Raw genomic sequence first — 56,458 nt, forward strand, 5'->3', positions numbered from 1 at the left:
GCGTCATACCGCGATCATCCCAGTTGACCGTCTTGTCCGGAGTGCTCGACGCGGCGCCTACGACGAGATGGGCGGGCCACCCCGCCCGCCGGATGCCCCGCATCCACGGCCGGATCGATTCTCCACAGCCGGGAACAAAGCGGAACGCCCTGTTCCCACAGGCTTGCACGCACCTCACCTCGAGCTGGCAAACTGGCACGCCAGGGCGCGGAAACGCGGCGCGAGGGAGATCCACGCAAGGAGATCCAGATGTCCATGGCAGGGAATCTGCGCAAGGTCACGAGCCTCGGCAGGGTCGGTGGCCTGCGCAAGGTGGCACGGCTGGCACGGCGGCGCCCGCGCGTCGACCTGAGCCACCCGGCCCGGTCCCCGCTGGGCACCTCGGTGGTGAACTGCGTGACGTACCGGGACGGCGTCCGGCTTCCGGTCGGCGTCGATCTGGTCGACGCCGTGGAACGGGTGCGCAAGAACCGCGAGGGCTTCGTCTGGCTCGGTCTCCACGAGCCCACGGACCAGGAGTTCGCGGGGATCGCGGAGCTCTTCGACCTGCATCCGCTGGCGGTCGAGGACGCGGTCGAGGCCCACCAGCGCCCGAAACTGGAGCGCTACGACGAGACACTGTTCGCGGTGTTCAAGACGGTCTGCTACGTCGAGCACGAGGAACTCACGGCGACCAGCGAGGTGGTCAACACCGGCGAGATCATGGTGTTCGTCGGCCAGGACTTCGTGATCTCGGTACGACACGGGCGGCACGGCTCGCTGGGCCCGCTGCGCGAGGAGCTGGAGGCCGATCCGCAGCAGCTCGCCAAGGGACCGGCCGCGGTGCTGCACGCGATCGCGGACCATGTGGTCGACGACTATCTGAACGTCACGGACGCCGTACAGGCGGACATCGACCTGGTCGAGATGGCCGTCTTCGCGGAGAACGGGGCGCGGGTCGACGCGGGCCGCATTTACCAGCTCAAGCGTGAACTCCTCGAGCTGAAGCGAGCCGTGGTTCCGCTCGGCCGGCCGCTCGAGGATCTCGCCACCCGGCCGATCCGGGTGGTCGATCCGGAGATACAGGCCTACTTCCGCGACGTCTCCGACCATCTGCTGCGCGCCAAGGAACAGATCGCCGCGTTCGACGAGTTGCTCAACTCGATTCTTCAGGCGCACCTCGCGCAGGTGACGGTCGCACAGAACGAGGACATGCGGAAGATCACGGCATGGGCGGCGATAGTCGCCGTACCGACGATGATCTGCGGGGTGTACGGCATGAACTTCGACCACATGCCGGAGCTGCACTGGCGGTACGGCTACGGCATGGTGATCGGGGTGATATCCGTCGGGTGCCTGGCCCTGTACCGCGGCTTCCGGCGCAACGGCTGGCTCTGACAGCCGGGGCGGCCGGCCGGGACGACCGGCCGGAGGGGGTCAGTGGCCGCGGGACGGGCTCAGTGGCGGCCGGGGGTCCTGGCGTAGACGCTCTCCGCCCAGGACGCCATCTGGTCATCCGTCAGGTGCTGGGCCAGGTCGGCCTCGCTGATCATGCCGACCAGGCGCTTGTTCTCGATGACGGGGAGCCGGCGGATCTGGTGCTCCTGCATCTCGTGGATCACCTCGCTGACATCGGCGTTCGCGTCGATCCAGCGGGGGGTGCCGTGGGCCATCTCGCCCGCGGTGACCTTGGCCGGGTCGTGGCCCATGGCCACACAGCCGACGACGATGTCGCGGTCGGTGAGGATGCCGCAGAGCCGCTCGTCCGCGTCGCTGATGGGCAGGGCACCGACGTTCAGCTCGCGCATCAGCTGGGCGGCGCGGTCCAGGGTCTCGTGGGCGGGGATCCACTGGGCACCCCGGTGCATGATCTCTCCGGCGGTGGTCATAAGTACCTCCCGGTGCCGGGCGGCATGCGCGGCACGAGGTAATGCACCGCAAGTCCCGGTGCACTACATTCTCGCCGCGCGGCCGGACCCACGCACCCCGAACTCAGGGCCGCCGGTCCGGCGGGTCATGCCGAGAAGCCCACGATCTTCCGCGGGACAACGCGGATGATCACGCGAACCTCGTCGTCCCTCTCGGCGGGCGGGTCGGTGCCGAGGTACTTGTGCGAGAGGTCGTGCGGGAGCCGCTTGTCCTCGTCGGGGAGGATCTCGGCGGTGCCGCGGATCTCGACCGAGGTGTAGGGGTTGGTGAGGTCGAAGACCGAGAGGCTGATGCGGGGCTCACGGCGCAGGTTGCGGACCTTCTGGCGTCCGTCGGTGGAGGAGAAGAGCACGGTGTCGCCCTCGCGTTTGATCCAGACCACCGAGTTCTGCGGGGCGCCGTCAGGGCCGAGGGTGGCGACGCTGGCGAAGTTCTTGCCGTCGAGGAGAGCGCGGACGGAGTCGTCGAAGGTGACGGAAACGCTCGAGGAGGTCGTCATGACGACAGCGTAGTTAAATGCGCATGCATATAAAAGCGGTTTGCCGGATCGCTTGGGACGCCGGTCGGATCAGCCGTTCCATGCCGGGCGTCGCGGGTCGTCGGCGCGTACCAGGACATCGGCCGTGCCGGCCGGGTCGGTCTCGTCCTCGTAGCGCTCGAAGGCGGGAAGGGTCCAGTGCTCGGCCTCGGGGGTGCGGCGGCGCAGGGCGCCGGGTGAGAGGAGGACGTGGACGGTCAGGTCGAAGGGGAACCAGTGGCGCAGCAGGAGGGGGCCGTGCAGCAACAGGAAGCCGCCGGGCGGGAGTCGGACGTAGGGGCTGCGGGTGGCGCGGTCGGTGGTGGGGTCCCACAGGTCGGGCAGAACGCGGCCGTCGCCGTCGGGTTCGAGGGGGCCGAAGACCTCGCGCCAGAGGGAACCGGTGTCGAACCAGCCGTCGTAGTAGGCCTCCACGTCCTGGTGGCCGTACTCCAGGCGGAGCGAGGCGGGGCGCAGGAAGCCGTCCGTGCCGACGACCAGCGAGGGGCGGCCGCGTATGCGCAGGGCCTCGCAGACGCGGTCGGCGAGGTCGCCCGGCCGGGCGGCCGGGGCGCCGTCGAAGGCGATGCGTGGCCAGGGGCTGCCGTCGGCCGGCTTCAGATCGAGCAGTCGTTCGACCAGGAGGTCGCCGAGCCGGTCCCAGGTGATCGCTTCGAGTCGCACACCGCCCATGATGCGTCAGGCCCGGGTCCGGCCGCGTTCCGCACATGGGCACGCCGGGCGGCGGGCGGGCCGGCGCAAACCTCTCCGCGCACGGGGCGGTACCGGCTCGGGGGCGAGCGGGTACTCGACGGTGCCGGTACGGATGCGTCGGGTGTCATGTCGTTGGCCGGTCCGGCGGTGGCGGTACTGGACGGATCGAGATGCCGGCGTGGCAGGGGGGTGTCGGGGGTCTCTGCCGGCGGTGCGATCGGGGTCGGCCAGGGGCACGAAGGGCGTAGTTGCGGTACGGCGGCAGCGGGAATGAACTCCGTATGGCGTCGCTCGCAACTCCCCCGCTTCGGATCGGACTTCTCGTCATCCAGCCGCTGCGCAGACGGCACTGCGCCGAGTGCCGCGGCGGGCCGTTGTCACTGCTCGTGCTGGAGGACGGTGCGCCACGGTGCCTGGACTGCGCGGATCTCGGGCACCTGGTGTTCCTGCCGCGCGGTGACACAGCGCTGACGCGCCGGTCGCGGGAGGAGAGTGCGCTGTCGGCGGTGGTCGTACGGTTCAACCGGCGCAGGGGCCGTTACGAGCGGCAGGGCGTTCTCGTCGAGGAGGCGGGGCTCGCCAGGGCCGAGGCGCGGTGCCTCGCGGACACGGAGGCGCGTCGACGACGCCGGGTCCGGGACGCGGCACGGCGGGCGGCTCAGGACCTGCGGTTCACCGACGCCTTCGCGGCGGAGATACGACGGCTCTTCCCGGGGTGCCCGGCGGACCGGGCGCGGGCGATCGCCGAGCATGCCTCGGTGCGGGGCAGCGGACGGGTGGGGCGGAGTGCGGCGGGGCGGGCGCTGTCCGAGGGAGCGGTGATCTCGGCGGTCGTGGCCTCCGCGCGGCATGTGGACACCCGGTACGACCAGTTGCTGATGAGCGGGGTGGCACGGCACGAGGCGCGACGGCGGATCTCGGCGGGGGTGGAGACGGTGCTGCGGGGATGGCGGGCGGAGGGGGCGGAAACAGAGGCCGGCTGAGGGCGGGGGCGGGCACCGGATGGGCGGACGCTGGGGACGGTTGCTCGACGCCACAGGGCCGGCCGGGCCGACCGGCCCTTGTGACAGCGCGCCACGGCGGCGGATCGGGGGATCCGGGTATGGGGGTATCGGGGTATCGGGGTATCGGGGTATCGGGGTATCGCGGGAGCTTGAGACACCGAGTGAGCGAAAGGGCATTGGCGTCCCCGCGCACCGCCGTGCCTCGAGTTCCGCCATCGCGCGTCCCGTGGCCACCCCGCCTCTTGCCCGGCCCGACCTGGACGCTCGCGTATGTCCCCGCGCGGTTCGGGCATGGTTCGTGGGTCTGGGCGGGGATTCACTTGGGGTGACGGTGGTGCCGGGCGGGAGCTCGGCCGGACGCAGGAGTTGGTGTCTGGATGATCGAGGGACCCTATTTTGTGCTGACCGTGCTGGGCGTGCTGGCGACCGGGCTGGTGGCCGGGGTCTTCTGCGGGTTCTCGACGTTCGTGATGCGAGGGCTCGCCGCGCTGCCGCCCGCGCAGGGCGTCGCCGCGATGAACGCGATCAATGAGAGCGCGGTGCGGCCGGCGTTCATGGTCGTGTTCGCCGGGTCGGCGGTGCTCAGTGCGGTGATCGCCGTGGTGACGTTCGTGCTGTGGCCGGACGAGGGGACGGTGGAGCTGCTGGTGGGCAGCGGGCTGTACCTGTTCGGCGTGTTCGGGCTGACCATGGTGGCGAACGTGCCGCGCAACGACACGCTGGCCGGGCTGGATCCGGGCACCCGAGAGGCGGCCGCCTATTGGCCGACGTACGTGCGTGAGTGGACGCTGTGGAACCACGTCCGCATGGTCGCCTCGGCCGCCGCGGCGCTGGCATACGTGCTGGCCCTCACCTGACGCCAGGCGCCTCACCGGCCTGGTACCGGCGCTGGCACCCGCTTGGTACCGGCCCTGGCACCCGCCTGGTGCCGGCACCGGCGCCTGCCTGGTACCGGCCTGGCATCCGCCCGCGAGAAAGCGCTGTCGGACGCTCTGCGCGAGGGACCGCCGGGACGTATCGTGGCCGGAAGTAGTTCGAAAGAGTGCCGCCCGATGACGCACGGCCACGTCGGACGCGCAAGCGTCGCACGCGTAGGCAAGGAAGACGCTCATGGCCGATCCCAAGGGATTCATGACCACGCCGCGCCAGGACTGGCCGCGCAGGCCGGTCGCGGAACGGGTCCGGGACTGGGACGAGGTCTACGTACCCGGGGCGCTGCTGCCGATCATCAGCAAGCAGGCCGACCGTTGCATGGACTGCGGCATCCCCTTCTGCCATGAGGCCTGTCCGCTGGGCAACCTGATCCCGGAGTGGAACGACCTGGTGTCCCGGGAGGACTGGCGTGCAGCCGCCGACCGGCTGCACGCCACGAACAACTTCCCGGAGTTCACCGGCCGGTTGTGCCCGGCGCCCTGCGAGTCGGGGTGTGTGCTGGCCATCAACCAGCCCGCGGTGACCATCAAGAACGTCGAGGTCGCCATCGCCGACCGGGCGTGGGAGCTCGGGTTCGCGCCGCCGCGGCCGCCGGAGCGGCTGTCCGGGCGGACGGTCGCGGTGATCGGGTCGGGGCCCACCGGACTTGCCGCGGCACAGCAGTTGACCCGAGCGGGTCACACGGTCGCCGTGTACGAGAAGGACGACCGGCTCGGCGGGCTGATGCGGTACGGCATCCCCGCGTTCAAGATGGAGAAGCACCACCTGGAGCGGCGGATCGAGCAGATGCGGGCGGAGGGCACGAAGTTCCGTACGTCGACGGCGGTCGGGCGGGACATCGGGGCCGCGGAGCTGCGTTCGCGCTACGACGCCGTGGTGATCGCCACCGGAGCGACGGCGTGGCGTGAACTGGACGTTCCCGGGCGGGAGCTGACCGGCATCCACCAGGCGATGGAGTACCTGCCGCTGGCCAACCGGGTGTGCGAGGGCGACCTGGAGGTCTCGCCGATGTCCGCCGCCGGGAAGCACGTCGTCATAGTCGGCGGCGGTGACACGGGGGCGGACTGTCTGGGCACGGCGGTGCGGGAAGGCGCCGCGTCCGTCACGCAGTTGGACATCTACACGCAGCCGGGCAGTGAGCGCGACGAGGACATCGATCCCTGGCCGACGTACCCGAAGATCTACCGGCTGTCGGCGGCGCACGAGGAGGCCGGCGAGCTGCGGACGGCCCCGGCGGCGAACGCCGACGCACGGCTGTTCGCGGCGTCCACGCTCCGCTTCACCGGGGACGCCGACAGGCACGTGCGGTCGCTGCATCTCGTCGAGGTCGACGCGCAGCGACGGTCCGTACCGGACACCGGGCGGACCCTGCCCGCCGACCTCGTGCTCCTCGCCCTCGGCTTCTCCGGCCCCGACAAGGAGGACGGACTCGTCGACCAACTGGGGCTGGGACTGGACCCCCGCGGAACGCTCACGCGGGACGCCCGCTTCGCGACCAACGTCCCCGGCGTGTTCGCCGCCGGTGACGCGGCGCGCGGTCAGTCGCTGATCGTGTGGGCCATCGCGGAGGGGCGGGCGGTGGCGGCGGCCGTCGACCGCCATCTGACGGGAAGTTCACGACTGCCGGCGCCGATCGGGCCGTACGACCGCCCCATGGTCGTATAGGAGTCGCATAGGAGTCGTATGGGCCACTAGCGGCTGAGCCACTAGCGGCGCTCGTCCGTCCCCGCCACCTTGCCCGTCGACAGCGCCACCCGGTTCCACGTGTTGATCGTGAGGATCAGGGCGAGGACGTGGGCGAGTTCCTCCTCGTCGAAGTGGGCTGCGGCGCAGGCGTAGACCTCGTCTGAGACGCCACCGTCGGCGACCAGGGTCACCGCTTCCGTGAGGGCGAGGGCCGCCTGTTCCTTCTCGGTGAAGAAGTGGCGGGCCTCGCGCCACACGGCGACCATGTGGAGCCGGTCCTCGCTCTCGCCGGCCTTGCGCGCGTCGTTCGTGTGCATGTGCAGGCAGTACGCGCAGTGGTTGAGGTGCGAGGACCGGATCTGGATCAGCTCGACGAGAGCGGGGTCGAGGCCTTGGCGGGCGGCGGCGTCGAAGCCGACGAGGGCGCGGAAGACCTTCGGGGCGGACTTCGCGAAGTCCAGGCGGGCCCGCCGAGCCTTCGGCGCGGCGATCGCGGCAGTGGGGTCAGCGGTCGCGGTGTCGGTCGTCGTGCTGTCAGCGGTCGTGGTGTCGATCGAGTTCGTCGTCATGTCCATCAACCTACGAGCCGGATAGACCCTCTGTAGGGTGCATTTCCATGGATGAATCGTGGGTCAATTCCGCGGAGCGGATCGGTGCCGACCTGCATCTGGAGCTGTCCGGCCCGGGCGGGCGGCGGGCAGCGCTGATCCGCGCGCTGCGTGAGGCCGTACGTGGTGGGCGGCTCGCTCCCGGTACCCGGCTGCCGCCCTACCGCTCGCTCGCCGCCGACCTCGGTGTCGCCCGCAACACGGTGGCCGACGCGTATGCGGAGCTCGTCGCGGAGGGCTGGCTCACCGCCCGGCAGGGCTCGGGCACGCACGTCGCGGACAGGGCCGAGCCGCTGCGACACGCCGCGAGAGTGCCCCGGAAGGCACCTCCACGCGCGCGTGGACCACGGCACGACCTGCGGCAGGGCACCCCGGACGCGTCGTCGTTCCCGCGCGAGACCTGGCTCGCCTCCTACCGGCGGGCCCTCCAGCAGGCGCCCAACGAGGTGTTCGGGCCGGGCGATCCCGCCGGCCGCGTCGAGTTGCGGGAGGCGCTCACCGAGTACCTGGCACGCGCGCGCGGCGTACGTAGCGAGCCGGGCCGGATCGTGATCTGCTCCGGCTTCGCGCACGCGCTGCGGCTGCTGTTCGGCCAGGACAGGGGCGGGGGCGGCGGGGTGCTGCGCGGTCCGCTGGCGGTGGAGGCGTACGGACTGGGGTTCCACCGGGGGCTCCTCGGCGCCGCCGGCGTGCGGACCGTACCGCTCCCCCTGGACGAACGCGGCGCGCGGGTCGAGCGGTTGGGGCGCGAGCGGGCCGCGCTGCTCACGCCCGCGCACCAGTTCCCGACCGGCGGACCGCTGGATCCCGCGCGCCGGGCCGCGGTGGTCGACTGGGCACGCGCACGTGGCGGTGTGATCGTCGAGGACGACTACGACGGCGAGTTCCGTTACGACCGCAAGCCGGTCGGCGCCGTCCAGGGGCTCGACCCCGAGCGCGTGATCTTCGTCGGCTCGGTCAGCAAGAGCCTGTCACCGGCGGTGCGGCTGGGCTGGATGGTCCTTCCCGAGCGGTACGTCGACGACGTACTCGCGGCCAAGGGCGAGCGGGAGGCCTGGGCGAGCGTCCTGGATCAGCTGAGCCTCGCCGACTTCATCTCGCGTGGGTCCTACGACCGTCATGTGCGGCGGATGCGGCAGCGCTACCGGAGCCGCCGGGACCGTCTCGCCGCGGCGCTCGCCGCGCAGGCGCCGCATGTCGAGGTCACCGGTGTCGCGGCCGGACTGCACGCCGTGCTGCGGCTGCCGCCCGGCACCGAGCGTTCCACGGTCAAGGCGGCCGCCTGGCAGGGCGTCGCCCTGGACGGCCTCGCCGAGTTCCGGCACCCGGACACCGACATGGCGGCCCGGGACGGTCTGGTCGTCGGGTACGCGACGCCCTCTGAGCACGCCTACGGGGCGGCGCTGGACGCGCTGTGCGGGGTGCTGCCGCCGGGTGAGTGAGCCGGGGCTCCTGCCTCCGGACGAGCGGCGTGTGTGAGCGGAGGGCTCCTGCCTCCGGACGAGCGGCGTGTGTGAGCGGAGGGCTCCTGCCTCCGGACGAGTGGAAGTGCCCGGTCTCCTGCCCGCGGAGGAGCAGTCGGTGCTGCCCGGGGAGGAGCCGCCCGGGGCGCCCTGGTACCGCCGCACTGATTTTCTCGTCGAGTGCCCGAAAAGTGGCTTACGGGCTACAGGGATCAGAACTGCGGTGGGATCATCGGAACAGGAGGTGTTCTGTCGCCGTGTCCGGATCTCCGGTCTGCGGTGGCCCGCCCCCATCCTTCGTTCCGCCGCAGGCGTAGGGCCCACCCCGCGCGTCCCCCCTGGTTGGCGGTCGGTCCTGGAGGGTGATCGATGACGACGCTCGACGAACGTCACGGAGAAGGCGCGCGAGAAGGGGAAGGGGAAGGGGTCCGGGCCCAGGGTGCGTTCGGCCTGGTCGGGGCCGACGTCCCGGCTGCGGTCCCGCTGGATCGGCCCAGCGCCGCGCTCCCTTGGCTCGCAGGCGCCAAGGCCGCGAACCTCGCCCGCGCGGCCCGCGCCGGGCTGCCGGTGCTCCCCGGCTTCGTGATACCGCCCGGAGGGGGCGGCGACACCGTCGCCCTGCGGCGGGCCTGGGACGAACTGTCCGAGGGGGGCACCCGCCCGCTCGTCGTGCGCTCCTCGTCGCCGCACGAGGACACGGACGAGTGAGCGGGTGCGTGCCTCCGACCGGCGACAGCGGGACCTGGCGGCCCGTCAGCAGGACGTGCTGGCCCGGCTGCGTGCCGCGACCGAGCCGGAGCTCAGCGGCGGCACACGGTTCCGTTGGCTGGAGGACCCCGCGGAACGCACGTACGTCTTCGTGCCGGTCCTCATGGTCACCGGCGTGCTGCTGTCGGGTCTCGCCTGGCTGGTGCAGCGGATCGCGTCGGTCACCGCCAGGCCCGCCGAGCGGCGGCTCGCCGGACGGCTGGCGATCCTCGCCGCACCTGCCCCCGCCGCGCACGACGACCACGACGACCTGGAGGACCTGGAGGACCTGGAGGACCTGCCGGCCCTTGGCTTCGGCCGCTCCCGGAGCCGCACCGCGCGCGCGGGCGCCATCGGCGTGGTCGCCGTCGCCCTGGTCGGCGCGCTCGTGGTGGGGCTCGCCGACCTCACGCAGACCAGGGAGGAGGACGCGAACGACAGCGCGGCGACCTCCGTGGTCGTCCAGGTGGACCTGCGAGGCACGGACATGACAGCCGAGCGGCGGTCGCTCGCCGCGCAGCAGGTCTGGGAGCGCTGCCGGGACTCCACGTCCGTGCCGCTGAGCCACGCGGCGTTCGGCGACCTGGGGGACGGCCTGTACGCCGGGGTCGTCCGGCCCGCCCTGACCGACCACGACCGACTGCGGCTGCGTGGCTGCCTGGAGGACGCGACCCTGGAACGTGCCCACCTCACGGTGGTCGGCATCGGAAACGCGGACAGGGACGACGACTGACCCGCGGCAACCGGGCCCCGAGCCCCGGCGACCGCCCTCCGACCCTCGACCCCGACGGCGATTTGCGGTCACCGTCACGGGCATCCGCCGACCCCGCCGCTCTCACAAAACCCCACTGCAGACGACGTACGCGCACCCCAAGGCCAACGCCTGCGATCACCTAGCCGCACGTACACGGACAAGACGCCCCAGGCCACCCCGGGATAGCATCGAAACCCCGCCTCCCAGTTCCCCCGGGTCGCCCATGGCTGTCCTCAGCGCAACCCTGCCCACTCCTGTCCTCCACCCGCGCCCGCTGTCCCGTCGCGCGCTGCGAATCCTCCTCCTCGTGGTCCTCGGCTACCTCGCCCTGTGGGCCACCGGCGCCCTGAGCATCCTGGGCATGTCGTACCTGGCGCGCGAGGGGACCCCGGCACCGGCAGGGACCCGCACGGTGCAGGGCGTGCACCACTTCCAGCGGGTCGACACCGAGGGACGGCTGTGGCGGGGCGCGGCGCCCTCCCCCGCCGGGTACCGGACGCTGGCGAGCATGGGCATCACCACGGTCGTCGACCTGCGCGCCGAGGACCTCAGCGCGGCCCAGCTCGCCGAACCCCGGCAGGCCGGGCTGGACGTCGTACACATGCCCATTCGCGACGGGCAGACGCCGAAGCCCGAACAGGTGCGGCGCTTCCTCGACGTGGTCGCCCAGGCGTCCGGGCCGGTGTTCGTGCACTGCGGCGCGGGCGTCGGCCGTACGGGCGCGATGGCCGCGGCATATCTCGTGCAGACCGGAGAGCGGTCGTCGCCTTCGGCGGTCCGGACGAATCTCGCCGTCGGACCGCCGTCGATCGAGCAGATCTACTACGGGCTGAACCTCAGCCCCAGCAAGGCCGACCAGCCTCCGCTCCCGGTGGTCGTGGTGAGCCGTCTCGTGGACGCGCCGCGACGGATCTGGTCCTCGCTGTAGACACCGCGATGTTGCAGGGCCCTGCTGTCAGGGCTTGCGCCCAACGCCCCGTACCCGGGAATGTGTTCGGCTGGGCGGGAATGCCGGTGCCGATGTCCAGGAATTTGTGTCGATCTCAACCACTGATTCAGTACCCATCAATTCAGCATTTAGCAAGGAAATTCAGCAAGAAAAAGGGGCAATCACGTCACGACAGCAGGAAGTCGGCCTCCCCCGCTTTCGCACCTTCGATGAACGCGGTCATCTCGTCCGTGGTGTAGATCAGCGCCGGTCCGTCCGGGTCGGTGGACTGGCGGACGGCGATCCGGCCGTCGGCGAGCTTCATCGCCTCCAGGCAGTTCCCGCCGTTGCCGCCGCTCCACGGCTTGTGCCAGCCTTCGCTCCCCAAGTCCCGCGCGGGCATGCCGTTGTAGACGCGTAGGCGCGGCTTGATGCGATCCATTCACAACTCCTTGCGGAGATCCCGGAGGATCTCCTTCGTGCGATGTGCCGTAGCGGCCTGCGCCGCCATGCGGTCCATGACCTCGAGGTGGGTCGCCACCTCCGCGCGCGCGTCCAGGTAGACGGCGCCGGTCAGGTACTCGCTGTACACCATGTCCGGAAGTTCCGGCACGGCGAATCGGAACAGCACGAAGGGCCCGTACGTGCCGGGGTGCGGCCCGTTGGCGAACGGGGCGACCTGCAGCGTGACGTTGGGCAGCTTCGTGGCGTCGAGCAGTTTGTCGATCTGGGCACGCATCACCTGCGGGCCGCCGACGGGGCGGCGCAGCACGGTCTCGTCCATCACGACCCACAGCCGGGGGGCGTCCTGACGGGTGAGCAGATCCTGGCGTTGTATGCGCAGGTCGACATGGCGCTCGATGTCGCAGGGGCTGGTCTGGCCGATGGCCCCGGACCGCAGGACACCACGCGCATAGTCCTCGGTCTGCAGCAGGCCCGGAACGAAGTGCGGCTCATACTGGCGGATGAGAGCGGCCGCGCCCTCAAGGCTGACGTGCATCGAGAACCAGCCGGGCAGGACGTCGTGGAACCGCTGCCACCACCCGGGCTGGTTGGCCTCCTCGGCCAGTTGGACGAAGCCCTCGGCCTCCAGGTCGGAAACGCCGTATGCCTTCAGGAGCAGTTGGAGGTACGGGATTTTGAGTCCGACCTCGGCCATCTCCATACGGCGGACCGTGGCGGGGGCGACGCGGAGGATGCGGGCTGCCTCCTCACGCTTGAGACCGGCGCGTTCCCGCAGGTCCAACAGGCGCCGACCGAGAACGACCTGGCCGACCGTCGGCGCGGACCGCGGTTCGCTCACCCTCCACCTCCACAAATCGGGCCGGCCACAAAAGCATGCTGACAGCCCTACGGCGCCATTCGAAGACCTATTCGAAGATCTGTACGGATCTCCGGTGATCCCAACTGGCGCCGCTGGACGTGCTGTTGCGAGCAGTGTGCCACGGCACTTCACCGCGTCAAACAGCACTCTGCATTTTTCAGAGTGACACTTGCCAAGTGTTCACGGCGGGGCGATAGTGGCAAGCGTGATTCCGTCCCCGCCCTTAGGAACAGACGCCGCCGCGGACCCCCCCACCGGTCTCGGCGCCGCCGCGGGAGTGAGCCCCGACAGGGCCGCTGTCGAGCGCCGGTTCCGGTTCGAGCTGGCCGCACATCCGGGTTCTCCCGCGCAGGCCAGACGGCTGACGCGGGCCCGGCTGACGCACTGGTCGGTCGGCGAGGACACCTGCGACTCGGCGGCCCTGGTGGTCTCCGAGCTGGTCACCAACGCCATCGTGCACACCGCGAGCCGCCGCGTCGTCTGCGAGCTGCACGACGGTGACGACCTGGTGCGCATAGCCGTACGTGACGAAGGCTGCGCGCCGGGTGAGCCGCATCCGTCTCCGCAGCGGCCCGAGGAGGAGCAAGGGAGGGGACTGCTCCTCGTCGACGCCCTGTGTCACAGCTGGGGGGCCCACGAGCACGGTCCGGGCCTGCTGGTCTGGGCCGAGCTGCCGCGCAAGGGCGACACTCCGCGCGACGACGCGTCCGTCCCGCGCAACGACCTGGGCTGGGGAGCCCGCCCGAAGCCGGGGCCGCCCGGCGGTCCGGGCGAGGGGGGCGAGGGGGAGGCGTGCCATGGTGCGGCCCTTCCCGCGTTTGAAGAAACGACACATCAGCACCGAGTGGCCGATGCCGAAGCGCGTCACCACGAGACGGGGATCGCGGGTGTCCCTCCGATCGGTCGGAGCCGAGATCGGGGCAGCCCGTGAGCGCCGGCTCGGGTGGCCGGGTGCTGACCCTGGACACCCTGGTCCGCCTCCGCCGCGGGCTCCGCACGCCGGGAACCCCGCGCGCCCTGCCCCTGCCCGAGGGCATGACGGCACCGCTGGGCTGTGACGCGGTGGCGGTGCCCGCCCGGTTCGGCCCGCTGCTGAGATCGCGGTTGCCGCAGATGGGGTGCGTCTACGCCGACGAGACGCACTGGTGGTGGATCGTTCCGTCCGACTCGGACTACGCCCTGGAGTGGCCCGCCCCCGCGCGGTACGCCACCGGAGCGACGGTCCCCCACGCGCCGACCACCCCCGGCCTGATCCACAAGCCGGACGGCACCCTTCCGTACACCCCGCCGATACCGCTCTTCCTCGCCCTGTGCCGACTCACCGGGACGACTCCCACCTGGTCCCGGCCGGTCAGCGCGTAGCCCTCCGGTCGTGCGCCCGCGCGCTCCCGTCTCTTCAGCACGCGCCCTGCCCCTCGGCTGTCCGCCCCGCGATAGTGGCCGTTCGCCCACGATCGCGGGAGGTCGACGGTGGGAACGAGGCGCGGCGAGGGCGGCATGGACACCCCCGATAAACCGGAAGTCTCCGAGTCGGAGCAGCTGCTCTTCGGCGGCCCGTTGCGCTACGACATGGGCTGGAACTCGCACGCGGACGCGTTCCTGGAGCTGAACTTCCGGGCCATGCTCACCCGCCTCCCGTCCCTGCTCACGGCCAGCTTCCGGCTCGCCTGGCAGGCCGACCGGCGGGCCGCCCGGACCGTAGTGGCCTGTGAGGTCGGCCGGGGCCTGGCCCAGGCGGTGAGCCTGCTGGCGGTCAACAGCGTGCTGGGCCGGCTGATCGGCGGCGGCGCCATGGAGGACCGGCTGCGCGGCGCCGTACCCGCGCTGATGGTGATGGCCACCGTGATGCTGGTCGGGGCACTGCTGCGGGCCGCGTCGACGTACGCCACCGGGCGTCTGGAGCCCAAGGTGGAACGGGTGGCGACCGAGCGGTATCTGGAGCGGGCGGCGACCGTGGAGCTGTCCGCGATCGAGGACCACGCGTTCCACAAACTGCTGGACACCGCGCAGTACGGCGCCGCCTCCGCCCGGCGGATGATCTCGTACGCCACCCGCGTGGTGAACGCGATGATCTCGCTGATCGCGGCGGCGGGCGTTCTGACCGTGCTGCACCCGGCGCTGCTGCCGCTGCTGGTGACGATGACCCTGCCGAGCGCCTGGAGCGCGCTGACGAACGCGCGCCGCCGCTACGAGTCCTTCCACACCTGGGTGCAGCACGCGCGCGCGGGACGGCTGCTCGGCGCGCTGCTGATCGAACCCGAGGCGGCTCCCGAGATCCGCGTGCACGGAGTGGGTCCGTTCCTGCTCCGCCATTTCCGCGAGATGTCCGAGACGGCGGAGGCGGAGCAGGCCCGGCTTGCGCGGCTGGCGGCCCGGACGGGCCTGATCGCGGCGGCCTGGACGGGCCTGGCGACGGCGGCGACGTACGCGACGCTGGGCGGGCTGCTGCTGGCGGGCGCGATGGCGCTGTCCGTGGCGGGCACGGCCGTGATCGCCATCCGCACGGGCTCACAGAGCCTGGGAACCCTCGTCGTGGAGATGAACGCCCTGCATGAGGAGGCGCTGTTCGTCGGCGACCTGCAGCGGCTCTACGTGGAGGCGGCCGAGCGGGCGATTCCGGTGGGCGGTGCCGCCCTGCCGGACGATCCGCGCGAGATCCGGTTCGAGAACGTCACCTTCACCTACCCGGGTGACGCGGCCCGCCCCGCCCTCGACGACGTGACGCTCACCGTCCCGATCGGCAGGATCGTCGCACTGGTCGGCGAGAACGGCTCCGGCAAGACCACGCTGGTCAAGCTGCTGGCCGGGCTGTACGCCCCCGACCGGGGACGGATCCTGTGGGACGACGTGGACGCCGCGGGCGCGGACCGGCATCTGCTCGCGGAGCGCGTCGCGATGGTGGCCCAGGACTTCAAGCGGTGGCCGTTCACGGCTCGTGTCAATGTGGCGGTCGGCCGTTCCTCGGCGCCGCTCACCGACGAACGCGTGGCCGGGGCGGTCGGGGAGGCCGGGGCCGAGGACGTGCTGGCGGACCTCCCGCGCGGCCTGGACACCCTGCTGGCCCGCAACTTCAGCGGCGGGCACGAGCTGTCGGGCGGTCAGTGGCAGCGGCTGGGGATCGCCCGGGCCGCGTACCGGCGCGGTCGCATCCTGATCGTGGACGAGCCGACGGCGGCCCTGGACGCCCGGGCCGAGCTGGAGGTCTTCGACAAGATCCGGGCCCTGGCCGGGACCGGTCAGACGGTCATCCTCATCACCCACCGGCTGGCGTCCGTGCGCCACGCGGACCTGGTGCACGTCCTGGACCAGGGCCGGCTCGTGGAGTCCGGTACGCCCGACGAGCTGCTGGCGACCGGTGGGGTCTACGCGGAGCTGTACTCCCTCCAGGCGGAGCAGTTCACGGCGAAGGTGCCCGGGCGGGCACCCGCTTCCCAGAAGACGGCGAAGGTGCCCGCCCCGAAGGCGGGCTGACCTCACACGACCGCGTCGACCGCGGCCTCCCCGCTACGCACGATAACCAGGAACATGTCAGTCGCGAGGTCCATGACAACCTCGGCGGGCATGCCTTCCAGCCGCCGCGCTTGTGCGAACTCCTCCGCCGGCCACGAGCCTCGCGGCCCACCTGCGGGAAAGCGTTCGAGCACTGTTCGCCCGTTCACCACCCTGCACCTCCAGAAAGCGTCGTAACTGTAGGAGTTAACGCCTTCCAGTGGCTGAAAGCCTCGTTCGGTTGCGGGACTGAGACGTAGCTGACACAAATTCAGCGCGCAGCGTGAGGGATTGGTTACCTAACGGTCATTTTCGCTACTGTCCGTGTCCCTCCTCGCACTCATCGTGATACCGGATGCGCTCACTGCCCGCGGGCGCCCCGAGAGCCGACCCGCGCCCCTTCGGTTCCTCCCACTCCTCCTGCCGTCCCAGCGCGGTGAGGTCCGGCAGGCTGGTGGTCGAGCGCCGCCCTCGAAGGCGTACTCCGTGTCGATCTCGACCATCGGCAGCCCGCGGCGCTCGGCATTGAGCGCGTCCCGCGCGCGTGAGGCCTTCTCTTTTCCGTCCCGCCCGCCGGTCACCACTCGGATCGGAACGGACCGTCGCACAGGAGGAGCCATGTCGCTTCGACGCATCGCTGCTTCGGGGATTTCTCAGGTGTAGTAGTTCTGGATCCGCTTGCCGTGGCTCCGGTCGACGAGTGCGGGCAGCCGCTCCCCCAGCTCCGCGACCACGGCGGGGACGTCGATCGTCAGCAGCTCGCGGTCGCGCATGAGGATCCGGCCGTCGACGATCGTCGTACGGACGTCGGAGGACCGGGCGCTGTGCACGAGGGTCGCGGCCAGGTCGTGGACGGGCTGGGTGTGCGGGCCGGTGAGGTCGACGAGGACGATGTCGGCCCGCCGCCCGGGGGCGATGCTGCCGACGGTCTCGCCGAGACCGACCGCCCGGGCGCTCTGCAGCGTGGCGTGGTGCAGGGCTTGGCGGGAGGTCAGCCAGCGCGGATCACCTGTCGTGGACTTCTGGATCAGGGCGGTGAGGGCCATCGACTCCCACACGTCGAGGGAGTTGTTGGAGGCGGCGCCGTCGGTGGCGAGTCCGACGGGGATGCCGATGTCGTGCAGGGCGCGCACGGGTGTGGTGGTGGGCCAGGCGAACTTGAGGTATCCGCGGGGTGCGGTGGCGACGGCCGTACGGCCCGCGGCGCCCGCGAGGACGGGCAGGTCGCGCTCGATGATGCCGCTGCCGTGCGCGAGGAGAACGTCCGTGTCGAGGATCCCGGTGCGCCCCAGGACCTCGATCGGGGTGACGCCGTGGCGGGCGAGGCTGGCGTCGGTCTGGTCGCGGTTCTCGGAGGCGTGGATGTGCACGGGCAGGCGGTGCTCGCGGGCGTGTTCGGCGGTGGCGGCGAGGTCGGCGTCGTCCACGGTGTAGGGGGCGTGCGGGGCGAGGGCCGTGGTGATGCGGCCGTCGGCGCCGCCGCGGTGCCGTAGCGCGAACTCCAGGGACTTTTCCCGGCCTTGGGGCCCCTGCGAGGAGAAGTACGCCTCGCCGAGATGGGCCCGCATCCCGCACTCGGCGACGACGGAGGCGACCGCGTCCATGCTGAAGTAGTGGTCCGCGAAGCAGGTGACGCCGCCGCGGATCATCTCGGCGCAGGCCAGCAGCGCCCCCAACTCCACATCCCTGACAGTGAGGTTGGACTCCACCGGCCAGACGACGTCGTTGAACCACTCCTCGGTGGGCAGATCCTCTGCGAGGCCGCGCAGCGCGACCATCGGGGCGTGGGTGTGGCAGTTGACCAGCCCGGGCAGGGCGACCTGGCCACGCGCGTCGAGGCGTTCGGCGGCGGCCCGGTCCGCGACGGCGGCTGCGCTCGTCACCAACTCGACGACTCCGTCCCGTACGACGATCGCGGCGTCCTCCTCGAAACCGATGCGCTCCCGCTCGTCGTGCACGAGGACGGTGCAGCCGGTGATGACGAGATCGGCGGGAGAGTCACTCATCACGCCAACGTACGACGCCGTGGTCGCCTCGCGTGAGCCGAATCGCGCATCCCGTCGGGGCTCTGTCCCGGGGCGCCCCGTGCGGGCACGCTGACGTCACCACCGCCCGCCGCCCGACGGCATCTGGAAGGGGCCCGGCATGCTCCTCGGCACCTGGAACCTGGAGAACCTCTACCGTCCCGGCGGGCCGTTCGGCCCCCAGGACAAGGCCGCGTACGAGACGAAGCTCACCGCGCTCGCCGCCGTGATCACGCAGCTGGACCCGGCGCTGCTGGGCCTGCAGGAGGTCGGCGAACCCGAGGCGTTGCGGGACCTGGCCGGGATGCTGGACGGCGAGTGGCACATGGCGCTGTCCCGGCGCCCGGACAGCCGCGGCATCCGGGTCGGCTTCATCGGTCGTACGCCGTTCGAGGTGCTGTCCGACACGAGCGCGTTCCCGGCGAAGCTGCGGCCGGTGCAGGCGGACGACGAGGGCGTGTCGGTGGCGGAGGCGGGCCGGGGCTTCCTGGCGGTGGAGGCGGCGACGGCGAACGGGCCGCTGCGGGTGGCGGTCGCCCATCTCAAGTCGAAGCTCCTGTCGTACCCCGGCGGCCGGTTCCAGCCGCGGGACGAGGGTGAGCGGGCGCGGTACGGCGCGTACGCCCTGTACCGGCGGGCGGCCGAGGCGACGACGCTGCGCGCGCTGGCCGACGACCTGCTCTCCGGTGAGGGGCGCGAGCGGGACGTGGCCGTCCTCGGGGACCTGAACGACGAGGAGCGGGCGGCCACCACCCAGATCCTGCTCGGCCCGCCCGGCTCCGAGATCGGCACTCCCGGCTACGAGGCGGCCGACCGGGGCGACGCGACCCGCCTCTGGAACGTGGCCTCCCTGATCCCGTCCGAGCAGCGCTACTCCCGCGTCAACTCCGGGCGCCGCGAGCTCATCGACCACGTCCTGGTCAGCCACCGCCTGGTGCACCGCGTGACGGAGGCGGGGACGGGCCGGCCGGGCGACGGCACGCTGCGGCTGCCGTCGGTGGGGCCGGATCCGGCGGAGCGGCGGGGAGCGCCGGGGTCGGATCACGCACCGGTGTGGGTGCGGGTGGGGTAGTAGCCGCATCGGCGGACGGAGCGCCTGCCATACGGCGACTTGTCACACAGCGGCCTGTAACACAGCGGCCTGTCACACGGCGAGCGGAATGTCCGGTGCCCGCAGCCCCAACCGCTCCCGGTGCCCGGCGAGTTCGTCGAGCAGGGCGACCAGGCGCTCGGCGTGCTCGGGCGTGAGCCGCCCGGTGTCGTCGAGGTGCACGGCGCAGGCGGTCGTCGTGTCGACGAGTTGCTCGAGGGTGTCGGCGGCCTCGTCCGCACCCTCGGCGTGCCGGGCGAGCGCGGGGAGTTCGGCGGCGGCGAGGGCGATGGCCGTACGGGCGTCGGCGAGCGTGCGGTAGGCCTCGCGGCGCAGGGTCCAGCGGCGGGCACGGGCGTCGGTGGTGCGGGCGGTGTTGGTACGGGCGAACTTGGTGAAGGCGGAGTTGGTGCGGGCGACGTTGGTACGGGCGGACTTGGTGAAGGCGCGAGCCTGGGGGTTGCCCGCGAGGTGGGCGTCGGACTCGCGCAGGACGTGCGCCAGGTACGCGTGCGCCGCGCTCTGCGCCGCGGCGAGCCGCGCACGCACCCCGCCGGCCCGCTGTCCCGGCATCGGCAGATGCCCCACGATCAGCACGATCGCGCAGGCCAGGAGGGTCTCGCCGATCCGCCCGGCGGAGGCCTGCGGCTCGCCCCCCACCATCACGAGCGACAGGACGAGCACGGTGACCACGGCGGTCTGCGCGGCGAAGTGCCGTGTGGCGACGGGAATCAGGGCGCCGCTGAGGGCGACCAGGGCGATGAGCCCTTCCGGCCGGGGCAGCACCGCGGCGAACCCTGCGAAGACGAGGGCTCCCAGGACGGTCCCGGCCGCACGGTTCAGCACGCGGGAGGCGAGCGGCCCGAGGTCGGGCTTGACGAGGAAGACGGCGGTGGCGGGCATCCAGTACCAGTGCGGGTGGTCCCCGTACCAGCGGGCGTGGTGCAGCGCCTGTGCCACGCCGACGCTGGCCCCGAAGCAGAGGGCCACCCGCAGGCCGTACTCCCGTCCGCCGGCCCCGAAGGCGGTGCGCAGCACGTCCCGGACTCCACGCCGACGCGTGTGCAGGTCGCTCCCCTTGCCCCGGTCGAAGGCCTCGGCGGCGTGCAGGAGGGCGTCGTCGAGCGCGCGCAGCCCGGCCGCCGAACGGGAGGGAGCGGGCAGCGGCCCGGTGTGCGTGTTCTCCCGTACGGCGGCGGCGAGGCGCCGGGGCCCCTCGGAGGCCCGCCCGGACACCGCCTCCCCGGCCCAGGCCAGCGCGGTCGCGGCCTCCGCGAGCGGCAGTGCGGCGGCGTACTGCGCGTGCAGCCGCCGCTCGGCCGCGGAGGTGGCGTACCTGCGCAGCCGGGGCCCGGCGAGGGCGTCCTGCGCGTGATCGAGCGCGGCGGTGAGCGCCGCCCGTCGCGCCCCGGCGTCGGGGGTGCCCACGGCGTCGAGCAGCTCGGCCACGGCGTCGTACACGGCGGCGACGGCCTCCCGCTCCCCGTCGAACCGGAAGTCCCCGGCGAGCCCGCCGGGGGTAGGGAGGACGAGCCGCAGACCGAGCAGCCACCCGGCCCCTACGAGGTAGGCGAGGGCCCGCTGCCACCCCTCCTCGGGCACCGGCATCCCGGCCCCGATGGCGGAGGCGACGAGCAACTGCGTCCCGGCCGCTGAGGCGACGGACCCTATGGCACTGCCGCTCCCGGCGACAAGCCCGACGAGCGTGAAGAGCGCGGTCAGCGCCACGGCCCCGACGTGCTCCCCGGCATACGTCCCCACGAGCAGCCCACCGGCCCCCGCGAGCGCGGGCGCCCCCAGCCGCCGCACCGAGGTCCGCCGGCTGCCGGGCCGGTCGTTGATCCCGGCCAGCATGGCGGCGATGGCCGCGATCACGCCGAGGGAGGCCCGGCCGGCGACAACGGCCGCGAGCAGCAACGGCCCCGAGGCCAGCGCACCTCGCAGTACCGCGTTCCAGGGCACGGGCCCCCGCTGAGCGCGAAGGGCGTGGGCGAGCCAGGGCGGAAGGGGCAGAGCGGCGGGGCGGGACACGGGGCTCCTGTCGTCTGTGCGAGGCGGGGGTGTGCCTTCGGGCGACGGTGGCCGGGCTGTGGGCTGTGGTGTCCACGGTAAATCGCGTTCTTGGAGAGAACGGGACGACCGTATTTCGGCGATGTGACGATCGGCCGCAGAAGCGTGTTCTTTATGAACGCAACGGGGGCGGCCCCGGGTGCGTGAAGAGCCTCTCCGCGTCGGCAACGGCCCCGGCCAACGCGTCCGGCTCCGGACGCAACCGCCCGAGGATCTCGTCGACGCCCCGCAGTCCGGCCCGCTCGAGCAGCCGCTTCTCGTTCGTCACCCATTCCCCGCGCCGCGCGAGCACGCCGTGCCCGGCCTGCATGGCGGCCGTGGCGATGGCGCCGGCGACCTCCGCGAGCCGGCCCGTCGGAGCGTGGTTGGCCCTGCCGTAGGCGAGGGTGGCGAGGGCGGTCCCGTGCCAGCGTTCGGCGGCGGAGGTGCGAAGTTTCTCCGGATAGGCGGCCGGCCGCGGCAGTTCGCCGCGCAGTACGCGATTGACCGCCAGCTCGGCAACGATCAAGTAGCTCGGAATCCCCGCGAGATGGAACAGCAGGGGTTCCACCCGGAAGCGCCCCTCCTCCGCTTCCGCCAACTCGTGCTCCACCACATCCAGATCCCGGTAGTGCACGTCCACGCGCCGCCCGTCGATCATCAGCCACGCACCCCCGTTGAACACGCCGCCACCCCAGCCGCCGACCTCGGAGACCTCGCCCTGCCAGCCGAGGGCGCGCAGGTCGGCGGGGGCGAAGGACCCGCGGTAGTAGACGGCCAGGTCCCAGTCGCTGTCGGGCCTGTGGGTGCCCTGGGCTCGGGAGCCGCCGAGGGCGACAGCCTGGACGGTGGGGAGGGCGGCGAGACGGTCGGCGGTGGTGTCGAGGAAGGTGGTGTCGGGGAGGGAGGGGGCAGGGAGAGAGGGGTCGGCGAGTGAGGGCATGGCCGCAGCGTACGTAAGCCGCTCGCCGGACCTCCACGCAATTGCGTCCCGTCCCTCAGCCCGTGGCCGCCACCCCGAAGTCGGTCCCGGAGATACCCCCAGCCGCTCCGCGATCCGCCGCAACGGCTCCCGCAGGGCGGTCAGTTCGGCGCGGGCGGCGGCGCGCGCCCCGAAAATCGGATGCGGCTTCGGCAGGCGGCCCGCATGATCGGCGGGTTGTCCGCTGCCCGCCTCAGGAGCACTCGTGATCCGACGCGTCACCTCCCCCGCCCTCTTCCCACCGCCCGCCTACTCCCACGCCTCCGTCGTCGAGGCCGGCACGAAGCTCGCCTTTCTCGCCGGGTCGGTACCTCTCGATACGGACGGGGAGTTGGTCGGTGCGGGAGACCCGGTGCGGCAGGCCGAGCAGGTGATCGCGAACCTTCGTGAGCAACTGCACGCTGTCGGAAGCGACTTGGAGCACGTCCTGGTGACCGACGTGTATGTCGTGAGCGGCGAACCCGGGGTGCTCTCCGCCGTCTGGGAGGTCGTCGAGGCGTCCGGGCTGAGTGTCGGTCCACATGCGTCGACCCTCCTCGGAGTGGCGTGTCTCGGGTACACCGGGCAGTTGGTGGAGATCACGGCGACGGCCGTCGTCCCGGAGGGCCGGGAGCGGGAGGTCGTACGACCGTGAGCCGCCCCGAAGCCGAAGTCACCCTCCGTCGCGCCGCCGCCCCGGACGCGGCCCCCGCGGCCGACGTCTGGCTGCGCTCCTTCGCCGCCGCTCTGCCGACGGTCGTCAGCCCCCGCTCCGTCGACGAAGTGCGCGCCTACTTCCGGGAGGTCGTCGTGCCGCTGCGCGAGACGTGGGTCGCCGAGGTGGCGGACGGGGGTGGCACAGTGGGCGTGATGGTGCTCGACGGCGACCTGTTGTCCCAGCTCTATCTCGACCCGGACTGGCGCGGACGCGGTATCGGTGACCGCTTCGTCGCCCTCGCCAAGGAGCGCGCCCCGGAGGGGCTGAGCCTGTGGACCTTCCAGGTCAACAAGCCCGCCCACCGGTTCTACGAGCGGCACGGCTTCGTCGCCGTCGAGTACACGGACGGCAACGGGAACGAGGAGCGCGAGCCGGATGTGCGGTACGAGTGGCGTCCGTGAACGGCACCGGTTGTCGCGCCCGCCGAGATCACCCCGTCGGCCGCCCCCACACCCGCTTCTTCGGCACCGGCTTCGCATAGCTCCCCGCCCGGCTCGTCGTCAGCCCCAGCGTCACCAGCGACTCCGCCAGCTTCACCGCCGCCGCGACCCCGTCGACCACCGGAAGCCCGAGCTTCTCCCCCACCACCTGCTCCAGGCCCGTCATTCCGGCACAGCCCAGCACCAGGACCTCCGCCCCGGCCCGGCACGCCTGCTCGGCGGCCACGAGGAACGCCGCCTCGGTGCGCTCCCTGTCCTCTTCCCCGAGGTCGAGGACGCTGAGCCCCGTACCGACGACGGCGGCGCAGTTGCGGCCCACGCCGGCCAGCTCCAGGCTGTCCTCGATCTGGCCGCACGACCGCTGCAAGGTGGTCACGACGCCGTACCGGCGTCCCAGCAGACAGGCCAGATGGGCCGCGGCCTCGGTGATGTCGACGACCGGTACGTCCACCAGCTCCCGCACGCCCTCACGCCCGTGTTCCCCGAAGCCGGCCATGACCACGGCGTCGTACGGCGGGCCGTCGTACGTGCGCAGCAGGTCGATGACCGCCGCGGCCGAGAGGTGGCTGTCGAGCCAGCCCTCCGCGGACTCGGGGCCCCAGGCGGGGGTCAGTCCGGTCACGGTGGTGCCCGGGCCTGCCGCGGCCCGGGCACCTCGTACGATCTCCTCGGTCATCTCCTGCGTGGTGTTGCAGTTGGTGACGACGATTCGCACGTTTCTCAGACCTCCACGGGCTTGTGGGTCATGACCTGGGCATCGGCGGCGCGCTCGGCGCGGCACAGCATCACGTACAGTCCGGCGGCCAGCGCCGTGCCGATGAACCAGGAGTACGGGGCCACATCGCTGAACGTCTTCACCAGTGCGAGCACCGCCGCGACCGCCGCCGAGGGCAGGAACGCCCACAGCGCCTTGGGGTTGACGCCGTGGCGGTAGTGGTAGCGGGAGCCGGGCCGGGCGTTGAACAGTTCGTCCACGTCGATGCGGCCGCGCTTGACCCAGTAGTAGTCGACCATGATCACGCCGAACAGCGGGCCGAGGAAGGCGCCGAGTCCGCCGAGGAAGTAGTTGACGACCGTGGGGTTGGAGAAGAGGTTCCACGGGGTCACCAGCAGCGCCACCACCGTGCTGATCATGCCGCCGACCTTGAAGGTGATCTTCTGCGGCCAGACGTTGGCCAGGTCGTACGCCGGTGAGACGAAGTTGGCGACGATGTTGACGCCCATCGTGGCGATGGCGAAGGTCAGCGCGCCCAGCACCAGTATCCAGGTGTTGCCGATCTCGGCGACGAGGTAGGCAGGGTCGGTGATCTCCTTGCCGAACACCTCGTAGGCGCCGGCCGTGACGATGACCGACACGATCACGAAGGCCGTCGAGTTGACCGGCAGGCCCCAGAAGTTGCCGCGCCGGACCGTCTTGTAGTCGGGTGCGAAGCGGGAGAAGTCGCAGAAGTTGAGCATCAGCGTGCCGTAGGTGGCGAGTATCAGGCCGACCGCGCCGAACCACTGACGCCATTGCTCGCCGACGGAGACCGGGTGGGGAGTCGAGGTGAGCGAGATGGTCCAGCCCGCCTTGGCCAGGATCCAGACGGCCAGCGCGATCATCACGACCCAGATGGCCGGCCCGCAGAAGTCCTGGAACTTCCGGATGGACTCCATGCCCTGGCTCATGATCGCCGCCTGGACCAGCCACAGCGCCACGAACGACACCCAGCCGAGCGCGTCCAGTCCGAGGAACGAGTTGTGCGTCCAGGACTCGAGACCCGGCCAGGCCGCCAGCAGCATCACGTTCACGGCGACGGAGGCGAGGTAGGTCTGGATGCCGTACCACATGATGGCGATGACCGCCCTGATCAGGGCGGGGATGTTGGCACCCCAGACACCGAAGGCGATCCGGCTGACGACCGGGAAGGGGACGCCGGTGCGCTGCCCGATGCGGCCCATCATGTTCATCCCGGCGTAGATGATCACGAAGCCGACGAGCAGGGACGTGAAGATCTGCCAGACGTTCATGCCGAGGAAGAGCAGGCCGGCCGCGAACGTGTAGTTGCCGAGGTTGTGGACGTCGGACATCCACATGGCGAAGAGGTCGAAGACCTTCCAGTTGCGCTTGCCCGCGGGCGCGAGGTCTTCGTTGATGAGCCGGGGGTCGGGGACGAACACTGCTGTGCCGGTGGCTTCGGCACGGTCGGCGAGGGACACGGGGCCTCCATGGACGAGGGGACGGCGGAGGACTGGACTGCCTACGGTGGAAGAGTTTGGTATACCAAACTGCCGACATGGTCCTCCCGTCAACCGTTTCGACCGATGTCGCTCCCGTTAACGCTCCGTAAAACGCCGCCGGAGTCGGCGAAGATGGGCCCATGAGCTCCACGACGAAGATCGAACCCCTCGGCGCGGTGCGCGAGCGCGTCCTGGCCACCCTGCGGAAGGAGATCATCGCGGGCGGCCTGCGCCCCGGCGACCGGCTCGTCGAGCGCGAGCTGGCCGAGCGCTTCGGGGTCTCCCGGGTGCCGGTCCGCGAGGCGATCCGGGCCCTGGTGACCGAGGGGTTCGTCCACTTCGAGACCCCGCGCCGCGCGGTCGTTCGCCGTCTGACCCCGAACGACGTCAAGGAGCTCTTCGAACTGCGCGAGGCGCTGGAGGTCTACGCGGCCGGACTCGCCACGGCCCGCGCCACACCCCAGGACCTCGCCCAGGTCGAGGCGCTCCTCGACCTCGCGGCCGCCGCGACCGAGGCGGGCGACGCCGAGGCCATCACCGACATCAACAGCCGCCTCCACGACCGCATCGTGGCGATGGCGGGCAACAGCCTGCTGATCGAAGCCCTGGAACCGGTCGCCGGCCGCCTGCGCTGGATGACCCGCCGGAACGAGGAGTGGCCGCAACTCCTCGTCGAACACCGGGAGTTGTACGAGGCGATCGCCTCCGGCGACCCGGAGCGGGCGCGTGCGCACGCGCTCGCCCACGTGCGGACCAACTACCGCTCGACGATGCGGCACTTGTTCCAGGACACTTTTGAGGACCCTGCCGAACTGCGCTAGCGGAGCGCGTACTTGTCCGTCGCCGCCACCATCGCCTTGGCCACCCCGGGCGCCCCCGCGTTGTGGCCGACCTCGTCGATCACCACCAACTCGCTGTCCTGCCAGGCGTGATGGAGCCGCCAGACGATGCCGAGGAGGTTGCCGAAGTCGAGGCTGCCCTGGACCAGAGTGCCGGGGACGCCCTCCAGGAGGGCCGCATCGCGCAGGACGACCCCCTCGTCGTTGCCCTCGCCCAGGAAGTGGTCGTTGCCGAAGTAGTGCGTGACCGTACGGGCGAAGCCGAGGCGGAACGCCGGGTCCTCGAAGCGCCCGACCGACCGCGGGGGGGCGGGAATCGTCGCCGTCTCCCAGTCTGTCCAGGCCCGGGCCGCCTTCTCCCGCACCTCGGGATCGGGCGACTCGATCAGCCGGTTGTAGGCGGCGGCGAGGTTGCCGGACCGCTCGCCCTCCGGCAGTCCGGCCAGGAACCGCTCGAACGCCTCCGGGAAGATCTTCCCGAGCCCCCGGGTCAGCAGGTCCACTTCGGCATTCGATCCGGTCGCAACCCCCGTCAGCACCAGCTCCGACACGATCCCCGGATGCGCCTGCGCGTACCGCAGCCCGAGCACCGATCCGAACGACACGCCCCACACCAGCCACCGCTCGATCCCGAGGTGCCGCCGCAGCAGCTCCAGGTCGGCGATGAGGTGAGTGGTCGTATTGACGCTCATGTCGGTGTCGTAGGCACTCGCGGGCGGCGTCGAACGCCCGCAGCCGCGCTGGTCGAGCAGCACGATCCGGTACGCGGCCGGGTCGAACAGCCGCCGGAAGTACGGGGTGCAGCCGGAGCCCGGCCCGCCGTGCAGCACCAGCGCGGGCTTGCCGTGCGGGTTCCCGCAGGTCTCCCAGTAGACGCGGTTGCCGTCACCGACGTCGAGCACGCCGCGGTCGTACGGTTCGATCTCCGGGTAGAGGGTCATCCGGGCACCGTAACGACCGTGCGGTCGCCCCGTCGCCTCATTTTCGAGGGAGCCCCTGCTCCGTCAGTCCCGCCGCCTCGGCCGCCGTGCGCAGCACGTCCCGCAGCATCGTCGGCGTGAGGCGGCCGGTGAAGGTGTTGCGCTGGCTGACGTGGAAGCAGCCGAAGAGTTCCAGGCCGTCCAGCGGCACATGCGTGCCGTGGGCGAAGACGGGGCGCGGTCGGGGCACGCTCCAGCCCGCCTCCGTGAACGCGGGCAGCGCGGCCTGCCAGCCGAAGCCGCCGAGTACGACCACGGCCCGCAGCGTCGGCCGCAGAAGGTTCAGCTCCTGGACGAGCCAGGCCCGGCAGGTGTCGCGTTCCTCGGGCGTGGGTCTGTTGGCGGGCGGGGCGCAGTGCACCGGCGCGGTGACGCGGACGCCGTACAGTTCCAGGCCGTCGTCGGCCGAGACCGAGGTCGGCTGCGAGGCGAGCCCCACGTCGTACAGCGCCTCGTACAGAACGTCGCCGGATCGGTCCCCGGTGAACATCCGGCCGGTGCGGTTGCCGCCGTGCGCGGCCGGGGCGAGGCCGACGATCAGCAGCCTGGCGTCCGGCGGACCGAAACCGGGCACCGGCCGGCCCCAGTACGTCCAGTCGGCGAAGGCGGCGCGCTTGGTGCGGGCCACCTCCTCGCGCCAGGCGACCAGCCGCGGACAGGCCCGGCAGCCCGCGATCCGCGCATCGAGGGCGGTGAGACCGGCGAGGCCGCTGGTGTCCATGCCCCCACCGTACGGAAGCGCTGCGCCTCGCACCCGCCCCGGACTGCGCACCTCTGCGCGGCCACCGGAAAACCCACCCGGCACGCACGTCACGGGGTACTAAAGTCGAGGACATGGCTGCTGAGCACACGGACGACAACAGGACGGGCGGCAGGCGCGGGCCAGGCGGAACAGGCGGAGCCGGTAGGACTGGCTGGGCCGGCGGGAGAGGCGGGACCGGCGGGACGGACAAGGCCGAAGGTTCCGCCGGATCCGACCGTTCCGGCGTGGGCGTCACCGACGTCGAAGGGACGGCAGGCGGAAAGCCCGGCGGGCCGAAGGACGTGGACGCCAAGGACACGGAAACGGACACGGCTACAGCCACGGACCTCAGGGACCCGGCCCATACGGCCTCGGGCCCGAAGGACACCGACCCCAAGGCCCCGGACCCCAAGGTCGCCGCCGCCGTGGCCGCCGCCGAGGCTGCCGGTCCGCAGAGCGGCGAGACCGTGCGCATCGACAGCTGGATCTGGTCGGTCCGCCTGGTCAAGACCCGTTCCATGGGAGCCACCGCCTGCCGGGGCGGGCACGTCCGGGTGAACGGCGAGCGCGTGAAGCCCGCGCACTCCGTGCGCGTCGGCGACGAGGTGCGCGTACGCCAGGAAGGCTGGGAGCGGATCGTCGTCGTCAAGCGTCTGATCCGCAAGCGCGTCGGCGCTCCCGTGGCCGCCCAGTGCTACATCGACAAAAGCCCCCCGCCCCCGCCCCGCGAGGCCGTCGCCCCCGCCGGCATCCGCGACCGCGGCACGGGCCGCCCGACCAAGCGCGACCGCCGTGAGCTGGAACGCCTGCGCGGGATGCTGGGCGGGCCCCCGGAGGGACCCTGAGGGACCCTGAGGGACAGTGATCGCGAACAGGCCGGTGACGGCGGTGGCGCCCGGGGCGAAGAGCCGACCCGGACACCACCGCCGTCACCGGCGCGGCGCGACGCACACCGTCACGCCCGCCGCCGCACCAGCCGCAGCAGCTGCTCGTTGTGGCCACGCCGGGCCCAGGCGATGAGCGCGAGCGGCACGATCAGGATGAGCGGTGTCGCCGCGTTCTCTCCGTTGAGGTACGTGAGCGTGACGACGAACGCCCCCACCATCAGCCCGCTGAGCGCCATGGCCGCCACCGACTGCAGCACCGGGATCAACAGCGCGATCCCTCCGGCCAGTTCGAGCGCGCCGATGGTGTACATCCCCGCGCTGCCCCATCCCATCCTGTCGAAGCCCTCGACGGCCGAGGGGTGCGCGATCAGCTTGGGCAGGGCGCTCGCGATCACATAGAAGAGGGCGAGGAACACCTGGAGGCCACGCAGGGCGATCCTGGCCCGACGACCGCGGGCGGTCGCGGACTCGGCGACGACGGGGTGGGACGCTGCGGCAGCGGCGGAGGTGGCAGCGGTGACGGGGACGATGGTCTCGGACATCGGGGTCTCCTGTGTGAAGCGGACCGTGGTGATTTCACAGAGGTAGACCGGTCCCCGTCCCAAAACTCATCGCGCCGCGCGAGTTGTCTCGCTCCGTCCGGGGCGACGGAAGGGACTCGTCGCCGCCCGCCTAGATCGCCGGTACGGCCCGCACCCAGATCCCGTCCTCCGTCAGGTAGTTGTCCACCTCCAGTCCGGCCCCCGCCAGCGCCTCCTCGAACTGCTCCTTCGTCAGGGGCCGGGCCAGGAACATCTGGGTCCAGGTCGCGTCCGGGAACTCGTACTCCGCACGCACCGAGTTCACGCCGTCCCCGACGGGTTCCGAGGACGCGATGCGTAGGGTGAAACCGCCGCGGTCCACCCTCCCCGAGCCTTCGGTCGGGGGCACCCACATCTCGCGTCGCTCGCGCGGCACGTTGGTGTGGTAGTCCTCGCCCTCGCGCTGGATGAGCACGCAGCCGTCGTTCGCGACGTGCCGCGCGCAGGTGCGCAGCAGCGCCTGCCGCAGCTCGTGGTCGGCGGTGTGCACGAGGAAGGACGCCAGCAGCACCACGTCGAAACGCTCGCCCAGGTCGAGGTCCTCGATCGTGCTGTGTATCGTGCGCGCTCCGCGGACGCGCTCCAGCATCTCCGGAGACTCGTCGACCGCCGTGACCGTGAACCCCCGTTCCAGCAGCGGGTGGGTCATGCGCCCCACCCCGCAGCCGAGTTCCAGGATGTTCGCGCCCGCCGGCACGGCAGCGCTGATGACGTCCGGCGCGTCCCCCGCAGGCAGCCGCGAGTAGAGCTCGACCGCACAGCCGTCGGGCGTGATCGCCCCCGGGCCCGTTCCCTGATGTCCCGCTCGCATTTTCAGCTCCATGCCCGTCCAACGGCCCGCGTCCGCACGCCCGTTCCCACCCGACATGGGTTCACCCGTTCGAGTTACAGCGGAAACCAGCCGTGCCTGACGTACCAGTGGCCTTCGGCCCGCAGGTGATCCCCCACCGCCCGCTCCAGGGAGGTGCGCCGTGACAGAGCGTCCACGTCCAGCTCCGGATTCCCGAACACGAACCGGACCGGCTCGGTGTCGGCCGGTTCCATGTCCTCAGGGACGACCCGGAAGCGCTCCTGGAAGCGGACGATGTTGGAGTCCGCCGCCAGATACCGCTTCAACTGCGGGTCCAGCAACCAGGACTCGCAGAGCGCGGCCCGGTACTTCTCCTCGGGGAAGTACCGCGCGAAGAACTCGCCGGCCAGCGCCAACGAACGGTCGCAGGCGGCCGGTGACAGGGGCCCGAGGTAGTCGGGAATGTGAAGGTTCAGACAGGGCGTACCGGGCGCCACGTCCAGCCCGGCCGTCGTGAGCACCCGCCCGGTCCGCTCCCCGTACCGCGTCCGCTCGAACTGCAGCCTGCCCAGCTGGTACAGCGCGCCCCGGAAGTGGTGGGTGAGCCACCGCGGGGCCTGCACCCCTGTCCTGCCGTGCCGCCTGCGGTGCACAGCCATGTTCCGCCCCAGGTCGGCGAGGGTGCGCCGGGAGACATCGGCCGGGATTCCGCGCTCGCGGTGATACGCGCGGGTGTGCGGCAACGTCGCCACGAACACGTACGCGGGGAAACACCGCTGCAGCGCGCCCGACGCCCAGTCGAGCTCGAGCAGGTCGACCGCGCCGCCCGGCTCCCCCATTCCGCGGACCAGCTCCTCGACCGACGCCTCCAGCAGTCTCAGCAGCTCCGGGTCGTCCTTGACCCGTTGGCCCATCCGTACGAGTTCGTTGATGTCATCGTGCGGTACGGCGAGGTCCAGCAGCACCTCGGCCAGCTCATCGGCATCCGGAAGCACACCTGCCCCCTCTGTTCGATCCCTTGGTGAACGTCCGCCACGAAGGGTACGTTCTGAAGAGGAGTGGTGATGGGGATGCGTACGGGCAGTGAACCGACGACAGCGCGCAGTGCTCTGCGGGTGCGTTTCTGGCTGACCGTGTGGGGGCTGCTCTGGGCGGTCTTCGGCACCGTCGCCTTCGCGCTCGCCGGGCGGCCCGGGTGGGCGATCGCCTGTGGGGTGCTGTGGCTGGTGATCACCGTCGACATGACGATGATCCTCAGGCACATCCGGCAGGGCCCGCACTACCAGCCGGGCCCCGGCATTCCGCCCTACCTGCCCCCGGAAGACCGCCGCCGCCGTTAACGTCTGTCCGGCGGTCCGGTGCTCACGACTCGAAGCGCGCCGCCTGCAGGTACCGCGGATTCGGGTCCAGCGCGGCCGCCAGGCGGAAGTGGCGCCTGGCCTGGTCCGGCCGGCCCTGACGCTCGTAGGTCCGGGCCAGCGCGAAGTGCGCGAACGCGTTGTCCGGCTCACGCTCCAGGACGATGGTGAACTCCAGCTCGGCGGGCCGCAGTTGGGCGGCCGCGAAAAAGGCGCGGGCGCGCAGCAGCCGGGCGGCGGTGTTCTCCGGATGCACGGCGATCACCGCGTCGAGCAGCTTCACCGCGCCCCGCGGGTCCCGTGCGGCGAGCAGCTGCTCGGCGGCACGGAAGTCGATGACATGCGTCTCCGGAGTACGTCCGGTCGAACCGCTGATCTCGGGCACGGCAAAGTCCTTCCCTCACTGGGAGGATTCAACGCCCGGGCAGAGGCCGCTATTCCTGAGGCGGCTGAGGCGGCACCCCGCGCGCGTGGGCTCTGCGCACGAGATCGGCCCATACGTCCTTCACGCGCCGCTCCAGCTCCGGCAGCGGTACGTCGTTGTCGATCACGATGTCCGCGATCTCGAGGCGCTTCTCGCGCGTCGCCTGGGCGGCCATACGCGCGCGTGCGTCCGCCTCGGTCATGCCGCGCAGCCCCACGAGGCGGGCGAGCTGGGTCTCGGGGCTCGCGTCGACGACGACCACGACGTCGTACAGCGGGGCGAGGCCGTTCTCCGCTAGGAGCGGGACGTCATGGACGACGACGGCGTCCTCGGCGGCGGCGGACTCGAGCTCGCGGGAGCGGACACCCACCAGGGGATGCACGATCGAGTTCAGGACGGCGAGCTTCTCGGGGTCGGCGAAGACGATCGCGCCCAGCTTGGGCCGGTCCAGGCCGCCGTCGGCGGTGAGCACATCCTCGCCGAAGGCCTCGACGACCGCCGCGAGCCCGGGCGTGCCCGGCGCGACGACCTCGCGCGCGATCCGGTCCGCGTCGACCAGCACCGCACCGCACGCGACGAGCAGCCGCGACACCTCACTCTTACCGGCACCGATGCCGCCGGTCAGGCCCACCTTCAGCATGAGCCGAAGCTTAGGGCCTGCCACCGACAACGCACCCGGCGGGCGGGGACCAGGACGAGCCTCAGCCCTCACCCTCCCGCTCCGCCAGGAACCGTTCGAACTCCAGGCCGATCTCGTCCGCGGAGGGGATGTCGGCCGGCTCGGCGAGCATGTTGCCGCGGGTCTCGGCGCCCGCGGCGGCGTCGTACTGGTGCTCCAGGCCCTGGACGAGGGCGACCAGATCCTCGTCGCCCTCCTGGATCTGGCGGTCGATCTCGGTCTGCGTGCGGTGGGCGTCCGTGCGCAGGGCGTGCGCGATGCCGGGCAGGACCAGCCCGGTCGCCGCCGTGATGGCCTCCAGGACGGTCAGCGCCGCGTCCGGGTACGGAGAGCGGGCGATGTAGTGCGGCACGTGCGCGGCGACGCCCAGGACGTCGTGTCCGGCCTCCATGAGGCGGTACTCGACCAGGGCCCCGGCGCTGCCGGGCACCTGCGCCTCCTCGAAGGGACTGCGGTGGCCCGGGACCAGGTCGTTGCGGTTGCCGTGCGGGGTGAGGCCCACGGGGCGGGTGTGCGGGACGCCCATGGGGATGCCGTGGAAGTTCACCGACAGGCGCACGCCGAGGCGCTCCACGATCTGCTGGACGGCCGCGGCGAAGCGTTCCCACTCCACGTCCGGCTCGGGGCCGGACAGCAGCAGGAAGGGCGCTCCGGTGGCGTCCTGGACGAGGCGCACCTCGATGGTGGGCTCCTCGTACTCGACCCAGCGGTCGCGCTTGAACGTCAGCAACGGGCGGCGGGCGCGATAGTCCACCAGCCGGTCGTGGTCGAAACGGGCGACGACCTGGTGGGGCAGCGAGTCGAGGATCCGGTCGGCGATCTGGTCGCCGGTCTCACCCGCGTCGATGTATCCGTCGAAGTGGTAGAGCATGACAAGGCCCGCCGACTCCTGGGCGAGCGCCATGTCGACCACGGCGAGGCCCTTCGGCTCCCATGCGTACAAACCCTGCGGATCAAGCACTGTGACCGCTCCTCCTCGTGTTCGTACTGCACAACGTGGTGCAGAGCGTGGGCATTCCCGCCCACGCACCTGATCAGGCACCTCTTACGGCCTTTTCATGCACCGCCGCGCTGTGTCACCGGATTCACGACGCCAGCACGCGCGCGTGAAGGGCCGTCACCGCCTTCCGTGCGGAGGTGAACGCCCCGTGCTGCCAGGCGTCGGTGTAGCTGAGCCAGTCGCCGGCGAAGTAGACGCGCCCGGTGGGCTCGTTCAGCGGCTTGTAGCGGACGTCGTCGGGGCCGCCGGGCGTGTCGTGCCAGGCCGCTTCGAGGTGGGGTGTCTGGCGCCAGTGGTGGGAGAAGGAGGAGGCGAGTTCGGTGCGGTACTTCTCGCCGTAGATCTTCACGCCCGCGGCTACCGCCCGTTCCTCGCGCCCCTTGGGGCTGAGCTTGGCGTATGTGTCCGCGTCGCCGCCGTAGTTGTAGTAGCCGACGAGGATGCCGCGCTCACCGTGGAAGCCGTAGGACGGGTGCCAGATGTGGGTGACGTCCTGGTCGGTCTCGGTGATGCCGCCGTAGATGCGGTGGTCCAGCTCCCACCAGCGGGACCGGTATTCGAGGCCGATCTTGGCCGCGGACGACGGGGTGATCGCCTCCAGGGCGGACTGCACTGCGGAGCCGAGGTTGTGCGGCACCTTGGCGAGGATGTTGGGCGGCAGGGCGGCAACGCAGTAGTCGGCCTCGACCACCTTGGTACGGCCGCCGTGGGCGTAGGTGACGAAAACGCCTCTGCCGGTGTCGGTGATCTTCGAGACGACCGCGCCCGTACGCACCCGATGGGCGCCGACCGCCCTGGTCAACGCCTTGGGTATCTGGTCCATGCCGCCGACGGGCTGGAACATCAGCATGGCCTGGTCGAAGCCGCACTCGAAGGAGAAGTACCGTCCGACGCCGCTGGCGAAGACCTCGGAGGCGCTGGGGACGTCCCCGAGCAGCACCCCCGGGGTCCCGGCGGCGGCCGGGACGGTCGTGTACCCCCGCCGCTCCCCGCCCTCGTATGTCAGTTTGTCGCCGAGCTCGCCCCAGTCCTCCAGGAAGGCGACGAGGCGCTCCTTGTCGTCGGCCGTCAGCTCCCCGTCCAGCGCACCCTTGTTCGTGGCCTTGGCGAGCAACTCCGAGACATAGCCGTAGACATCGGCCTTGGCGGTGCGGTACCGCTCGGGCTTCGCCATCCCGGCCGACTCGTTGTAGATGTAGGCGTCGGCGTTCACGTTGGTGAACACCTCGAGGGGGACGCCGAGTTCACGGCAGTAGTCGAGGGTGACCATCCACTGAGGGATGCGGGCGGGGCCCGCGTTCAGGTAGTGGCCGTCGGTGAAGCGGGCGGTCTGCCGGTTGCCGTAGAGGTCGGTCGTGGTGTCGCCGCCGCGCACGGTGAAGTTGCGGCCGCCGGTGCGGTCCCTGGCCTCGAGGACCGTGCAGTCGTAGCCCGCCTTGCCGAGTTCGTACGCGGTCGTCAGCCCGGCGATGCCGCCGCCGATGACGACCACCTTGGCGGCGCCGCGTCCGGTGAGGGTGAAGTCGCTCGCGTTCAGGGCGCGGAAGGGCTGTTCGCGCCGGGCGGCCTGCGCGGTGGGCGCGAGGCCGAGGGCTCCCATGGTGGCGAACATGGCCCCGGCGCCACCGGTGACACCGACGTTCCGCAGGAACGAACGCCGGCTGGTACCGGGCCCGTTGTGAGTCTGTGCCATGTGTTCGGCTCCCCTTTCCGATCATGAATGACCGGGGAAGCCTCCCAGTGGCCGGTTACGGCCCGTCGGCTACTCGTGTATCCCACACGTTTCTGCAAGGGTGGCGGCGCGGGACGCGCTGAGGGCCCGTACCCCCACAGGGGTACGGGCCCTCAGCTCATGAGCTACAGCTCAGGTGATCAGCTCTGGCCGCCGGCCAGCTTCTCACGCAGAGCGGCAAGCGCCTCGTCCGAGGCCAGCGCGCCGGAGTTGTCCGCACCCTCGGAGGAGTACGAACCGCCACCGCCACCGCCGCCACCGGACGCGGCCGGAGCGGCGGGCTCGCCACCCTCGGCCTCGGCCGCAGCGTCGGCCTCGCGGGACTTGATGACCTGAGCCTGGTGCTGCTCGAAGCGCTGCTGCGCCTCGGCGTACTGGTGCTCCCAGGCCTCGCGCTGGGTCTCGTAGCCCTCGAGCCAGTCGTTGGTCTCGGGGTCGAAGCCCTCGGGGTAGATGTAGTTGCCCTGGTCGTCGTACGACGCGGCCATGCCGTACAGCGTCGGGTCGAACTCCACCGAGGCCGGGTCGGCACCGAAGGACTCGTTGGCCTGCTTCAGCGAGAGGCTGATGCGACGGCGCTCGAGGTCGATGTCGATGACCTTGACGAAGATCTCGTCGTTGACCTGGACGACCTGCTCCGGGATCTCCACGTGGCGCTCGGCCAGCTCGGAGATGTGGACCAGACCCTCGATGCCCTCGTCCACGCGGACGAACGCACCGAACGGAACCAGCTTCGTGACCTTGCCGGGCACGACCTGGCCGATCTGGTGGGTGCGGGCGAACTGCTGCCACGGGTCTTCCTGGGTCGCCTTCAGCGACAGGGAGACGCGCTCGCGGTCCATGTCGACGTCGAGGACCTCGACGGTGACTTCCTGGCCGACCTCGACAACCTCGGAGGGGTGGTCGATGTGCTTCCAGGACAGCTCGGAGACGTGGACCAGGCCGTCGACGCCACCCAGGTCCACGAAGGCACCGAAGTTGACGATCGAGGAGACCACACCGGAGCGGACCTGACCCTTCTGGAGGGTCGTGAGGAACGTCTGGCGAACCTCGGACTGGGTCTGCTCGAGCCAGGCACGGCGGGACAGGACCACGTTGTTGCGGTTCTTGTCCAGCTCGATGATCTTCGCCTCGAGCTCCTTGCCCACGTACGGCTGGAGGTCGCGAACGCGGCGCATCTCGACGAGGGAGGCAGGCAGGAAGCCACGGAGGCCGATGTCGAGGATGAGACCACCCTTGACGACCTCGATGACGGTACCGGTGACGATGCCGTCTTCTTCCTTGATCTTTTCGATCGTGCCCCAGGCACGCTCGTACTGAGCGCGCTTCTTGGACAGGATCAGACGGCCTTCCTTGTCCTCCTTCTGGAGGACGAGGGCCTCGATCTCATCGCCCACGGCGACGACCTCATTGGGGTCGACGTCGTGCTTGATGGAGAGCTCGCGGCTCGGGATGACGCCTTCGGTCTTGTAACCGATGTCGAGCAGGACCTCGTCCCGGTCGACCTTCACGATGACGCCGTCGACGATGTCGCCGTCGTTGAAGTACTTGATCGTCTCGTCGATCGCGGCGAGGAAGGCTTCCTCGTTACCGATGTCGTTGACCGCTACCTGCGGAGTGGTAGAGGTGGTCTCGGTGCTGCTCGTCATGTGGGAAAGGGCTCCGGTACGGACAGTGAGTCGTAGGTACTGCTTACGCCGGGAGCCTGTTTCGCTCTGAAGAAGCCGGACAGCCAAGGAAGCGCCTCACCAGAAACTGGTGATGGCGCCTCGACAACCGAGGGGACATACAACAGATGCGAGCGCAGCCTGCTACGTCTGAGGTGCGCAGGCCCGCAGCGCAACTTGTAGCATACGGGGGCAGCCGGACAGGGTCAATGCGCGAAGGCGCACACCCGGGGCGGATCGCCGCATACCCGGCACAAAACCTGTCTCACGAGGCCACGCGGGCCTGATGGCGCCCCATTCGTGACCGCCACTGCGACACGGTGGTCGGAAGAGGCCGAAGACTAGTACGAGGGAGCCGATCATCCAAGAGCCCGAAGCGTCCGAGCCGGAAGCCACCCGGCGCACGGCCGGTGTCACGGAGAGTTCCCGGGCCAACCGGGGCTGGTGGGACCGCAACGCGGACGAGTACCAGGTCGAGCACGGCACGTTCCTCGGCGACGACCGCTTCGTGTGGTGCCCCGAGGGCCTCGACGAGGTGGAGGCCGAGCTGCTCGGCCCGCCTGAGGAGCTGAAGGGCAAGGCCGTCCTGGAGATCGGCGCCGGCGCGGCCCAGTGCGCGCGCTGGCTGGCCGCGCAGGGCGCCCGCCCGGTCGCCCTGGACCTGTCCCACCGCCAGCTCCAGCACGCGCTGCGCATCGGCGGAACGTTCCCTCTGGTGTGCGCCGACGCGGGCGCGCTGCCCTTCGCGGACGGCTCCTTCGACCTGGCCTGCTCGGCGTACGGCGCGCTGCCCTTCGTCGCCGACCCGGTGCTCGTCCTGAAGGAGGTGCGCCGGGTGCTGCGCCCGGGCGGCCGCTTCGTGTTCTCCGTGACGCACCCGATCCGCTGGGCGTTCCCGGACGAGCCGGGCCCGGAGGGGCTGTCCGTGTCCGCCTCGTACTTCGACCGCACGCCGTACGTCGAGCAGGACGACGACGGCGACGCGGTGTACGTCGAGCATCACCGGACGATCGGCGACCGGGTGCGCGACGTGGTGGCCGGGGGCTTTCACCTGGTGGACCTGGTCGAGCCGGAGTGGCCGGCCTGGAACACCGCCGAGTGGGGCGGCTGGTCCCCGCTGCGCGGGAATCTGATCCCGGGTACGGCGATCTTCGTGTGCGAACGGGACTGAACGACTGCAAAGAGGACCGCATGACAGCGCACGCGCGCGTGGGGGCCCGTTTCGGGGCGTACGACACTAGGGGGCGTGATCCGTTACGACGCTCTGGACGCCCTGCCCGTACGCGGTGCCCTGCCCGGCCTCGGCGACGCCCTGGACGGCCACGGCACCGCCGTCCTCGTCGCGCCGCCCGGTACCGGCAAGACGACACTGGTGCCGCTCGCCCTGGCCGGCCTGCTGGGCGAGGGACCGGCGCGGCGGGTGGTCGTGGCCGAGCCGCGGCGGATCGCGGCGCGGGCGGCGGCCCGGCGGATGGCGTGGCTGCTGGGCGAGAAGGTCGGCGAGAGCGTCGGATACACCGTGCGCGGGGAGCGGGTCGTGGGGCGCCGCGCGCGCGTGGAGGTCGTCACCACCGGTGTGCTGTTGCAGCGGTTGCAGCGCGACCAGGAGCTGGCCGGGGTCGACGTGGTGGTGCTCGACGAGTGCCACGAACGGCATCTGGACGCGGACACCGTGGCGGCGTTCCTGTGGGACGTGCGCGAGACGCTGCGGCCGGAGCTGCGGCTGGTGGCCGCGTCCGCGACGACCGACGCCGAGGGATGGGCGCGGCTGCTGGGCGGGGCGCCGGTGATCGAGGCGGCGGGCGTCGCGTATCCGGTGGAGGTGGTGTGGGCGCCGCCGACGCGTCCGGTACGGCCGCCGCACGGAATGCGCGTCGATCCCGCCCTGCTGGCGCATGTGGCGTCTGTGGTGCGGCGGGCGCTGGCCGAGCGGACCGGGGACGTGCTGTGTTTCCTCCCCGGCGTGGGCGAGATCGGGCGGGTCGCCGGGCAGCTGGGTGATCTCGGTGGCGTGGATGTGCTCCAGGTGCACGGGCGGGCGCCCGCGGCCGTGCAGGACGCGGTGCTGGTTCCCGCGGGGCGGCGCCGGGTGGTGCTGGCGACCTCGGTGGCCGAGTCGTCGCTGACGGTTCCCGGGGTGCGGGTGGTCGTCGACTCGGGGCTGGCCCGGGAGCCGCGGGTCGATCACGCGCGCGGGCTGAGTGCGCTGACGACGGTACGGGCCTCGCAGGCGGCGGGGCGGCAGCGGGCGGGGCGGGCCGGGCGTGAGGCACCGGGTGCGGTGTACCGGTGCTGGACGGAGGCCGAGGACGCGCGTCTGCCGCGTTTCCCGTCTCCGGAGATCAAAGTGGCCGACCTGACGGCATTCGCCCTGCAGACGGCATGCTGGGGCGATCCTGAGGCCTCTGGGCTGGCGCTGCTGGATCCGCCGCCGGGTGGGGCGATGGCGGCGGCGCGGTCGGTGTTGACGGCCGTGGGGGCGGTCGACTCCGCCGGGCGGGCCACGGAGCGGGGGCTGCGGCTGGCTCGGCTGGGGCTGCATCCCCGGTTGGGGCGGGCGCTGCTGGACTCGGCCGCGGTGGTGGGGGCGGGGCGGGCCGCCGAGGTGGTCGCGCTGTTGAGCGAGGAGGCGCCCCGGGAGTACGGGGACGATCTGGCGGCCGCGTTGCGGGCCGCACGACGCGGGGGTGACGCCTACGGGGCACGGTGGCGGGCGGAGGTCCGGCGGCTGCGGGCCGTCGCCACGGACGTTTCCCAGCCGCCCGCGCGTGTCGAGGGCTGGTCGGGTAACGCCGGTGAGGACGGTCTCGTCGGGCTCGTCGCCGCTCTCGCCTTCCCCGAGCGGGTCGCCAAGGCCGACGGCGGTTCCTACCTCATGGTCTCCGGAACACGTGCGGAGGCCGGCGAGGGCACCGGCCTGCGGGGCGCCCCCTGGATCGCCGTCGCCGTCGCCGATCGCCCCGTCGGCAAGGGGCACGCGCGCGTGCGGCTCGGGGCGGTTGTGGACGAGGGCGTTGCCCGGCTGGCGGCGGGGACGCTGGCGCAGACGCGGGACGAGGTGCACTGGGCCGACGGGGACGTCGTGGCGCGGCGGGTCGAGCGGCTGGGGGCCGTCGAACTGGCGGTGCGTCCGCTCAAGAACGCCGATCCCGCCCTCGTACGGGACGCGCTCCTTGAAGGGCTGCGGCAGGAAGGGTTCGGGTTGCTGCGGTGGTCGGCCGAGGCCGTCGTACTGCGGCAGCGGCTCGCTTTTTTGCGACTGCATCCAGGGGAGCCGTGGCCCGATGTCTCGGACGATGCTCTCCACGCGCGCGTGGACGAGTGGTTGGAGCCCGAGCTGGGGCGGGCGCGACGGCGGTCCGATCTCGCGCGGATCGATGCCGGGGCGGGGCTGACCCGGCTGCTGCCGTGGGCCTCGGGCGACGCCGGGCGGCTCGACGAGCTGGCGCCCGAGCGGATCGCCGTACCCAGCGGCTCCAGGATCAAGGTCGATTACGGCAATCCCGAACAGCCCGTTCTCGCCGTGAAGTTGCAGGAGATGTTCGGATTGCAGGAGTCTCCCTCCGTGGCGGGGGTTCCCCTCCTCGTCCATCTCCTCTCCCCCGCCGGGCGGCCCGCAGCCGTCACCGCCGACCTCGCCTCCTTCTGGAAGGACGGCTACAAAGGCGTACGGGCGGAGCTGCGTGGCCGGTATCCGAAGCATCCGTGGCCCGAGGACCCGGCGGGCGCGGAGCCGACGCGGTTCACCAAGGCGCGGCTCAGGCGGTGACGGATTCCGGTTCTGCGGCGTCCGTCCGGGTGGGGTCGGCCGGGCGGCGGCCGCGGGCCTCCAGGTACAGCGACAGCGACAGGAGCAGAACGCCCAGGACCAGGAAGCCCCAGGGCAGGTACGAGGTCATCAGCACGACCAGCGTGCGGTTGGACTTGACCAGGTCGACCGTGTACTCGATGTAGTCCTCGCGCATCTTCACGTGGCCGGCGAACGCCGTCACCTTCTCGCGGCCGCCGAGCAGGCTGCCGCCGCGCAGTTCCTCCTTGTGGATCTCCTCGCCGTAGACGGGGGCGCCGGTCAGCGGTTCGACCCAGAACTTGCGGACGGTGGTGTACCAGCGGGTGGTGCCGGTCTCGGCGACCGACTCGGGGGTGATGCCCGCTACGGGCAGGGCCTTGGGGAAGGGCACCTTCGTCCAGGGGATGGTCTGCTCGAAGTAGTAGACCTCGACGCCCCGGAAGTCCTGGGTGCCCTTGTAGTGGATGGGGGCCGTGATGCGGGCCTGGGCGTCGAAGTACTCGTAGTCCCGTTTCTCCGTCAGGAACGGCCACTTGAACTCGAGGCCCTCGCGCTTGACCGGGTCGCCGTCGACCATCTCACCAGTGGCATGGACGGGTTCCTGGGTGTGGGCGTCGAAGATGTACCGCTCGGGGACCTTGGAGACCATCTTGCCGTCGGGGCCCTGGACGTACGACAGGCCGTCCCAGACGACGACGTCCTTGCCGGCGGTCTTCTCGATCTTCTCGGAGGCCTCCACGTTGCCCTTGAGTGTCTGTACGACGGTGACCTTGGGGACCTTCTTCGCCTTCATCGAGCCGTAGTCGAGGAGAGTGGCGTCCTTCGCCTCCAGGACCATGTCCTGGTACTGGTTCGCCGGGATCTTGGCCAGCCGCGGGAAGGCGTACCAGCGCAGCAGCGGGGACAGCGCCGCGAAGAGCACGGCGAGGGCGAGCAGGACGAGACTGGACTTTCGGCGCATCTCGGTCTCCCTCGCGAGTCGTTACGGGTGTGCGGGCACCGTCGTCAACAGCGGTTCAGGGGACGTGTCGCCCGTCGGAGCGCCCATGGCCGTGATGGTGAGGACCAGGGCGAACGCGACGGCGAGACCGGTCGCGGCGGCGATCAGGGCGCGCATGCCTGCCTCCGGGCGCTGGAACTGATACATCGTCAGGTCCGGCACCGTAGCAACGCGCGGGCGAGATGAGAACACGTTGCACACACAACGACGGCGCCCCCTTTGGAGAGGGCGCCGTCGTCGTCGTACGGAGTACCGCTATGCGGAAGGGCTGGGCGACGGGCTCGGGGACGCCGTCTCCGCCGCCGCCACGGTCAGTGTGACGTTCAGCGCCGCGCCGCCCGCGGTGGTGATGCGGAGCATGTACGTGCCGGTGGTGTCGTCCGCGTACAGCTTCGGCAGCTTCAGCACACCGTTGGCGTCCGTCTCCAGACCGGTCAGGGTGCGTACGGTATTGCCGTCCGCGTCCTTGAAGTAGGGGCCCTTGTCGTTCTCGGTCGGGTCGAGCGCCGACTTGATCAGCGTGGCGGTGGCGGCCACCTTGTCGGCGACCGCGCCCTGGTAGGTCGCCTTGACCTCGACCTGCTCGGCGAACTCGCCGCCCGGGACGCAGGTCAGCGCGGTGTCGCTGGTGCGGGTGAGGGTGTCGGCGGCGCGCTCGGTGACGGTGGCCGTGTAGTCGAGACCGGTGAGGAAGCGGCCCACGACGGTCACGTGGACGGTGAAGCCGCCCGTCTTCTCGCCCGCCTTGAGCGCGGGTGCGACGGCCACGCCGGTGCTGTTGGTGACGACCGTGGCGACGCTCTCACCGCCGGTGAAGGTGGTGTCGGTGTCGCCGACGATCGTGAAGCGGATACGGACCTTGGCGACGGCCGCGCCGGCCTTGGTCTCGGCCCGGGTGCTGACCTTCTCCGTGAACGCGTCGCCCGCCTGCGCGGTGAGCTTGGCCGTGCCGGCGTCCTCCAGGTGGTCCACCGTGTCGGTGGGGGTGGGGGGCGTCGACGGAGGCGTGGTGTTCGGCGGGGTCGTCACGGGCGGCTTCGGGTTCGGGGTGTCGGTCCCGGGCTTCTGCGGCTTGGGCGTGTTCGAGGCCGGGGGCGCGGGGCGAACCGTGTCGTTGCCGGTGTTGCCGTCGCTGCGGTTGCCGGGCAGGGTGCCGGTGCCGTCCGGGACCTCGTGAGTGCCCTTGCGGTAGTACTCCAGCCACGACAGGACCGTGTTCAGGTAGTCCTGCGAGTTGTTGTAGCTGAGGATCGCGCTGTTGAGGTCGGCCTGGGTGGACAGGTCCCAGCCGAAGCGGCACAGGTAGTGGCCGGCCGCGAGCGCGGCGTCGTAGACGTTGTTGGGGTCCTTCTTGCCGTCGCCGTTGCCGTCACGGCCCGCCCACTGCCAGGTGGAGGGGATGAACTGCATGGGGCCGACGGCCTGGTCGTACGAACTGTTGCCGTCGTACGCGCCGTTGTCGGTGTCCTTGATGAGCGCGAAGCCGTTGCCGTCGAGCTGCGGGCCGAGGATCCGGGAGATCGTGGTGCCGTTCGCGTCGACGTTGCCACCACGGGCCTGACCCGACTCCACCTTGCCGATCGCGGCGAGGAGCTGCCAGGGCAGGTTGCAGCCGGGCTTGGCCGACTGCAGTTCGGAGGCGGCCTTCTTGTAGGCGTCGAGGACGGTCGCGGGGATGCCCGCCTCGGTCTCGGGCCGGGTTGCGGGCGTGCCGATGGTCGGGGAGGGGTTCGGGCTGTTGAGCGGCGGCAGGTCCGTGTAGTACGGCGAGTTGCCGGTCGCGCCGCCGTCCTCGACGGTCGCGTCGGGCACGGCGTCGGCGCCGGTGGTGGCCGGTCTGCTGCCCTGGTCGTCGGCCGTCGCGCCCGGTCCCTGCGAGGCGGACAGGGCCGCGACCGCGAGCGCGGCCACGGCGGTGGTTGCCGCACCCTTGCGCAGCCTCCTGCCGAATTGCGCCGCCATAAAGTGAACCCCTCCCGTGGACGCCCGAGCGCCCGTCTGTGTCGGCCGTTCCGTCTGTCCTGCGTTCCATCTGTCGTACTCGACCTGTTGTGACGGTCGAGCCGCCATGAGGGTTGCCCCCGGCGGCGAGGTTCATTTTCCTGTCCGACCGCGCTCACCGGCACGGCGACCCGTGTGACCCTACGACAACTTCCTTTCCTCGGGCACCCGTTCGTGCCCGATTTTCACCGATTGGCCATGTGCGATCGTGGCGTGATCAGTCGTTCGTACATAAGGAGCCCCGTTGCCGTTCACTCTGAGCCATGCGGCAGCCGTGCTGCCCGCCGTGCGCACCGACGGAACCGGCCGGGGCCGGCTGGTGCCGGCCGTGCTCGTGGCGGGTTCGTTCTCGCCCGACATGACCTACTACACGGCGAGTGTTCTGTCCGGGGCGATGGAGTTCGGCGCCTTCACGCACTCCTTACCGGGCGTCTTCACATTCGACGTACTGGTCGCCTGGGCGCTGGTCGGGCTGTGGCTGCTGGTGCGCGAGCCGCTGGTGGCACTGCTGCCGCCGGCCCGGCAGGGCCGGGTGGCGGCGCTGTCGCGCTGCGGGGCGCCACGCGCGCGCGTGCGGCCCTCTTCGGTGGCGTGGTGGTACGTGTCCGCCGCGCTCGGAGCGCTGACCCACGTCGTGTGGGACGCCTTCACGCATCTCGACCGGTGGGGGATGCGGGTGTTTCCCGTTCTGGGCGAGACGGTGGCGGGCTCCCCTTTGTACTGGTACCTGCAGTACGGCGGTTCCGCGGTGGCCGCGGTCGTGATCGCCGTGTTCGTCGCATACGCGCTACGGCGGACCCCTGCGGCCGAACCGGTGGGGGTTCCGGCGCTGTCGGTAGGGGACCGGTGGTGCGCCGTCACCGTGATCGGCGGCTGCGCGCTCGTCGGCGCGGTGCAGCGGGCGACGGAGTGGTGGGAGCACCGGAGGTCCGCCGCGAAGCCCTGGGAGCTGATTCCGGCGCTGTGCTTCGGGGCGGGCGCCGGACTCGTCCTGGGGGGCCTGTTGTACGCCGCGGGCGTCAGGGTGTGGCGTCCGGCCCCGGTGCCCGGCGGTCCGGGCGTGGGCGAGGCGGAGCGCCGGTCGGCCGCTCACTGACGGCGGTGAACACCGTGAACGCGGGCGTCGGGCGGGACCGGCGCAGCAGCGCGAGCACCAGCACCGGGTAGCCGCGCCGCAGAACCGCCCACAGTCGCCGGACGGCCGCCTCGCGCTCCTGCCGTACGCCCTTCCGCTCACGCCACTCGCGCCGGTCGCGCCGGCGCCGGGTGCCTGCGGCGGCGTGACGCAGGGCTGTCCCGAGGTCGGCGGGGAGGCGGGCGGTGCGGGCAGTGGCCGCACGGCGGAGGGTTTTCGCCAGGTCGGCGGGGATACGGTCGGTGCCGGTCGTGGTCACGCGGCGGAGGCTTGCCGCCAGGTCGGCGGGGACGGTGAACCTCGCCCGGCGCAGGACCATGGCCAGGTCGGTGGGGATGCGGGCGGTGCTTGCAGCGGCCGCGAAGGCCGGGAGCGGCGGTGGGGGCGGTACAGGCGGGGCCGTCTCGGCGTGCGCCTTTGCCTGCGCCCGTGCGTGGGCCGTCCGGCGGTGGAGCATGCGTATACCCATGCCCGCATCCTGACGGGCGGGGGCGCCTTGGGGCGTCTTCGCGGGGGCCACGCGAGTGACGGTCTTTCCGGGGGTGTGGCTGAGGTTGTGCGGGTGGGCGGGCAGGGGTGCGGTTGGTTCGGCACCGCCGGCGCGCGTTGGACGGGTGCTCGCGTTGCGGCGGAGATTCGGCCGCCGGCACAACTGTGGGGCGCCCTGTGTACCGGCCGCATGTTGCGCCGAGCGCTCCTTGAACCCGGTGCCTGAACCCGAGACGCTCTGCCCCCGCGCCCACCCCCGGCATGAGCCGCCAGTCGGCCTTCGAAGCGGCGGGGCCCCAGGCCGAGCCCCCTCGAACCAGACTCTCTGGCCGAACGCCTTCCAACCGGCCGAGCACCCTCGAAACCGGCACGAACCCCCAGGCGGGACGCGATCCAAACCCAGCCTGTGCTGGGCCGGGCCCGTTCCGGACCCAGCGTGTGCTGGACCGCGGCCTACGCCCGGCACGTCCCGGATCGTCGGTTCTCGAGGCGGGCGGATGCCCACGGCGGCGGAGGGCTCGTCGTCGCATCGCGGGCCACGAGAGGACCCTCCGTCCGACCACCGGAGGTCAGTGCGCTGCCGATTCCCAGTCCGGACCGACGCCCACCGAGACGTCCAGGGGGGCTCGGAGGTGGACGGCGTTGGCCATTTCGTGGCGGACGAGTTCCTCGGTGGCCGCTCGCTCGCCGGGGGCGATCTCCAGGACGATTTCGTCGTGGACCTGGAGGAGCATGCGGGACTTGAGATCCGCCTTCTCCAATGCCTGGCCCACCTTCAGCATGGCGATCTTGACGATGTCCGCGGCCGTGCCCTGGATGGGCGCGTTGAGTGCCATGCGCTCGGCCGCCTCGCGGCGCTGACGGTTGTCGCTGTTGAGGTCGGGCAGGTAGCGGCGACGCCCGAAGAGTGTCGCCGTGTAACCCGTCGCCCTGGCCTCGTCCACGGCCCGGCGCAGATAGTCCCGTACGCCGCCGAAACGCTCGAAGTAGGCGTCCATCAGGCCTCGGGCCTCGCCCGCCTCGATGTTCAGCTGCTGGGAGAGGCCGAAGGCCGACAGGCCGTACGCCAGGCCGTACGACATCGCCTTGATCTTGCGGCGCATATCCGCGTCCACCGCGGTGGGCTCGACCGCGAACACCTGCGCGGCGGCCGTCGTGTGCAGGTCCTCGCCGGAGGTGAACGCCTCGATCAGGCCCGCGTCCTCGGACAGGTGGGCCATCACGCGCAGTTCGATCTGGCTGTAGTCGGCCGTCATGAGGGATTCGAAGCCCTCGCCGACGACGAAGCCGCGGCGGATCGCCCGGCCCTCGTCGGTGCGGACGGGGATGTTCTGCAGGTTCGGGTCCGTCGAGGAGAGCCGGCCGGTCGCCGCCACCGTCTGGTTGAAGGTGGTGTGGATACGGCCGTCCGTCGCGATCGTCTTGATGAGGCCCTCGACGGTGACGCGCAGCTTGGCCTGCTCGCGGTGCCGGAGCATGATCACCGGCAGTTCGTTGTCCGTCTGGCCGGCGAGCCACGCGAGGGCGTCGGCGTCGGTGGTGTAGCCGGTCTTGGTCTTCTTCGTCTTCGGCAGGGCGAGCTCGCCGAAGAGGACCTCCTGAAGCTGCTTGGGCGAGCCCAGGTTGAACTCGTGCCCGGCCGCCGCGTGCGCCTCCTTCACGGCCTGCTGGACGGCGCCCGCGAACATCTGCTCCATGGCCTCGAGGTGGGCCCGGTCGGCCGCGATGCCGTGCCGTTCCATCCGGGCCAGCAGGGCGGAGGTGGGCAGCTCCACGTCACGCAGCAGGTCGGCGGCGCCGACCTCCTGGAGGCGGCTCTCGAAGGCCTCGCCCAGGTCGAGGATCGCGCGGGCCTGGACCATCAGGGCCTCGGCCTCGGCACCGTCGTCCGTGCCGAAGGCCAGCTGCCCGTCGGCCGCCGCGGCCGGTGCCAGCTCCCGGTGCAGGTACTCCATGGACAGGGCGTCCAGGTCGAAGGAGCGGCGGCCCGGCTTGACCAGGTAGGCGGCGAGCGCGGTGTCCATGCGCACGCCCTCGACCGTCCAGCCGTGCTCGGCGAAGACTCGCATGACGCCCTTGGCGTCGTGGAGGATCTTCGGCCGGTCCGCGTCGGCGAGCCAGGCCGCGAACGCCGTCTCGTCGGCCTCGTCCAGCTGGGTCGGGTCGAACCAGGCGGCCGCTCCCTGGGCCGCGGCGAGCGCGACCTCGGCGACCGAGCCGGTGCCGAGCGCCCAGGTGTCGACCGTGGTCATGCCGAGGACCTCGGTGGCGTGCTCGGTGAGCCACGGGGCCAGCTCGCCGGTGCCCAGCACGGTCCCGTCCAGCTCCACGCCGCCCGTGACGACCGGGGTCGTCTCGGCCTCCTCGGCGCCCGGGTCGACGGCCAGCAGCCGCTCCCGCAGCGACGGGTTGCGGATCTCCAAGGTGTCGAGAACCATCGCGAGAGCCTTGCGGTCGTACGGTGCCCGCTCCAGGTCGACGACCGTCTTCGGCAGCTCGACGGTGCGCACCATCTCGGTCAGCCGCCGGTTCAGCTTGACGGCCTCCAGGTGGTCGCGGAGGTTCTGCCCGGCCTTGCCCTTGACCTCGTCGACGCGCTCCACCAGTTCCGCGAACGAACCGAACTGGTTGATCCACTTCGCGGCCGTCTTCTCGCCGACACCCGGGATGCCGGGCAGATTGTCGGACGGGTCGCCGCGCAGGGCCGCGAAGTCCGGGTACTGCGCGGGCGTCAGCCCGTACTTCTCGACGACCTTCTCCGGCGTGAACCGGGTCAGCTCGGAGACGCCCTTCGTCGGGTACAGCACCGTGGTGTGCTCGCTGACCAGCTGGAAGGAGTCACGGTCGCCGGTGACGATCAGCACCTCGAAGCCCTCGGCCTCGGCCTGTGTGGCCAGGGTGGCGATGACGTCGTCCGCCTCAAAGCCGTCCACCGCGAAGCGGTGCGCGTGCATCGCGTCCAGCAGCTCGCCGATCAGCTCGACCTGGCCCTTGAACTCGTCCGGAGTCTTGGAGCGGTTCGCCTTGTACTCCGTGAACTCCTCGGAGCGCCAGGTCTTGCGGGACACGTCGAAGGCCACCGCGAAGTGTGTGGGCTCCTCGTCGCGCAGGGTGTTGGCCAGCATCGACGCGAAGCCGTAGATCGCGTTCGTCGGCTGGCCCGTCGCCGTCGTGAAGTTCTCCGCGGGCAGCGCGAAGAACGCGCGGTAGGCCAGCGAGTGCCCGTCCATGAGCATCAGGCGGGGCCGGCCGCCGCCGGAGGTGTGTGCGGTCGTCTTCGATGCTGTTTCTGCCACGCCCCCGATCCTGCCACGCCCCACTGACAGTCGGCCGCCATCGCAAGCTCCGGCCGATGGGGCGCACGCAATGCTCACGCCCACCGCCCGCCCGGGCACGATCGTTGTCACCGGCGCGTGCGAGGATCGGAGAGGTAGTTCACATGCGTCGGCGAAGGAGAGCGCGCGATGGCCAGCAAGCCGCCCAAGGCAGATCCGGTCCAGGACGCGCCGCAGGTCGCCGAGCCGAAGCACGCGGCCGCGGGGATCCCGGCCATCGGTCACACCCTGCGCATCGCGCAGCAGCAGATGGGCGTCAAGCGCACCGCGCTGACCCTCCTGCGCGTCAACCAGAAGGACGGCTTCGACTGCCCGGGCTGCGCCTGGCCGGAGCCGGAGCACCGGCACGCGGCGGAGTTCTGTGAGAACGGCGCGAAGGCGGTCGCCGAAGAAGCCACCCTGCGCCGGGTCACCCCGGAGTTCTTCGCCGCGCACCCCGTCGCCGACCTCGCGACCAGGAGCGGCTACTGGCTGGGCCAGCAGGGCCGGCTGACGCACCCCGTGTATCTCCCCGAAGGCGGGGCACACTACGAGCCGGTGACCTGGGAGCGCGCCTTCGACATCGTCGCCGAAGAGATCACCGCCCTCGCCTCCCCCGACGAGGCCCTCTTCTACACCTCCGGGCGCACCAGTAACGAGGCCGCGTTCCTCTACCAGCTCTTCGCGCGCGAGCTCGGCACCAACAACCTGCCGGACTGCTCCAACATGTGCCACGAATCGTCCGGTTCGGCCCTGTCGGAGACGATCGGCGTCGGCAAGGGCAGCGTCCTGCTCGAAGACCTCTACAAGGCCGACCTGATCGTCGTCGCCGGCCAGAACCCCGGCACCAACCACCCGCGCATGCTCTCCGCCCTGGAGAAGGCCAAGGCCAACGGCGCGAAGATCATCAGCGTCAACCCGCTGCCCGAGGCCGGCCTGGAGCGCTTCAAGAACCCGCAGACCCCCCAGGGCATGCTCAAGGGCGCCGCACTCACCGACCTCTTCCTGCAGATCCGCATCGGCGGCGACCAGGCCCTCTTCCGCCTCCTCAACAAGCTCATCCTCGAGACGGAGGGCGCCGTCGACGAGAACTTCGTCCGCGAACACACCCACGGCTACGAGGAGTTCGCAACCGAGGCCCGCGCCGCCGACTGGGACGAGACACTCACCGCGACCGGCCTGTCCCAGACGGAGATCGAGGAAGCCCTGCGCATGATCCTCGCCTCGAAGCGCACCATCGTGTGCTGGGCGATGGGCCTCACCCAGCACAAGCACTCCGTGCCGACCATCCGCGAGGTGGTCAACTTCCTCCTCCTGCGCGGCAACATCGGCCGCCCCGGCGCGGGCGTGTGCCCGGTACGCGGCCACTCGAACGTGCAGGGCGACCGCACCATGGGCATCTTCGAACGCCCCGCACCCGCTTTCCTGGACGCCCTGGAGAAGGAGTTCGGCTTCGCGCCACCGCGCGAGCACGGCTACGACGTCGTACGGGCCATCCGCGCCCTGCGCGACGGCGAGGCGAAGGTCTTCTTCGCCATGGGCGGCAACTTCGTCTCCGCCTCCCCCGACACCGAGGTCACCGAGGCGGCCATGCGCCGCGCCCGCCTGACCGTGCACGTCTCGACGAAGCTCAACCGCTCGCACGCGATCACCGGCGCACGTGCCCTCATCCTCCCCACCCTCGGCCGCACCGAGCGCGATCTCCAGGGCAGCGGCGAACAGTTCGTCACCGTCGAGGACTCCATGGGCATGGTGCACGCCTCCCGCGGCCGCCTCGAGCCCGCGAGCACCCACCTGCTGTCCGAACCGGCGATCGTGTGCCGCCTCGCCCGCCGCGTCCTCGGCGAGAACAGCAAGGTGCCGTGGGAGGAGTTCGAGAAGGACTACGCCACCATCCGCGACCGCATCGCCCGCGTCATCCCCGGCTTCGAGGACTTCAACGCGCGCGTGGCGCACCCCGAAGGCTTCACCCTCCCGCACGCCCCCCGCGACGAACGCCGCTTCCCCACGACCACCGGCAAGGCCAACTTCACCGCCGCACCGGTCGAATACCCGAAGCTGCCCGAAGGCCGCCTCCTCCTCCAAACCCTCCGCTCGCACGACCAGTACAACACCACCATCTACGGCCTCGACGACCGCTACCGGGGCATCAAGAACGGCCGCCGAGTCGTCCTGGTGAACCCCGAGGACGCCCGCACACTGGGCGTCACCGACGGGACGTACGTCGACCTCGTCAGCGAGTGGAAGGACGGGACCGAGCGACGGGCCCCCGGATTCCGGGTCGTGCACTACCCGACCGCACGGGGATGCGCGGCCGCCTACTACCCGGAGACCAACGTCCTCGTCCCCCTCGACGCCACCGCCGACACCAGCAACACCCCGGCCAGCAAGTCCGTCGTCGTACGTCTGGAACAATCGGCAACCGACTGAGCGTTTGCTCAGCCAGAGCGAAGCCGTACTGATCACGACGAAACGGAGCCGGGCGCCATGGGCGAGCAGCAGCACGTGAAGTTCCCGCAGAAGGTCATCGACGAGTACGCCACGCTCGGTGTGGACCTCCTCGCGCTGTTCTCCGCCGGACACCTCGGTACGCGGATGGGCGTGCAGATCACGGAGGCGTCGGCGGAACGGGTCGTCGGGACGATGCCGGTCGAGGGGAACACCCAGCCGTACGGACTGCTGCACGGAGGCGCGTCCGCCGTACTCGCCGAGACGCTCGGCTCGGTGGGATCCATGCTGCACGGCGGCAGCTCGAAGATCGCGGTCGGCGTCGACCTCAACTGCACGCACCACCGGGGAGCGCGGTCAGGACTGGTCACCGGCGTCGCGACACCCGTCCACCGGGGACGCTCCACGGCGACGTACGAGATCGTGATCACCGACGAGGCGGAACGACGCGTCTGCACAGCTCGCCTGACCTGCCTGCTCCGGGACGTCTCACCGGCCGACGCGACCCACATGCGCGCCGCCGGCTGACCCCACGGGTCCACTGACGCGGGCGAGGCGGGTCCGGACACCCCCACCACAACCGCCCCCGCTTCCGCTTCGCCGTCTCCGTCGACAAAGGCCCGCCCGTGACCCTCCACGTCACCGGCACCTCCTCCCCCGGCCTCCACGCCCGCACCACACCCAACCGGACTTAACCGTCCACACCGCAACACCCCGCCGGATCACCGTGGAGCTCACCGTTTCCGACTGTTCGGACCTGCCCCTCAACGCCGACCTCCCCTTTCTTGACATAACGCTGCGTAACACGCGTGCAATACAGCGCCACCGTTTCATCTTCGGCGGCGCCTTCTCCCAGGATCTCTCCGGACTCCTGCACACCGCCTGCGACCCACCCACCGCACGACCAGCCCCACGGCCAAGCGGAAGTGCGAGTTCTCAGAATGCGGACCAAACGGAAACCCGGCCAAACCGTCCGAGAGCTTCCTTCCGCGAAGCGATCCCTCCATCACGTCATAACAAGAAAGTCACAAGCCAGCGTCCGACGATGCCCCTGCCCACAGACCGGGCTTAGAGTCACGGCCAGTCACCGCTCCATCGGGAGTTCGGTACCAGCGCGGCACCCGCCGCCCCCACAGGGATGGCAGTGACTGCGGAAAGGACTGATTGTGCGACGTTCCATGGTGATACTTACCTCCGTCCTCGCGACTGGAGCTCTGACGCTCACCGCCTGCGGCTCCCGTGACGACAGCGGCGACAGTGGCGACAACGGAGACGGCACCACCCTGACGATCGGCGTGGACGCCCCGCTCTCCGGCGAGAACTCCACCACCGGCCTCGGCATCCAGTACGGCGCCCAGATCGCCGTCGACGACGCCAACAAGAACAAGCTCGTCCCCGGCGTCACGTTCAAGCTCAAGGCCTTCGACGACAAGGCCCAGCCCGCCACCGGCCAGTCGAACGCCACCGCCATCACCGGCGACAAGACCGCCGTCGGCGCCGTCGGCCCCCTGAACTCAGGCGTCGCCCAGTCGATGCAGCAGGTGTTCGCCTCGGCAAACATGGTCGAGATCTCCCCCTCGAACACCAACCCCGAGCTGACCCAGGGCAAGAACTGGCAGACGGACAAGAAGCGGCCGTACAAGACGTACTTCCGCACCGCCACCACCGACGAACTGCAGGGCAGCTTCGCCGCCAACTACGCCTTCAACAAGCTCAAGATGAAGAAGGCGTTTGTCGTCGACGACAAGCAGACCTACGGCGCCGGCCTGGCGAAGATCTTCAACGAGCAGTTCAAGAAGCTCGGCGGCACCGTGGTCTCCACCGACCACGTCAACACCGGCGACAAGGACTTCGGCTCCCTCGTCACCAAGATCAAGAACTCTGGCGCCGACCTGCTCTACTACGGCGGCCAGTACGACGAGTCCGCGCTGATCACCAAGCAGATGAAGGACGGCGGCGTCAAGATCCCGCTGTTCGGCGGCGACGGCATGTTCGCCTCCACCTACATCGAGACCGCCGGCGCCGCCTCCGAGGGCGACCTCGTCACCTCCGTCGGTGTCCCCGCCGACACCCTGCCCGCCGCCAAGACGTTCATCGAGACGTACAAGGCCAAGGGCTACAAGGGTGACTACGGCGCCTACGGTGCCTACGCCTACGACGCCACCACCGCCATCATCAAGGCCGTGAAGGCCGCCGTGGACGCCAACGACGGCAAGGTCCCCTCCGACATCAACAAGCTGCGCTCCAGCGTCGTCGACGAGGTCCAGAAGTCCGACTTCGAAGGCATCAGCGGCAAGGTCGCCTTCGACCAGTACGGCGACACCACGAACAAGCAGCTCACCGTTTACCAGGTCGAAAAGGGTGCGTGGAAGGCTGTCGAGACCGGCACCGCCGACCTCGGCTGAGCCCAGGCCCCCAGCACACCTCACCACGGGCCGCGCGGAAGGGGACCCCGACCGCGCGGCCCGTTCCCACACCCAGACCCCTGCACACAAAACAGTGCATACGACCACCAGCGACATGGAGGCCATGCGGTGAACACCCTGCCGCAGCAGCTGGCCAACGGGCTGCTCCTAGGCTCGATGTACGGGCTCATCGCCATCGGCTACACGATGGTGTACGGCATCGTCCAGCTCATCAACTTCGCGCACGGCGAGATCTTCATGACCGGGGCCTTCGGCGCCCTCACGGTCTACTTCTACATCCTCCCCGACGGCACGGCGATGGCCATTGCCGTCCCCCTGATGCTGATAGGTGGCGGCATCGTCGCCATCCTCATCGCCGTCGGAGCGGAACGATTCGCCTACCGACCACTGCGCGGAGCACCACGGCTAGCACCGCTCATCACCGCCATCGGCCTCTCCCTCGCGCTCCAGGAGGTCGTCCGCAACTTCTACCCCAACGCCGACCGCGCCCGCGCCTTCCCCGGCCTCGACGCCACCCACGACATCGGCTCCATCACCATCAAGGACGCCGACATCTTCCTGATCGCCGCCGCGATCATCTGCATGTCCGGCCTCGCCTTCTTCGTCCGCAAGAGCCGCACCGGCCGCGCCATGCAGGCCACCGCGCAAGACCCGGACACCGCACAGCTCATGGGCATCGACACCAACCGCATCATCGTCATCGCCTTCGCCATCGGCGGCTTCTTCGCCGCCGTAGCCGCCGTCGCCTACGGCCTCAAGTACGGCAACATCGACTACCGCATGGGCTTCCTCATGGGCCTCAAGGCGTTCACCGCCGCCGTCCTCGGCGGCATCGGCAACATCTACGGCGCCATGCTCGGCGGCATCGTCCTCGGCATCGCCGAAACCCTCGCCTCCGCCTACATCGACGGCATCCCCGGCATGCAACAACTCGGCGGCCAGGGCTGGGCCAACGTCTGGGCCTTCGCCCTCCTCATCATCGTCCTCCTCGTGAGGCCACAAGGCCTACTCGGCGAACGCGTCGCGGACAGGGCGTGATCACGATGACCGACATCACCAGCACCAGCCCCGCCACCCGCGGCCTCATCCCCCTCCCGGAAGCCGCCGCCCGCGGCCTCCTCCTCGCCGGCGGCATCGCCACCGCCGCCTCCGCCTTCCTCGCCTGGACCTGGACCTCCAAGTTCCCCGGCGACCTCACCATCACCGGCTACCCCGGCGGCCTGCAATGGCTCACCTTCACCGCCGGCCTCCTCACCGCCCTCTTCGCCCTCGCCCACTACGGCGTCCGCGGCCTCGGCTGGCTCCTGCCCGCCCGCAACAACGCCCCCCTCACCCTCGCGGCCCTCGGCGGCTTCGGCACCACCTGGTTCACCGTCATCGCCATCACCAGCAACCTCGGCGGCGTCGTCAACCTCGAACCCGGCGCCTGGATCGCGGCCATCGCCTCCCTGCTGCCCGTCCTCGGCGCCTTCGCCCTCCCCCAGGAAGGCATCGGCAAGGACAGCACCAAGGAAAGCCTCAAGGCATACATCGCCAAACCCGACGCGATCCCCGCACCCCAGCCCCTCACCCCCTGGCTGGAACGCGCCGTCATCACCCTCGCCACCATCCTCGGCCTCGCCGTCTTCACCTACGGCATCGACACCGAGTACGGCGAACTCTTCATCGGCTACCTCATCGTCGTCGTCTTCTTCATCTGGGCCATGCACACCGCCGGCCTCATGGACCGCTTCTCCCGCATCGTCGCCCACAACCGCAGCTTCACGCTCGCCATGGGCTTCCTCGCGGCCATCGCGTTCCCCTTCACCCAGACCGACGACCACTACGCCAACATCGGCGTCAACATCCTGATCTTCGGGACCGTCGCCCTCGGCCTCAACATCGTCGTCGGCCTCGCCGGCCTCCTCGACCTCGGATACGTCGCCTTCCTCGGCGTCGGCGCCTACACCGCCGCCCTCGTCTCCGGCTCCGAGTTCTCCACCTTCTCCGGCGTCCAATTCCCCTTCTGGGCCGCCGCCCTCACCGGCGCCGCCGCCAGCCTCCTCTTCGGCGTCCTCATCGGCGCCCCCACCCTGCGACTGCGCGGCGACTACCTCGCCATCGTCACCCTCGGCTTCGGAGAAATCTTCCGCATCGCCGTCAACAACATGGACGGCGTCTCCGGACCCGACATCACCAACGGGCCCAACGGCATCCCGTCCATCCCCGACCTCAGCTTCTTCGGCTTCAACATGGGCCAAGCACACGACGTCGCCGGCTTCACCCTCGGCCGCTTCGCCAACTACTACCTGCTGATGGTCCTCATCATGGCGATCGTCGTCCTGGTGTACACCCGCGCCGCCGACTCCCGCATCGGCCGCTCCTGGATCGCCATCCGCGAAGACGAAACCGCCGCCACCGCCATGGGCATCAACGGCTTCCGCGTCAAACTCATCGCCTTCGCCCTCGGCGCCTCCCTCGCCGGACTCGCCGGCACCGTCAGCGCCCACGTCACCTACAGCGTCGTCCCGACGCCGTACCAGTTCGCCGGCTCCACCCCGCCCAACTCCGCCTTCCTCCTCGCCGCAGTCGTCCTCGGCGGCATGGGCACGGTCGCAGG

Annotated in this window: 53 protein-coding genes and 2 pseudogenes (2 of these 55 running past the window's edge); 25 read left to right on the forward strand and 30 right to left on the reverse strand. The window is 71.0% G+C overall.

The window, feature by feature from the left end:
- Nucleotides 1-7: the 5' end (the start) of a methyltransferase gene (locus tag ACFYO2_RS01150; RefSeq protein ID WP_388342324.1), read on the reverse strand. Its footprint begins 788 nt before the window's first position; only the first 7 of its 795 coding nucleotides appear in the window; it begins with the start codon at nt 5-7; its stop codon lies off the left edge, out of view.
- Between the two features lie 242 nt (nt 8-249).
- On the opposite strand from ACFYO2_RS01150, the gene ACFYO2_RS01155 reads away from it, so the two are divergent.
- Nucleotides 250-1,377 carry a magnesium and cobalt transport protein CorA gene (locus ACFYO2_RS01155; protein WP_388342327.1) on the forward strand — a complete coding sequence of 376 codons (1,128 nt, stop codon included), beginning with the start codon at nt 250-252 and terminating at the stop codon, nt 1,375-1,377.
- Between the two features lie 59 nt (nt 1,378-1,436).
- Here ACFYO2_RS01155 and ACFYO2_RS01160 read toward each other — a convergent pair whose 3' ends face one another.
- The 3 genes from ACFYO2_RS01160 to ACFYO2_RS01170 form a co-directional block, all read right to left on the reverse strand.
- On the reverse strand, nt 1,437-1,868 hold the full coding sequence (locus tag ACFYO2_RS01160; protein WP_388342330.1) for a CBS domain-containing protein: 432 nt from the start codon (nt 1,866-1,868) through the stop codon (nt 1,437-1,439).
- 125 nt (nt 1,869-1,993) lie between these two features.
- Complete coding sequence (locus ACFYO2_RS01165; protein WP_388342333.1) at nt 1,994-2,407, reverse strand: PPOX class F420-dependent oxidoreductase; 414 nt, start codon at nt 2,405-2,407, stop codon at nt 1,994-1,996.
- 69 nt (nt 2,408-2,476) lie between these two features.
- On the reverse strand, nt 2,477-3,118 hold the full coding sequence (locus ACFYO2_RS01170) for a uridine kinase (protein ID WP_388342336.1): 642 nt from the start codon (nt 3,116-3,118) through the stop codon (nt 2,477-2,479).
- A 302-nt stretch (nt 3,119-3,420) separates the two neighbouring features.
- Here ACFYO2_RS01170 and ACFYO2_RS01175 point away from each other — a divergent pair, with 302 nt between their 5' ends.
- From ACFYO2_RS01175 to ACFYO2_RS01185, 3 genes are all read left to right on the forward strand, one after another.
- Nucleotides 3,421-4,122, forward strand: coding sequence for a DUF2293 domain-containing protein (locus ACFYO2_RS01175; protein WP_388342339.1), 702 nt, complete (start codon nt 3,421-3,423; stop codon nt 4,120-4,122).
- 398 nt (nt 4,123-4,520) lie between these two features.
- Nucleotides 4,521-5,000, forward strand: a complete 480-nt coding sequence (locus tag ACFYO2_RS01180) for a DUF1772 domain-containing protein (protein WP_388342342.1) — start codon at nt 4,521-4,523, stop codon at nt 4,998-5,000.
- Nucleotides 5,001-5,253: 253 nt separating this feature from the next.
- A complete protein-coding gene (locus tag ACFYO2_RS01185; protein ID WP_388342345.1) occupies nt 5,254-6,741 on the forward strand; it encodes a glutamate synthase subunit beta in 1,488 nt (495 codons plus the stop codon).
- Between the two features lie 41 nt (nt 6,742-6,782).
- Here the strand turns inward: ACFYO2_RS01185 and ACFYO2_RS01190 are convergent, their stop codons facing one another.
- Entirely contained in the window at nt 6,783-7,331 is a 549-nt protein-coding gene (locus ACFYO2_RS01190) for a carboxymuconolactone decarboxylase family protein (protein WP_388342347.1), read from the reverse strand.
- 47 nt (nt 7,332-7,378) lie between these two features.
- Here ACFYO2_RS01190 and ACFYO2_RS01195 point away from each other — a divergent pair, with 47 nt between their 5' ends.
- The 4 genes from ACFYO2_RS01195 (at nt 7,379) to ACFYO2_RS01210 (ending at nt 11,262) form a co-directional block, all read left to right on the forward strand.
- A complete protein-coding gene (locus ACFYO2_RS01195) occupies nt 7,379-8,812 on the forward strand; it encodes a PLP-dependent aminotransferase family protein (RefSeq protein ID WP_388342349.1) in 1,434 nt (477 codons plus the stop codon).
- 390 nt (nt 8,813-9,202) lie between these two features.
- Nucleotides 9,203-9,541 carry a hypothetical protein gene (locus ACFYO2_RS01200; RefSeq protein ID WP_388342351.1) on the forward strand — a complete coding sequence of 113 codons (339 nt, stop codon included), beginning with the start codon at nt 9,203-9,205 and terminating at the stop codon, nt 9,539-9,541.
- Nucleotides 9,542-9,545: 4 nt separating this feature from the next.
- Nucleotides 9,546-10,313 carry a hypothetical protein gene (locus tag ACFYO2_RS01205; RefSeq protein ID WP_388342354.1) on the forward strand — a complete coding sequence of 256 codons (768 nt, stop codon included), beginning with the start codon at nt 9,546-9,548 and terminating at the stop codon, nt 10,311-10,313.
- Between the two features lie 244 nt (nt 10,314-10,557).
- Nucleotides 10,558-11,262 (forward strand): tyrosine-protein phosphatase, encoded by a 705-nt coding sequence (locus ACFYO2_RS01210; protein WP_388342356.1) that lies wholly within the window; start codon nt 10,558-10,560, stop codon nt 11,260-11,262.
- A gap of 187 nt (nt 11,263-11,449) precedes the next feature.
- On the opposite strand, the gene ACFYO2_RS01215 is transcribed toward ACFYO2_RS01210, so the two are convergent.
- Nucleotides 11,450-11,704 (reverse strand): DUF397 domain-containing protein, encoded by a 255-nt coding sequence (locus ACFYO2_RS01215; RefSeq protein ID WP_210575902.1) that lies wholly within the window; start codon nt 11,702-11,704, stop codon nt 11,450-11,452.
- Nucleotides 11,705-12,565 (reverse strand): helix-turn-helix transcriptional regulator, encoded by an 861-nt coding sequence (locus ACFYO2_RS01220; protein WP_388342358.1) that lies wholly within the window; start codon nt 12,563-12,565, stop codon nt 11,705-11,707. It abuts the gene before it with no gap.
- Between the two features lie 217 nt (nt 12,566-12,782).
- Here ACFYO2_RS01220 and ACFYO2_RS01225 point away from each other — a divergent pair, with 217 nt between their 5' ends.
- From ACFYO2_RS01225 to ACFYO2_RS01235, 3 genes are all read left to right on the forward strand, one after another.
- Nucleotides 12,783-13,517 carry an ATP-binding protein gene (locus ACFYO2_RS01225; RefSeq protein ID WP_388342360.1) on the forward strand — a complete coding sequence of 245 codons (735 nt, stop codon included), beginning with the start codon at nt 12,783-12,785 and terminating at the stop codon, nt 13,515-13,517.
- Nucleotides 13,514-13,948, forward strand: coding sequence for a hypothetical protein (locus ACFYO2_RS01230; RefSeq protein ID WP_388342362.1), 435 nt, complete (start codon nt 13,514-13,516; stop codon nt 13,946-13,948). Before ACFYO2_RS01225 ends, ACFYO2_RS01230 begins: the two co-directional genes overlap by 4 nt.
- Before the next feature lie 135 nt (nt 13,949-14,083).
- Entirely contained in the window at nt 14,084-16,057 is a 1,974-nt protein-coding gene (locus ACFYO2_RS01235; protein WP_388343905.1) for an ABC transporter ATP-binding protein, read from the forward strand.
- Between the two features lie 2 nt (nt 16,058-16,059).
- Here ACFYO2_RS01235 and ACFYO2_RS01240 read toward each other — a convergent pair whose 3' ends face one another.
- The 4 genes and pseudogenes from ACFYO2_RS01240 to ACFYO2_RS01255 all read right to left on the reverse strand — a co-directional run bounded on the left by ACFYO2_RS01240 (nt 16,060) and on the right by ACFYO2_RS01255 (nt 18,081).
- Nucleotides 16,060-16,245, reverse strand: a complete 186-nt coding sequence (locus ACFYO2_RS01240; protein WP_388342365.1) for a hypothetical protein — start codon at nt 16,243-16,245, stop codon at nt 16,060-16,062.
- Between the two features lie 145 nt (nt 16,246-16,390).
- Nucleotides 16,391-16,552 (reverse strand): annotated as a pseudogene (locus ACFYO2_RS01245) (DUF899 domain-containing protein); the annotation flags it as partial.
- 29 nt (nt 16,553-16,581) lie between these two features.
- Nucleotides 16,582-16,710 (reverse strand): annotated as a pseudogene (locus ACFYO2_RS01250) (hypothetical protein); the annotation flags it as partial.
- Between the two features lie 18 nt (nt 16,711-16,728).
- The gene (locus ACFYO2_RS01255) at nt 16,729-18,081 is read right to left on the reverse strand and encodes an amidohydrolase (RefSeq protein WP_388342368.1); all 1,353 of its coding nucleotides are present in this window, start codon (nt 18,079-18,081) and stop codon (nt 16,729-16,731) included.
- 139 nt (nt 18,082-18,220) lie between these two features.
- Between ACFYO2_RS01255 and ACFYO2_RS01260 the strand changes: the two genes are divergently transcribed.
- Nucleotides 18,221-19,171, forward strand: coding sequence for an endonuclease/exonuclease/phosphatase family protein (locus tag ACFYO2_RS01260; RefSeq protein ID WP_388342371.1), 951 nt, complete (start codon nt 18,221-18,223; stop codon nt 19,169-19,171).
- A gap of 72 nt (nt 19,172-19,243) precedes the next feature.
- Here ACFYO2_RS01260 and ACFYO2_RS01265 read toward each other — a convergent pair whose 3' ends face one another.
- Nucleotides 19,244-21,220, reverse strand: coding sequence for an FUSC family protein (locus ACFYO2_RS01265; RefSeq protein ID WP_388342373.1), 1,977 nt, complete (start codon nt 21,218-21,220; stop codon nt 19,244-19,246).
- A gap of 151 nt (nt 21,221-21,371) precedes the next feature.
- A complete protein-coding gene (locus ACFYO2_RS01270) occupies nt 21,372-22,181 on the reverse strand; it encodes a nucleotidyltransferase domain-containing protein (protein ID WP_388342376.1) in 810 nt (269 codons plus the stop codon).
- Nucleotides 22,182-22,425: 244 nt separating this feature from the next.
- Here ACFYO2_RS01270 and ACFYO2_RS01275 point away from each other — a divergent pair, with 244 nt between their 5' ends.
- A complete protein-coding gene (locus tag ACFYO2_RS01275; protein ID WP_388342378.1) occupies nt 22,426-22,854 on the forward strand; it encodes a RidA family protein in 429 nt (142 codons plus the stop codon).
- Nucleotides 22,851-23,318: a GNAT family N-acetyltransferase gene (locus tag ACFYO2_RS01280; RefSeq protein WP_388342381.1), complete on the forward strand. Its 468-nt coding sequence runs from the start codon at nt 22,851-22,853 to the stop codon at nt 23,316-23,318. Before ACFYO2_RS01275 ends, ACFYO2_RS01280 begins: the two co-directional genes overlap by 4 nt.
- A gap of 28 nt (nt 23,319-23,346) precedes the next feature.
- Here the strand turns inward: ACFYO2_RS01280 and ACFYO2_RS01285 are convergent, their stop codons facing one another.
- Together ACFYO2_RS01285 and ACFYO2_RS01290 are read right to left on the reverse strand one after the other, a co-directional pair.
- Nucleotides 23,347-24,072, reverse strand: a complete 726-nt coding sequence (locus ACFYO2_RS01285; protein WP_388342383.1) for an aspartate/glutamate racemase family protein — start codon at nt 24,070-24,072, stop codon at nt 23,347-23,349.
- Between the two features lie 5 nt (nt 24,073-24,077).
- A complete protein-coding gene (locus ACFYO2_RS01290; RefSeq protein ID WP_388342386.1) occupies nt 24,078-25,556 on the reverse strand; it encodes an NCS1 family nucleobase:cation symporter-1 in 1,479 nt (492 codons plus the stop codon).
- 161 nt (nt 25,557-25,717) lie between these two features.
- On the opposite strand from ACFYO2_RS01290, the gene ACFYO2_RS01295 reads away from it, so the two are divergent.
- A complete protein-coding gene (locus ACFYO2_RS01295; protein ID WP_388342389.1) occupies nt 25,718-26,398 on the forward strand; it encodes a GntR family transcriptional regulator in 681 nt (226 codons plus the stop codon).
- On the opposite strand, the gene pip is transcribed toward ACFYO2_RS01295, so the two are convergent.
- Both pip and ACFYO2_RS01305 read right to left on the reverse strand, forming a co-directional pair.
- A complete protein-coding gene (gene pip / locus ACFYO2_RS01300; RefSeq protein WP_388342391.1) occupies nt 26,395-27,357 on the reverse strand; it encodes a prolyl aminopeptidase in 963 nt (320 codons plus the stop codon). The genes ACFYO2_RS01295 and pip overlap by 4 nt on opposite strands.
- Before the next feature lie 37 nt (nt 27,358-27,394).
- A complete protein-coding gene (locus ACFYO2_RS01305) occupies nt 27,395-28,117 on the reverse strand; it encodes a uracil-DNA glycosylase (protein WP_388342394.1) in 723 nt (240 codons plus the stop codon).
- Nucleotides 28,118-28,440: 323 nt separating this feature from the next.
- Between ACFYO2_RS01305 and ACFYO2_RS01310 the strand changes: the two genes are divergently transcribed.
- Entirely contained in the window at nt 28,441-28,983 is a 543-nt protein-coding gene (locus ACFYO2_RS01310; RefSeq protein WP_388343908.1) for an RNA-binding S4 domain-containing protein, read from the forward strand.
- A gap of 110 nt (nt 28,984-29,093) precedes the next feature.
- Here ACFYO2_RS01310 and ACFYO2_RS01315 read toward each other — a convergent pair whose 3' ends face one another.
- From ACFYO2_RS01315 to ACFYO2_RS01325, 3 genes are all read right to left on the reverse strand, one after another.
- On the reverse strand, nt 29,094-29,567 hold the full coding sequence (locus ACFYO2_RS01315) for a DoxX family protein (RefSeq protein WP_388342397.1): 474 nt from the start codon (nt 29,565-29,567) through the stop codon (nt 29,094-29,096).
- A 130-nt stretch (nt 29,568-29,697) separates the two neighbouring features.
- Nucleotides 29,698-30,417: a class I SAM-dependent methyltransferase gene (locus tag ACFYO2_RS01320; protein ID WP_388342400.1), complete on the reverse strand. Its 720-nt coding sequence runs from the start codon at nt 30,415-30,417 to the stop codon at nt 29,698-29,700.
- Nucleotides 30,418-30,491: 74 nt separating this feature from the next.
- The gene (locus ACFYO2_RS01325; RefSeq protein ID WP_388342403.1) at nt 30,492-31,391 is read right to left on the reverse strand and encodes an acyltransferase domain-containing protein; all 900 of its coding nucleotides are present in this window, start codon (nt 31,389-31,391) and stop codon (nt 30,492-30,494) included.
- A 75-nt stretch (nt 31,392-31,466) separates the two neighbouring features.
- Here ACFYO2_RS01325 and ACFYO2_RS01330 point away from each other — a divergent pair, with 75 nt between their 5' ends.
- Entirely contained in the window at nt 31,467-31,736 is a 270-nt protein-coding gene (locus ACFYO2_RS01330) for a DUF6343 family protein (protein ID WP_388343912.1), read from the forward strand.
- Between the two features lie 22 nt (nt 31,737-31,758).
- Here ACFYO2_RS01330 and ACFYO2_RS01335 read toward each other — a convergent pair whose 3' ends face one another.
- The 5 genes from ACFYO2_RS01335 to rpsA form a co-directional block, all read right to left on the reverse strand.
- A complete protein-coding gene (locus ACFYO2_RS01335) occupies nt 31,759-32,139 on the reverse strand; it encodes a tetratricopeptide repeat protein (protein WP_388342405.1) in 381 nt (126 codons plus the stop codon).
- Between the two features lie 49 nt (nt 32,140-32,188).
- Nucleotides 32,189-32,818, reverse strand: a complete 630-nt coding sequence (gene coaE / locus ACFYO2_RS01340) for a dephospho-CoA kinase (RefSeq protein ID WP_388342408.1) — start codon at nt 32,816-32,818, stop codon at nt 32,189-32,191.
- A 61-nt stretch (nt 32,819-32,879) separates the two neighbouring features.
- A complete protein-coding gene (locus ACFYO2_RS01345) occupies nt 32,880-33,818 on the reverse strand; it encodes a PAC2 family protein (protein WP_388342411.1) in 939 nt (312 codons plus the stop codon).
- A 124-nt stretch (nt 33,819-33,942) separates the two neighbouring features.
- Nucleotides 33,943-35,469 carry a flavin monoamine oxidase family protein gene (locus tag ACFYO2_RS01350; protein WP_388343915.1) on the reverse strand — a complete coding sequence of 509 codons (1,527 nt, stop codon included), beginning with the start codon at nt 35,467-35,469 and terminating at the stop codon, nt 33,943-33,945.
- Nucleotides 35,470-35,729: 260 nt separating this feature from the next.
- Complete coding sequence (rpsA, locus tag ACFYO2_RS01355; protein WP_388342413.1) at nt 35,730-37,238, reverse strand: 30S ribosomal protein S1; 1,509 nt, start codon at nt 37,236-37,238, stop codon at nt 35,730-35,732.
- Between the two features lie 328 nt (nt 37,239-37,566).
- Here rpsA and ACFYO2_RS01360 point away from each other — a divergent pair, with 328 nt between their 5' ends.
- On the forward strand, nt 37,567-38,427 hold the full coding sequence (locus ACFYO2_RS01360; protein ID WP_388343918.1) for a class I SAM-dependent methyltransferase: 861 nt from the start codon (nt 37,567-37,569) through the stop codon (nt 38,425-38,427).
- Between the two features lie 75 nt (nt 38,428-38,502).
- Nucleotides 38,503-41,025 carry an ATP-dependent helicase HrpB gene (gene hrpB, locus ACFYO2_RS01365; protein WP_388342416.1) on the forward strand — a complete coding sequence of 841 codons (2,523 nt, stop codon included), beginning with the start codon at nt 38,503-38,505 and terminating at the stop codon, nt 41,023-41,025.
- Here the strand turns inward: hrpB and ACFYO2_RS01370 are convergent.
- From ACFYO2_RS01370 to ACFYO2_RS01380, 3 genes are all read right to left on the reverse strand, one after another.
- Nucleotides 41,015-42,007 (reverse strand): DUF3068 domain-containing protein, encoded by a 993-nt coding sequence (locus tag ACFYO2_RS01370; RefSeq protein WP_388342419.1) that lies wholly within the window; start codon nt 42,005-42,007, stop codon nt 41,015-41,017. The genes hrpB and ACFYO2_RS01370 overlap by 11 nt on opposite strands.
- 21 nt (nt 42,008-42,028) lie before the next feature.
- Entirely contained in the window at nt 42,029-42,163 is a 135-nt protein-coding gene (locus tag ACFYO2_RS01375; protein WP_388342422.1) for an SPW_0924 family protein, read from the reverse strand.
- Nucleotides 42,164-42,301: 138 nt separating this feature from the next.
- Nucleotides 42,302-44,008, reverse strand: a complete 1,707-nt coding sequence (locus ACFYO2_RS01380; protein WP_388342424.1) for a lytic murein transglycosylase — start codon at nt 44,006-44,008, stop codon at nt 42,302-42,304.
- A 283-nt stretch (nt 44,009-44,291) separates the two neighbouring features.
- On the opposite strand from ACFYO2_RS01380, the gene ACFYO2_RS01385 reads away from it, so the two are divergent.
- Nucleotides 44,292-45,143: a DUF4184 family protein gene (locus tag ACFYO2_RS01385; protein ID WP_388342427.1), complete on the forward strand. Its 852-nt coding sequence runs from the start codon at nt 44,292-44,294 to the stop codon at nt 45,141-45,143.
- Here ACFYO2_RS01385 and ACFYO2_RS01390 read toward each other — a convergent pair.
- The gene (locus ACFYO2_RS01390) at nt 45,067-45,651 is read right to left on the reverse strand and encodes a hypothetical protein (protein WP_388342429.1); all 585 of its coding nucleotides are present in this window, start codon (nt 45,649-45,651) and stop codon (nt 45,067-45,069) included. The genes ACFYO2_RS01385 and ACFYO2_RS01390 overlap by 77 nt on opposite strands.
- Nucleotides 45,652-46,240: 589 nt before the next feature.
- Nucleotides 46,241-48,967, reverse strand: coding sequence for a DNA polymerase I (gene polA / locus ACFYO2_RS01395; RefSeq protein ID WP_388342432.1), 2,727 nt, complete (start codon nt 48,965-48,967; stop codon nt 46,241-46,243).
- A 168-nt stretch (nt 48,968-49,135) separates the two neighbouring features.
- Between polA and ACFYO2_RS01400 the strand changes: the two genes are divergently transcribed.
- The 5 genes from ACFYO2_RS01400 to ACFYO2_RS01420 all read left to right on the forward strand — a co-directional run.
- Nucleotides 49,136-51,415, forward strand: coding sequence for an FdhF/YdeP family oxidoreductase (locus tag ACFYO2_RS01400; RefSeq protein ID WP_388342434.1), 2,280 nt, complete (start codon nt 49,136-49,138; stop codon nt 51,413-51,415).
- A gap of 57 nt (nt 51,416-51,472) precedes the next feature.
- The gene (locus ACFYO2_RS01405; protein WP_388342436.1) at nt 51,473-51,961 is read left to right on the forward strand and encodes a PaaI family thioesterase; all 489 of its coding nucleotides are present in this window, start codon (nt 51,473-51,475) and stop codon (nt 51,959-51,961) included.
- A gap of 650 nt (nt 51,962-52,611) precedes the next feature.
- On the forward strand, nt 52,612-53,838 hold the full coding sequence (locus ACFYO2_RS01410) for a branched-chain amino acid ABC transporter substrate-binding protein (RefSeq protein WP_388342438.1): 1,227 nt from the start codon (nt 52,612-52,614) through the stop codon (nt 53,836-53,838).
- 129 nt (nt 53,839-53,967) lie between these two features.
- Nucleotides 53,968-54,897 (forward strand): branched-chain amino acid ABC transporter permease, encoded by a 930-nt coding sequence (locus ACFYO2_RS01415; protein ID WP_388342440.1) that lies wholly within the window; start codon nt 53,968-53,970, stop codon nt 54,895-54,897.
- Between the two features lie 5 nt (nt 54,898-54,902).
- A protein-coding gene (locus ACFYO2_RS01420) for a branched-chain amino acid ABC transporter permease (RefSeq protein WP_388343921.1) crosses the window boundary here: on the forward strand, nt 54,903-56,458 show its 5' portion. 235 nt of this gene lie beyond the right edge of the window; only the first 1,556 of its 1,791 coding nucleotides appear in the window; it begins with the start codon at nt 54,903-54,905; its stop codon lies beyond the right edge, outside the window.

It is taken from the genome of Streptomyces sp. NPDC006602, assembly GCF_042870385.1.
Lineage (GTDB): Bacteria > Actinomycetota > Actinomycetes > Streptomycetales > Streptomycetaceae > Streptomyces.

Coding starts and splice junctions, on each gene's coding strand:
- ACFYO2_RS01155 (WP_388342327.1), top strand. CDS start 250: ATGTCCATGGCAGGGAATCTGCGCAAGGTCACGAGCCTCGGCAGGGTC.
- ACFYO2_RS01160 (WP_388342330.1), bottom strand. CDS start 1,868: ATGACCACCGCCGGAGAGATCATGCACCGGGGTGCCCAGTGGATCCCC.
- ACFYO2_RS01165 (WP_388342333.1), bottom strand. CDS start 2,407: ATGACGACCTCCTCGAGCGTTTCCGTCACCTTCGACGACTCCGTCCGC.
- ACFYO2_RS01170 (WP_388342336.1), bottom strand. CDS start 3,118: ATGGGCGGTGTGCGACTCGAAGCGATCACCTGGGACCGGCTCGGCGAC.
- ACFYO2_RS01175 (WP_388342339.1), top strand. CDS start 3,421: ATGGCGTCGCTCGCAACTCCCCCGCTTCGGATCGGACTTCTCGTCATC.
- ACFYO2_RS01180 (WP_388342342.1), top strand. CDS start 4,521: ATGATCGAGGGACCCTATTTTGTGCTGACCGTGCTGGGCGTGCTGGCG.
- ACFYO2_RS01185 (WP_388342345.1), top strand. CDS start 5,254: ATGGCCGATCCCAAGGGATTCATGACCACGCCGCGCCAGGACTGGCCG.
- ACFYO2_RS01190 (WP_388342347.1), bottom strand. CDS start 7,331: ATGACGACGAACTCGATCGACACCACGACCGCTGACAGCACGACGACC.
- ACFYO2_RS01195 (WP_388342349.1), top strand. CDS start 7,379: ATGGATGAATCGTGGGTCAATTCCGCGGAGCGGATCGGTGCCGACCTG.
- ACFYO2_RS01200 (WP_388342351.1), top strand. CDS start 9,203: ATGACGACGCTCGACGAACGTCACGGAGAAGGCGCGCGAGAAGGGGAA.
- ACFYO2_RS01210 (WP_388342356.1), top strand. CDS start 10,558: ATGGCTGTCCTCAGCGCAACCCTGCCCACTCCTGTCCTCCACCCGCGC.
- ACFYO2_RS01215 (WP_210575902.1), bottom strand. CDS start 11,704: ATGGATCGCATCAAGCCGCGCCTACGCGTCTACAACGGCATGCCCGCG.
- ACFYO2_RS01235 (WP_388343905.1), top strand. CDS start 14,084: ATGGACACCCCCGATAAACCGGAAGTCTCCGAGTCGGAGCAGCTGCTC.
- ACFYO2_RS01255 (WP_388342368.1), bottom strand. CDS start 18,081: ATGAGTGACTCTCCCGCCGATCTCGTCATCACCGGCTGCACCGTCCTC.
- ACFYO2_RS01260 (WP_388342371.1), top strand. CDS start 18,221: ATGCTCCTCGGCACCTGGAACCTGGAGAACCTCTACCGTCCCGGCGGG.
- ACFYO2_RS01270 (WP_388342376.1), bottom strand. CDS start 22,181: ATGCCCTCACTCGCCGACCCCTCTCTCCCTGCCCCCTCCCTCCCCGAC.
- ACFYO2_RS01295 (WP_388342389.1), top strand. CDS start 25,718: ATGAGCTCCACGACGAAGATCGAACCCCTCGGCGCGGTGCGCGAGCGC.
- pip (WP_388342391.1), bottom strand. CDS start 27,357: ATGACCCTCTACCCGGAGATCGAACCGTACGACCGCGGCGTGCTCGAC.
- ACFYO2_RS01305 (WP_388342394.1), bottom strand. CDS start 28,117: ATGGACACCAGCGGCCTCGCCGGTCTCACCGCCCTCGATGCGCGGATC.
- ACFYO2_RS01315 (WP_388342397.1), bottom strand. CDS start 29,567: ATGTCCGAGACCATCGTCCCCGTCACCGCTGCCACCTCCGCCGCTGCC.
- ACFYO2_RS01320 (WP_388342400.1), bottom strand. CDS start 30,417: ATGCGAGCGGGACATCAGGGAACGGGCCCGGGGGCGATCACGCCCGAC.
- ACFYO2_RS01330 (WP_388343912.1), top strand. CDS start 31,467: ATGCGTACGGGCAGTGAACCGACGACAGCGCGCAGTGCTCTGCGGGTG.
- coaE (WP_388342408.1), bottom strand. CDS start 32,818: ATGCTGAAGGTGGGCCTGACCGGCGGCATCGGTGCCGGTAAGAGTGAG.
- ACFYO2_RS01350 (WP_388343915.1), bottom strand. CDS start 35,469: ATGTTCGCCACCATGGGAGCCCTCGGCCTCGCGCCCACCGCGCAGGCC.
- rpsA (WP_388342413.1), bottom strand. CDS start 37,238: ATGACGAGCAGCACCGAGACCACCTCTACCACTCCGCAGGTAGCGGTC.
- ACFYO2_RS01370 (WP_388342419.1), bottom strand. CDS start 42,007: ATGCGCCGAAAGTCCAGTCTCGTCCTGCTCGCCCTCGCCGTGCTCTTC.
- ACFYO2_RS01375 (WP_388342422.1), bottom strand. CDS start 42,163: ATGCGCGCCCTGATCGCCGCCGCGACCGGTCTCGCCGTCGCGTTCGCC.
- ACFYO2_RS01380 (WP_388342424.1), bottom strand. CDS start 44,008: ATGGCGGCGCAATTCGGCAGGAGGCTGCGCAAGGGTGCGGCAACCACC.
- ACFYO2_RS01390 (WP_388342429.1), bottom strand. CDS start 45,651: ATGGGTATACGCATGCTCCACCGCCGGACGGCCCACGCACGGGCGCAG.
- ACFYO2_RS01400 (WP_388342434.1), top strand. CDS start 49,136: ATGGCCAGCAAGCCGCCCAAGGCAGATCCGGTCCAGGACGCGCCGCAG.
- ACFYO2_RS01405 (WP_388342436.1), top strand. CDS start 51,473: ATGGGCGAGCAGCAGCACGTGAAGTTCCCGCAGAAGGTCATCGACGAG.
- ACFYO2_RS01410 (WP_388342438.1), top strand. CDS start 52,612: ATGGTGATACTTACCTCCGTCCTCGCGACTGGAGCTCTGACGCTCACC.